The sequence below is a fragment of the Aureimonas endophytica genome (genome assembly GCF_014642635.1).
Lineage (GTDB): Bacteria > Pseudomonadota > Alphaproteobacteria > Rhizobiales > Rhizobiaceae > Plantimonas > Plantimonas endophytica.
The window spans coordinates 56,660-101,305 of the sequence record NZ_BMIQ01000011.1 but is presented as its reverse complement, the minus strand read 5'-3'; the positions used below and the strand labels follow the sequence as shown (position 1 = coordinate 101,305).

Annotated in this window: 39 protein-coding genes (1 of these 39 running past the window's edge); 19 read left to right on the top strand and 20 right to left on the bottom strand. The window is 69.9% G+C overall.

Annotation, left to right across the window (positions count from 1 at the left end):
• The first annotated feature begins 848 nt into the window (after nucleotides 1–848).
• From IEY14_RS24005 to IEY14_RS23990, 4 genes are all read left to right on the top strand, one after another.
• Nucleotides 849–2,144, top strand: a complete 1,296-nt coding sequence (locus IEY14_RS24005; protein ID WP_188913080.1) for an extracellular solute-binding protein — start codon at nucleotides 849–851, stop codon at nucleotides 2,142–2,144.
• Between the two features lie 105 nt (nucleotides 2,145–2,249).
• Nucleotides 2,250–3,176: a carbohydrate ABC transporter permease gene (locus IEY14_RS24000; RefSeq protein WP_188913090.1), complete on the top strand. Its 927-nt coding sequence runs from the start codon at nucleotides 2,250–2,252 to the stop codon at nucleotides 3,174–3,176.
• Complete coding sequence (locus IEY14_RS23995) at nucleotides 3,173–4,015, top strand: carbohydrate ABC transporter permease (protein ID WP_188913078.1); 843 nt, start codon at nucleotides 3,173–3,175, stop codon at nucleotides 4,013–4,015. Before IEY14_RS24000 ends, IEY14_RS23995 begins: the two co-directional genes overlap by 4 nt.
• Nucleotides 4,016–4,035: 20 nt before the next feature.
• Nucleotides 4,036–7,056, top strand: a complete 3,021-nt coding sequence (locus tag IEY14_RS23990; RefSeq protein ID WP_188913076.1) for an alpha-mannosidase — start codon at nucleotides 4,036–4,038, stop codon at nucleotides 7,054–7,056.
• 133 nt (nucleotides 7,057–7,189) lie between these two features.
• On the opposite strand, the gene IEY14_RS23985 is transcribed toward IEY14_RS23990, so the two are convergent.
• Both IEY14_RS23985 and IEY14_RS23980 read right to left on the bottom strand, forming a co-directional pair.
• Nucleotides 7,190–7,708 (bottom strand): type II toxin-antitoxin system YhaV family toxin, encoded by a 519-nt coding sequence (locus IEY14_RS23985; RefSeq protein WP_188913074.1) that lies wholly within the window; start codon nucleotides 7,706–7,708, stop codon nucleotides 7,190–7,192.
• Nucleotides 7,705–8,031, bottom strand: a complete 327-nt coding sequence (locus tag IEY14_RS23980; protein WP_188913072.1) for a type II toxin-antitoxin system PrlF family antitoxin — start codon at nucleotides 8,029–8,031, stop codon at nucleotides 7,705–7,707. Before IEY14_RS23980 ends, IEY14_RS23985 begins: the two co-directional genes overlap by 4 nt.
• A 246-nt stretch (nucleotides 8,032–8,277) precedes the next feature.
• Here IEY14_RS23980 and IEY14_RS23975 point away from each other — a divergent pair, with 246 nt between their 5' ends.
• On the top strand, nucleotides 8,278–9,495 hold the full coding sequence (locus tag IEY14_RS23975; protein WP_188913070.1) for an ROK family transcriptional regulator: 1,218 nt from the start codon (nucleotides 8,278–8,280) through the stop codon (nucleotides 9,493–9,495).
• Here IEY14_RS23975 and IEY14_RS23970 read toward each other — a convergent pair.
• The 5 genes from IEY14_RS23970 to IEY14_RS23950 all read right to left on the bottom strand — a co-directional run bounded on the left by IEY14_RS23970 (nucleotide 9,428) and on the right by IEY14_RS23950 (nucleotide 17,346).
• Nucleotides 9,428–10,576, bottom strand: coding sequence for an ROK family transcriptional regulator (locus IEY14_RS23970; RefSeq protein ID WP_188913068.1), 1,149 nt, complete (start codon nucleotides 10,574–10,576; stop codon nucleotides 9,428–9,430). The genes IEY14_RS23975 and IEY14_RS23970 overlap by 68 nt on opposite strands.
• Nucleotides 10,573–12,657, bottom strand: a complete 2,085-nt coding sequence (locus tag IEY14_RS23965) for a prolyl oligopeptidase family serine peptidase (RefSeq protein WP_188913066.1) — start codon at nucleotides 12,655–12,657, stop codon at nucleotides 10,573–10,575. The genes IEY14_RS23970 and IEY14_RS23965 overlap by 4 nt, the downstream gene beginning before the upstream one ends.
• Before the next feature lie 86 nt (nucleotides 12,658–12,743).
• Entirely contained in the window at nucleotides 12,744–13,904 is a 1,161-nt protein-coding gene (locus tag IEY14_RS23960; protein WP_188913064.1) for an efflux RND transporter periplasmic adaptor subunit, read from the bottom strand.
• A 16-nt stretch (nucleotides 13,905–13,920) separates the two neighbouring features.
• Complete coding sequence (locus IEY14_RS23955) at nucleotides 13,921–17,079, bottom strand: efflux RND transporter permease subunit (RefSeq protein WP_188913063.1); 3,159 nt, start codon at nucleotides 17,077–17,079, stop codon at nucleotides 13,921–13,923.
• Nucleotides 17,080–17,121: 42 nt separating this feature from the next.
• Nucleotides 17,122–17,346 carry a hypothetical protein gene (locus IEY14_RS23950; protein ID WP_188913061.1) on the bottom strand — a complete coding sequence of 75 codons (225 nt, stop codon included), beginning with the start codon at nucleotides 17,344–17,346 and terminating at the stop codon, nucleotides 17,122–17,124.
• 182 nt (nucleotides 17,347–17,528) lie between these two features.
• Between IEY14_RS23950 and IEY14_RS23945 the strand changes: the two genes are divergently transcribed.
• A complete protein-coding gene (locus IEY14_RS23945; RefSeq protein WP_188913059.1) occupies nucleotides 17,529–18,137 on the top strand; it encodes a TetR/AcrR family transcriptional regulator in 609 nt (202 codons plus the stop codon).
• On the opposite strand, the gene IEY14_RS23940 is transcribed toward IEY14_RS23945, so the two are convergent.
• Nucleotides 18,134–19,093 carry an AraC family transcriptional regulator gene (locus tag IEY14_RS23940; RefSeq protein WP_188913058.1) on the bottom strand — a complete coding sequence of 320 codons (960 nt, stop codon included), beginning with the start codon at nucleotides 19,091–19,093 and terminating at the stop codon, nucleotides 18,134–18,136. The two genes, IEY14_RS23945 and IEY14_RS23940, sit on opposite strands and share 4 nt — an antisense overlap.
• Before the next feature lie 70 nt (nucleotides 19,094–19,163).
• Between IEY14_RS23940 and IEY14_RS23935 the strand changes: the two genes are divergently transcribed.
• Genes IEY14_RS23935 through IEY14_RS23925 form a run of 3 tightly spaced genes read left to right on the top strand, consistent with a single transcriptional unit; the run spans nucleotide 19,164 to nucleotide 21,761 of the window.
• Nucleotides 19,164–20,381, top strand: coding sequence for an MFS transporter (locus IEY14_RS23935; protein WP_188913056.1), 1,218 nt, complete (start codon nucleotides 19,164–19,166; stop codon nucleotides 20,379–20,381).
• 55 nt (nucleotides 20,382–20,436) lie between these two features.
• Nucleotides 20,437–21,321 (top strand): AraC family transcriptional regulator, encoded by an 885-nt coding sequence (locus tag IEY14_RS23930; protein ID WP_188913054.1) that lies wholly within the window; start codon nucleotides 20,437–20,439, stop codon nucleotides 21,319–21,321.
• Between the two features lie 32 nt (nucleotides 21,322–21,353).
• Nucleotides 21,354–21,761, top strand: a complete 408-nt coding sequence (locus IEY14_RS23925) for a DUF2000 domain-containing protein (protein WP_188913052.1) — start codon at nucleotides 21,354–21,356, stop codon at nucleotides 21,759–21,761.
• Nucleotides 21,762–21,814: 53 nt separating this feature from the next.
• Here the strand turns inward: IEY14_RS23925 and IEY14_RS23920 are convergent, their stop codons facing one another.
• Nucleotides 21,815–22,264, bottom strand: a complete 450-nt coding sequence (locus IEY14_RS23920) for a DUF2383 domain-containing protein (RefSeq protein WP_188913050.1) — start codon at nucleotides 22,262–22,264, stop codon at nucleotides 21,815–21,817.
• Between the two features lie 151 nt (nucleotides 22,265–22,415).
• Here IEY14_RS23920 and IEY14_RS23915 point away from each other — a divergent pair, with 151 nt between their 5' ends.
• Complete coding sequence (locus IEY14_RS23915) at nucleotides 22,416–22,589, top strand: hypothetical protein (protein WP_188913049.1); 174 nt, start codon at nucleotides 22,416–22,418, stop codon at nucleotides 22,587–22,589.
• 25 nt (nucleotides 22,590–22,614) lie between these two features.
• Here IEY14_RS23915 and IEY14_RS23910 read toward each other — a convergent pair whose 3' ends face one another.
• Nucleotides 22,615–23,256 carry a hypothetical protein gene (locus tag IEY14_RS23910; RefSeq protein ID WP_188913088.1) on the bottom strand — a complete coding sequence of 214 codons (642 nt, stop codon included), beginning with the start codon at nucleotides 23,254–23,256 and terminating at the stop codon, nucleotides 22,615–22,617.
• A gap of 210 nt (nucleotides 23,257–23,466) precedes the next feature.
• On the opposite strand from IEY14_RS23910, the gene IEY14_RS23905 reads away from it, so the two are divergent.
• Nucleotides 23,467–24,516, top strand: a complete 1,050-nt coding sequence (locus IEY14_RS23905; RefSeq protein ID WP_188913047.1) for an LLM class flavin-dependent oxidoreductase — start codon at nucleotides 23,467–23,469, stop codon at nucleotides 24,514–24,516.
• 10 nt (nucleotides 24,517–24,526) lie between these two features.
• Here the strand turns inward: IEY14_RS23905 and IEY14_RS23900 are convergent, their stop codons facing one another.
• Both IEY14_RS23900 and IEY14_RS23895 read right to left on the bottom strand, forming a co-directional pair.
• On the bottom strand, nucleotides 24,527–24,958 hold the full coding sequence (locus tag IEY14_RS23900) for a group III truncated hemoglobin (protein WP_308422079.1): 432 nt from the start codon (nucleotides 24,956–24,958) through the stop codon (nucleotides 24,527–24,529).
• Between the two features lie 124 nt (nucleotides 24,959–25,082).
• A complete protein-coding gene (locus IEY14_RS23895; protein ID WP_188913045.1) occupies nucleotides 25,083–26,372 on the bottom strand; it encodes a porin in 1,290 nt (429 codons plus the stop codon).
• Nucleotides 26,373–26,958: 586 nt separating this feature from the next.
• Between IEY14_RS23895 and IEY14_RS23885 the strand changes: the two genes are divergently transcribed.
• From IEY14_RS23885 to IEY14_RS23865, 5 genes are all read left to right on the top strand, one after another.
• Entirely contained in the window at nucleotides 26,959–27,180 is a 222-nt protein-coding gene (locus IEY14_RS23885) for a BrnA antitoxin family protein (RefSeq protein ID WP_188913041.1), read from the top strand.
• Between the two features lie 80 nt (nucleotides 27,181–27,260).
• Entirely contained in the window at nucleotides 27,261–28,559 is a 1,299-nt protein-coding gene (locus IEY14_RS23880) for an SAM-dependent methyltransferase (protein WP_188913084.1), read from the top strand.
• Between the two features lie 391 nt (nucleotides 28,560–28,950).
• Nucleotides 28,951–30,642: an HlyD family secretion protein gene (locus IEY14_RS23875; protein WP_188913039.1), complete on the top strand. Its 1,692-nt coding sequence runs from the start codon at nucleotides 28,951–28,953 to the stop codon at nucleotides 30,640–30,642.
• A gap of 4 nt (nucleotides 30,643–30,646) precedes the next feature.
• Nucleotides 30,647–32,236, top strand: a complete 1,590-nt coding sequence (locus tag IEY14_RS23870) for a glycosyltransferase (protein WP_188913038.1) — start codon at nucleotides 30,647–30,649, stop codon at nucleotides 32,234–32,236.
• Between the two features lies 1 nt (nucleotide 32,237).
• Nucleotides 32,238–33,041 carry a polysaccharide lyase gene (locus IEY14_RS23865; protein ID WP_188913036.1) on the top strand — a complete coding sequence of 268 codons (804 nt, stop codon included), beginning with the start codon at nucleotides 32,238–32,240 and terminating at the stop codon, nucleotides 33,039–33,041.
• A gap of 37 nt (nucleotides 33,042–33,078) precedes the next feature.
• On the opposite strand, the gene IEY14_RS23860 is transcribed toward IEY14_RS23865, so the two are convergent.
• The 6 genes from IEY14_RS23860 to IEY14_RS23835 form a co-directional block, all read right to left on the bottom strand.
• Nucleotides 33,079–34,101: an SDR family oxidoreductase gene (locus IEY14_RS23860; RefSeq protein WP_188913034.1), complete on the bottom strand. Its 1,023-nt coding sequence runs from the start codon at nucleotides 34,099–34,101 to the stop codon at nucleotides 33,079–33,081.
• A 105-nt stretch (nucleotides 34,102–34,206) separates the two neighbouring features.
• Nucleotides 34,207–34,752, bottom strand: a complete 546-nt coding sequence (locus IEY14_RS23855; RefSeq protein ID WP_188913032.1) for a TadE/TadG family type IV pilus assembly protein — start codon at nucleotides 34,750–34,752, stop codon at nucleotides 34,207–34,209.
• The gene (locus IEY14_RS23850) at nucleotides 34,752–35,291 is read right to left on the bottom strand and encodes a TadE/TadG family type IV pilus assembly protein (RefSeq protein WP_188913030.1); all 540 of its coding nucleotides are present in this window, start codon (nucleotides 35,289–35,291) and stop codon (nucleotides 34,752–34,754) included. Before IEY14_RS23850 ends, IEY14_RS23855 begins: the two co-directional genes overlap by 1 nt.
• Before the next feature lie 9 nt (nucleotides 35,292–35,300).
• The gene (locus tag IEY14_RS23845; protein WP_188913028.1) at nucleotides 35,301–36,779 is read right to left on the bottom strand and encodes a pilus assembly protein TadG-related protein; all 1,479 of its coding nucleotides are present in this window, start codon (nucleotides 36,777–36,779) and stop codon (nucleotides 35,301–35,303) included.
• Between the two features lie 349 nt (nucleotides 36,780–37,128).
• Nucleotides 37,129–38,007 carry a glycosyltransferase family 2 protein gene (locus IEY14_RS23840; RefSeq protein WP_188913026.1) on the bottom strand — a complete coding sequence of 293 codons (879 nt, stop codon included), beginning with the start codon at nucleotides 38,005–38,007 and terminating at the stop codon, nucleotides 37,129–37,131.
• The gene (locus tag IEY14_RS23835; RefSeq protein WP_188913024.1) at nucleotides 37,989–40,061 is read right to left on the bottom strand and encodes an HAD-IIB family hydrolase; all 2,073 of its coding nucleotides are present in this window, start codon (nucleotides 40,059–40,061) and stop codon (nucleotides 37,989–37,991) included. The genes IEY14_RS23840 and IEY14_RS23835 overlap by 19 nt, the downstream gene beginning before the upstream one ends.
• Nucleotides 40,062–40,115: 54 nt before the next feature.
• Here IEY14_RS23835 and IEY14_RS23830 point away from each other — a divergent pair, with 54 nt between their 5' ends.
• Both IEY14_RS23830 and IEY14_RS23825 read left to right on the top strand, forming a co-directional pair.
• The gene (locus tag IEY14_RS23830) at nucleotides 40,116–41,174 is read left to right on the top strand and encodes a glycosyltransferase family 4 protein (RefSeq protein ID WP_188913022.1); all 1,059 of its coding nucleotides are present in this window, start codon (nucleotides 40,116–40,118) and stop codon (nucleotides 41,172–41,174) included.
• A complete protein-coding gene (locus tag IEY14_RS23825; RefSeq protein ID WP_188913020.1) occupies nucleotides 41,174–42,349 on the top strand; it encodes a glycosyltransferase family 4 protein in 1,176 nt (391 codons plus the stop codon). The genes IEY14_RS23830 and IEY14_RS23825 overlap by 1 nt, the downstream gene beginning before the upstream one ends.
• Here IEY14_RS23825 and IEY14_RS23820 read toward each other — a convergent pair.
• Both IEY14_RS23820 and IEY14_RS23815 read right to left on the bottom strand, forming a co-directional pair.
• The gene (locus IEY14_RS23820) at nucleotides 42,337–43,311 is read right to left on the bottom strand and encodes a glycosyltransferase family protein (protein ID WP_188913018.1); all 975 of its coding nucleotides are present in this window, start codon (nucleotides 43,309–43,311) and stop codon (nucleotides 42,337–42,339) included. The genes IEY14_RS23825 and IEY14_RS23820 overlap by 13 nt on opposite strands.
• Nucleotides 43,308–43,949 carry a glycosyltransferase family 29 protein gene (locus tag IEY14_RS23815; RefSeq protein WP_188913017.1) on the bottom strand — a complete coding sequence of 214 codons (642 nt, stop codon included), beginning with the start codon at nucleotides 43,947–43,949 and terminating at the stop codon, nucleotides 43,308–43,310. The genes IEY14_RS23820 and IEY14_RS23815 overlap by 4 nt, the downstream gene beginning before the upstream one ends.
• A 171-nt stretch (nucleotides 43,950–44,120) precedes the next feature.
• Here IEY14_RS23815 and IEY14_RS23810 point away from each other — a divergent pair, with 171 nt between their 5' ends.
• A protein-coding gene (locus IEY14_RS23810) for a glycosyltransferase (protein WP_188913016.1) crosses the window boundary here: on the top strand, nucleotides 44,121–44,646 show its start. It continues 611 nt past the right edge of the window; the window shows 526 of its 1,137 coding nt (coding positions 1–526); it begins with the start codon at nucleotides 44,121–44,123; its stop codon lies off the right edge, out of view.

Sequence of the window (44,646 nt, the reverse complement as noted above, 5' to 3'; positions counted from 1 at the left end):
CAGCGGGGAGAGGGTGGCCCGCAGGGCCGGGTGAGGGGCATGCGGCGGTGGAGACTGGCAAACAGCCGCTCGGCTCCGCCGACCCCTCATCGCCTGCCGGCACTTCTCCCCGCAGGGGAGAAGAAAGCGGTGGGGCGGCTTCGTCCCGTCGGACACCGCAGAAGCGGCCGATGCGGGTGTGAGCCGGCGGCACCACCGCGTCCCTCTCCCGAGCCGGGAGAGGGTGCCGGCAGGCGGGTGAGGGAGCCGTAGGGCGCTGACGCTGGCATCCGCCACCGGGCGCAGACGCCAGCGCCCGTCATTCCCTCATCCCGCTGCCGCGACCTTCTCCCGACTCGGGAGAAGGAGGAAGCTGCACGGCCTTTGCCTCCTTCGGTGAAGAACCGGCCGGTGCCGCCAAATCTGTCGACGGAAGGGTGCCCTTCCTTTCCCCTGCGGGGAGAGGGTGGCCCGCAGGGCCGGGTGAGGGGCACGCGGCGGTGGACGCTCTCCGAAACCCGTTCGGCTGCGCCGACCCCTCATCGCCTGCCGGCACTTCTCCCCGCAGGGGAGAAGAAGGCGGTGGCGCCGGCTTCGTCTTTCCGCGAGTCGGCGGAACAGACGCGGACGGCGCCGCCGCGCTTCCGATCTTGGCTCGGGCGAAAGACGCGCCCTTTCTGCTCTCCCGTCATAAAACATTGTCGCGACTCGCATAGGCGGACCCTCCTCCACCCCGCGCAACCCAAGCGAGACGATGCCGCTTGCGGTTATAAAATCGATGTGATTTATTCAGTGCGAGCGTGAGACCATCGCGCCGGGCACGAGGCGGCAGAGAACCGTCCGTTCGAGGAAACACTGGAGATCCGATCATGCGCCTGCGTTTCGCCGCCGCGCTGCTGGCCTCGGCCGCCGCGTTCGTTTCGCTGTCGGCAAGGGCCGACGACCTCGTGGCCAAGGACCGCATCGGTCCGGCCGACGCGCCGAAGGCGCTGACGCTGCGCCTGACCCAGGACGGGCCGAACAGCAACACGCCCGACTGGGCCGAGGGCTACAAGAAGCTCTTCGCCGATTTCACCCGTCGCCATCCCGGCTGGAAGATCAACCTGGAACTCATGTCCGACAATATCGGACAGGAGCAGGCCCGCATGCTGGAGCAGGTGAAGTCGGGCCAGGGGCCGGACTGCGCCGCCGTCGATTCCTTCGTGCTCGCCCTGTTCAAGGGCGCCGAGGTGCTGCAACCGCTCGACGCCTATTTCACCAAGGAGGAGGTGGCCGATCTCTTCCCCTTCGTGCGCGAGGGCGTCACCGGCAAGGACGGGCATCTCTATGCCTGGTGGTGGGATACGGACCTGCGCGTCCTCTATCGCAACAAGGAGATCGTGGCCAAGGCGCCCGAGACCTGGGACGAGCTGAAGGCCGCCGCGCTCGCCTCCAAGGGCGACGGCATGGAGGGCGTCCTGTTCAATGGCGGGCGCTGGGAGGGCACGACCTTCGACTGGCTGGCGAATTTCTGGGCCGAGGGCGGCGAGCTGGTCGATGCCGCCGGCAAGCCGGTCTTCGCCAGCGGCGAGAACCGCGAGAAGTTCCTGAAGGCGGTGCGCTACTACAAGGATCTGGTCGATTCCGGCGCCGCGCCGAAGCGCGTCGCGACCATCGGCAATTACGACGAGTTCCACGCCGCGGCGGCGGCCGGCACCACGGCCCTCTTCATCGGCGGCAACTGGCAGCTCGGCCAGCTGCGGAACACGCTGGAGCCCGAGGAATTCGCCAAATGGACCTTCTCGGAACTGCCGGGTCCGACGGCGACGGCCCGCGCCACCGGCACCGGCGGCTGGACGATCGGCGCCTTCGCCAAGGACCCGGAAAAGGTGGCGCTCTGCGCGGCGATCGCCAAGGAGGTCTATTCCGGCCCCGGCAACGCGCTCCAGATGCAATTGCCGACCTCGAAGGCCCTCTACGACAAGTACGACGTGTTCAAGACGCCGGAGAACCAGGCCTTCGCCAAGGCGCTCGCCAACGGCCACGCGCGGCCGGGCGTGCCGATCTATCCGGAGATCTCGAATCAGATCCAGATCATGATGGGCGACGTCCTGTCCGGCACCAAGACGCCGGAAGCCGCGCTCGACGCCGCCGACGCGGCGGTGCAGGCGGCCTACCACCGCTGAGCCCCGTTCCGGCGGGCGCGCCGGGGAATTGCGCCCGCCGTCCTGGCATCCAAGGCTGACCGCCGCGACACCGGCGGGGGAGAGGGACGAATGTCGTCATCGCAGATGGCGCTCGCCGAGGCGGCGGCGCCCCCGGCCGCGCGCCGGATCAGGCGGCGCCTCGCCGACCATCCGGCGTTGTGGCTGGCGCCGACCGCGCTGATGCTCGGCCTCTTCTATCTCTATCCGATCCTCGACGCCCTGCGGCTCGCCTTCACCAATGCCTCGCTGCTCGGCGGCGAGACCGCCTATACGACGGCGACGCTGCAGGCCGTGCTCGGCCATGCCGCGCTCGGCGAGATCCTCGCCAACACCGCCGTCTTCACGGCGGCAAGCGTCTTCGGCCAGCAGCTTCTCGGCCTCGGCATCGCCATGCTGGTGGTGCGCGGCGAGCGCCGCCGCCTGCCGGGCATGGTGCTGGTGCGCACCATCGTCCTCGTCGCCTGGGTCATTCCCGGCATCGCCAACGGCATCATCTGGCAGATGCTGTTCAGCGAGGCGCCCTTCGGCGCCATCAACGGCGTCCTGCGCCTCCTCCATGTCGCGCCGGTCGCCTGGCTGTCCGATCCGACCCTCGCCATGGTCTCGGCCACGGTCTCCAACATCTGGCGCGGCACCGCCTTCTCGATGATCGTCTTCTACGCGGCGCTGAAGGGCATCGACCGCGCCCTCTACGAGGCGGCGAGCATGGACGGCGCCTCGGCGCGCCAGCAATTCGCCTATGTCACGCTGCCGCAGCTGAAGCCGGCGATCCTCGTCAACTCGATCCTCGTCACCATCCAGACGCTGAACGTCTTCGACGCCATCATCTCGCTCACCGGCGGCGGGCCGGGCCGGGCGACCGAGGTCCTGTCGCTGTTCACCTTCTTCACCGTGTTCCGCAACTACGACCTCGCCGGCGGCAGCGTGCTCTCGGTGCTGATGCTCGTCATCAGCCTCGCGCTCGCCCTCGTCTATGCCGCCTTCCTGCCGCGTCCGGAGGACCGGGCATGAAGGCGCGCCACCAGCGGCGGCTGGGCGATGCCGCGACCTATCTCCTGTCGCTCCTCGTCGCCGCCTTCTTCCTCACGCCCCTCCTGTGGCTCCTGTCCCTGGCGCTGCGCACGCGGCAGGAGGTGTTTCTCGGCCCCAGCCGCTTCATCCCGAAGCACCCGGTCCTCGACAATTTCGCCCAGGTGCTGAGCGATCCGGCCTTTCTTATCTATCTCTGGAACGGGCTGAAGCTCTCCGCCCTCGGCGGCTTCGGCTGCCTCGTCGTGGCGGCTCCGGCGGCCTATGCCTTCTCGCGCTTCTGGTTCGCCGGCCGCTCGGCCCTGATGATGGCGATCCTCGGCTTCCAGATGGTCTCGCCGCTGGTGATCCTGGTGCCGCTCTATCGCTACATGAGCGCGCTCGGGCTCATCAACAGCCATTTCGGCGTCACCATGGTCTATGTCGCGGTCGGCGTGCCGATGTGCACCTGGATGCTGAAGGGCGCGATCGACGCCATTCCGCAGGAGGTGGAGGAGGCGGCGGCGATGGACGGCTGCTCGCGCTTCGGCATCTTCTGGCGCATCACCCTGCCGCTGGCGGCGCCCGGCCTCGCCTCCACCTTCATCCTCGCGACGATCCTCAACTGGTCGCAGTTCCTCATCCCCTTCCTGCTTCTCAACAAGGACGGGCAGCTGCCGATCGCCGTCGCGATCTTCAACTTCGCCGGCACGTCCAACGCCTCGACCACGCAGGTTCTCGCCGCCGCCTGCCTCGTCGCGGTCGTGCCGGCCATCGTCGCCTTCGTCGCCCTCCAGCGCCTCGTCGTCGGCGCGCTCACCGCCGGCGCGGTGAAGGGCTGAACCATTCCAAGGAGTATCCCATGTCGCTGACGCTCGCCCAGCGGATCGACCGCCTCGATGTCCGCAGCCGCGAACTGCCTTTCTGGCGCGAGCGCGCCAGCCTTCCGATCACGGACTGGACCTTCGACGGCGAGCCGCTGACGCTCGGCGCCCCGTGGCCGCGCCGCGACGGCGTCTTCGCCTTCGCCGCCTCGGCCGAGGTGCCGGAGGGCTGGACCCTCGACGAGACGCGGCTGATCCTCGATCTCGGCGGCGAGAGCCTCATCACCCTCGTCGGCGAGACCGGCGAGAAGAGCTACGGCCTCGACCCCTATCACCGCGAATTCGCGGTGCCGGGCCGGCGCTTCGGCATCCGCTCCGAGACCGTCGCCCGCTTGCCCTTCGGCGAGCCGGTGAAGGAGCCGCGCCTCGTCACGGCCCGTCTCGCCTGGATCGAGCCCGCCCTTCACGGGTTCCACCTTCTCCTGCGCCAGCTGGTCGAGACGGCGCGGCTTCTCGGCGCGCACGAGGTCGTGGCCCATCTCGTCGCGGCCGGCGAAGAGGCCTTCGCCGCGCTCGACTGGCCGTCCGCCACCGCCGACTACGTGGCGCGCATGGGCGACTTCACCCAAGGCCGCGCCATCTGGGGCCTGCCGCCGCTGAAGGAGCGGCCGGAGGGTCTGACCGAGACGCAGCGCGCCGGCGTCGTCCGCGCCCATGAAGGGCTCGTCGCCGCGCTCCAGGGCCTGAAGGCGCGCTATCCGCAGCAGGGGCGGATCGCGCTCACCGGCCATGCCCATATCGATCTCGCCTGGCTCTGGCCCTATGCCGAGACGCGGCGCAAGACGCGGCGCACCTTCCACACCGCGCTGCGGCTGATGGAGGATTTCCCCTCCTATGTCTTCAACCAGTCGACCGCCGCCTATTACGCCCAGATCGAAGAGGACGATCCGGCTCTGTTCGAGGCGATCCGCGAGGCGGTGAAGGCCGGGCAGTGGGAGACGATCGGCGGCATGTGGGTCGAGCCCGACACCAATATGCCGACCGGCGAGAGCTTCGTGCGCCAGATCCTCTACGGCCAGCGCTATTTCGAGCGGACCTTCGGCACGCGCCACCGCGTCTGCTGGCTGCCGGACTGCTTCGGCTTCTCGCCGGCCCTGCCGCAGCTCCTGCGCCAGGGCGGCATGGATTCCTTCTTCACCATCAAGGTGAACTGGTCGGAGACCAACCGCTTCCCGCACGATCTCTTCCTCTGGGAAGGGCTCGACGGCAGCCGGGTCCTCGCCCACACCTTCGACAATCCGCAGAACGGCTATAACGGTTCGATCGAGCCGGCGGCGATCCTGCCCACCTGGGGCAATTTCCGCCGCAAGGACATTCATGACGAGAGCCTTCTCGCCGTCGGCTGGGGCGACGGCGGCGGCGGCACCACGCCGGAAATGCTGGAGCGCCAGGCGCAGCTCGCCGATTTCCCCATCGTGCCGGCGCTGCGCCCGGTGCGGGTCGAGGACTTCTTCGCCCGCATCCATGACGAGGTGCCGGAAGAGCGCCTGCCGGTCTGGTCCGGCGAGATCTATCTGGAGCTCCACCGCGCGACGCTGACCTCGCAGAGCCATACGAAGCGCCTGCACCGCCATGCCGAGCGGGCGCTGATCACCGCCGAGACCGTCGCCTCGCTGGCGACGCTGCTCGGCGCGGCGGCGCCGGCGAGCCTCGAACCCGTCTGGCGCACCGTCCTGAAGAACGAGTTCCACGACATCCTGCCCGGCTCCGGCATCCGCGAGATCTACGACGACGCCGAGCGCGAGCTGACGGAGTCGCTGGCGGCGGCCGAGGCGGCCAAGGCCGAGGGCCTCGCCGCGCTCGCCGCCCGTCTGCCGAAGGGCGGGCTCGCCGAGGCGCTGGTCGTCGTCAATCCCGATCTCCACGCGCGGGCGATCCGCGCCGAGATCGACGGCGCGCCCGTCACCGCCGAGACCGCGCTGCCGGGCCTCGGCATCCTCGTCCTCGACCCGCGCGATCTCGCCGCGCCGAGCGATCTGTCGGTTTCGGCGAGCCATCTCGAAAACCGCTTCGTGCGGATCGAGATCGGCGCCGACGGCACGCTGACCCGCCTGTTCGACAAGCGGACCAGCCGCGAGGCGCTGGCCGGGCGCGGCAACCAGCTCTGGGTCTATCCCATGGACAAGCCGCGCGACTGGGATGCCTGGGACCTCGAGGACGACTATCGCCGGGGCGGCATCGAGCTGACCCATCTCGACGGTCTCGACTTGGTGGAAAGCGGGCCGCATCGCGTCGCCTTGCGCCTCCGTCGCCGTTTCCGCGATTCCACGATCACGCAGGAGCTGCGCCTCTGGGCCAATTCGCCGCGTCTCGAGATCCGCACCGAGCTCGACTGGCACGACCGCCGCGTCCTGTTGCGGGCCGAGACGCCGGTCGACGTGCGCAGCGACTTCGCCACCTTCGAATGCGCCTTCGGCGTGGTGCGCCGCGCCACGCATGACAACACGTCCTGGGACGCGGCGAAGTTCGAGGTGCCGGCCCATCGCTTCGCCGACCTGTCGGAGCCGGGCTTCGGCGTCGCGCTGCTGAACGATGCCAAATACGGCCATAGCGTGAAGGGGAATGTCCTCGGCCTCAGCCTGGTGCGCGCGCCGATCTATCCCGACCCGATGGCGGACGAGGGAGCGCAGAGCTTCACCTATGCGCTCATGCCGCATGGCGGCGACTGGCGCGAGGGCGGCGTGCGCGAGGAGGCGCTGGATCTCAACCAGCCGGTCCTGGCGACGAAGGCCGGGGGCCTCGCCGCCGGGCTCGTCCAACCGCTGGTCGCGACCGGCATCGCGGCGGGCCTCGCGGGCCTGAAGGTTGCGGAAGACGGGCAGGGCCTCGTCGCCCGCGTCTACGAGCCGGCCGGCGCGCGCGGCCCCTTCACGCTCCGCCCCGCCGAGGGCTGGCGGGTGGAAGGCGACGTGAACCTTCTCGAAGAGCCGGTGACGCGCGAGACCGGCCCGGACCTCAAGCCCTTCGAAGTCCGCAGCTGGCGCCTCGCGCGGGAATAGGCGGGGGTCGAAAACCGCCGGGCGTTCGGCACCGTCTCCCCTTGCGAAGGTGGAGACGGGAACGGCGCGCCTTCATGCCGCGATCGCCGCCGAGACTCTTCGGCGGCCGGGTGCGGGCTGTCATGCGGGGTCTTCAGGACTGGCCCGCCGCCTCGAAACTCGCCTCGAACCGCGAGGACGCCGCCTTCGCCTCCTTCAGAAGCGCGTCGTAGACGTCCGGCGGATGGCCGCTGTCGAGCATCGCTCGAAACGTCGCATAGGCGTCGTCCTTGCTGCCATAGGCGCGCAGGCTCGACTCGTCGTTCACCCAGGCCAGGACCACGATCTTCGCGGCGCCGTCGAACCGGAAGAACAACCGGTACTGCTGGAGGAATTTCGCCCGGAACCAATGTTTCCGTCCGTCCCCGAGCGTCTTGCCCTGGCGGAACTGCGGTCCACCGGGATCGGCGGGAATGGTCTGGAAGACGATCTTGAAGATCGCGGCCAGACGCTTGAAGGCGTTCTTCTGCCGATAGGTCTCGGGATCGCGCGCCCTCCGTTCCTCGACCTCCCCGATCAGGGTGTCGAGCTGGTCGAGGAAGATCGGGTGAGCATAGATTGACCAGCCGTTGACGACGACCGGCGGCGCGGCCGGCGGACCGGATCGCGTCATTCGTCCTCTTCGGAAAGCGGCTGGTCGAGATCGACATCCGCATGACCGACCAAGTTTTTCATGCGCTCATACAAGGCGCCGTCGAGTGCCAAAAGCCGTTCGGGATGGCGTCTGATGTCGGATTCCAGAAAATCCAGAAACGCTCCGAGGGCCGGGTCTTCCGCCTCCTCGCGCGCGCCTTCGATATAGACCCGCCCCTCGGCGTCGATGCGGTATCGGATGCGGTCACCCTTGCCGAGCCGCAATTGCTTGCGGACCCCGCTCGGAATGGTCGTCTGATACCGGTCGGTGAGTTTCGACTCCTCCTGGACGAATGTCGGCATGATCACCTCGCGCGCGGGACAGGGTCTTCGCTCGGAAAGGTAATGCATTTGCATTGTGTCGTCAAAGGCGTACCCCGGGTTCAGGCATGATGTCGGTGAGGCTTGCCGTCCTGCGGCGCGAGAGCCTCCGCTTGCGGCCGGTCCTTCCCCGCCGCTCTCGCGGTTGACAAATCCCCTCGGCGCATCGCTTCCTTGCCGCGCTGGAGCCGCAGCCTGTCGCCCGGTTCCGCGCCGGTTCCGGAAAGAATGACAGCCATTTCCCCGCCGGGCGATCTCGCCGGCTCCAATTCGGGCCTCGCCGCCAGCCACAACCAGGCGGTCGTGCTGCGCACCATCCGCTGGAGCCAGCCGATTTCCCGCACCGAGCTGGCGCAGCGCTGCGGGCTTTCCAAGCAGGCCGTGGCGCGCATCACCGAGAAGCTGATCGACGACGGTCTGGTGATGGAGGCGCGCCGGCGCTACGGCCTGCGCGGCCAGCCGGCGATCGAGCTGGAGATCGATCCGCAGGGCTGCTCGTCCGTCGGCATCGGCCTCGGCCGCGACCATCTGACCATCGTCGCCGTCGACGCGCTCGGCCGCGTCCAGGACCGCATCCATCGCGAGGCGCGCTATCTTCTGCCCGACGCCTTCTTCGCCGAGGTGCGCGAGGCGCTGAAGACGTTCCGCCGGCACCGCGCCATCGACGAGAGCCGGCTCGCCGGCATCGGCGTCGCCTTTCCCGACTGGCTCGGCCGCATTCCCTTCATCGGCATGCCCGAGCGCTACGCGCTCTGGGAGGCGACCGACATCCGCGCCGGGCTCGGCGAGATCACCGACCGGCCGATCTTCATCGACAACGACGCGACGGCGGCGGCGATCGGCGAGACGACCTACGGGCTCGGCGCCGAGATCCGCAGCTTCTTCTACATCTTCATCGGCGCCGGCCTCGGCGGCGGCGTGGTGCTGGACGGCGCTGCCTATCATGGCGCGGCGGGCATCGCCGGCGAGATCGGCTGGCTCCCCGTCGCGCCGGAGGGCGGCCTCGGGCCGGTGCGGCCGCTCGGCGAGCTCGTCTCGCTCTTCCTCCTCTACGACTTCCTGAAGTCGCACGGCATCGAGGTGCGGGAGCCGCAGCAGCTTCTCGCGCTCGACGAGCGCGGCCGGGCGCTGGTGGCGGACTGGCTGCGCCGCGCCGCCCGTCCGCTCGCGGAAGCCGCGATCGATATCGGCCTCGCCCTCGATCCCGATGCCGTCGTCATCGGCGGGCGCCTGCCGGTGACGCTGATGGACCGGCTGATCCTCCATGTGCACGAGGCTCTGGCCGAGGATTCGCGGCCGGTGCCGAACGTCTATCGCGCCGGCGGCTCGGAGGATGCGGCGGCGCTCGGCGCGGCCACCATGCCGCTCGCCCACGCGCTCAGGCTGGAAGCGGCCGATCCGGCGCAGCGGACGCGCTCGCCGCTGCGGGGCCGGTCGCCGGCATGATCCCGCCGCGAAAGGAGCGGCGCGGATCGGGCAGCAGCGTTTCGAGAAAGGGCAGGGCGGCGAGGCCGAGGGCGACGCCCGCCTCGCCCTGGCTGGCGCGGCGCAGCTCCGGCAGCCAGTAGGGCTGCGTCGGCCCGACCATGCGCGCCGCCCAGCCGGCGGCGAGACGCGCCGTCAGCGCGGCGAGCAGCGGCTCCGGCAGCCGGCCGCCGATCGTCACGAGGCGGGGGCCGAGAAAGGCCGAGAGCGCGATGATCATGTCGGTGAGATGCTCGGCCGCCGCCTCGATCCAGCGCCGCACGTCCGGCGCCTCGGGGTCGAAGCCCGGCAGGAGGCGCGTCGAGGCGACGTCGTCGAGGAAGCGCCCCTGCGTGCCGGTGCGCATGCGCCCGACCTGCCCGGCGCGATGCGAGGCGCCGTCGAAGACGCTGCCGCCGATCACCATGCCGGCGCGCACCGAGGGGCCGAGGAGGATATGGACGAAGCTGTCATCCGCTCCCGCCGTGCCGAACTGCCGCTCGGCGATCGCCGCCGCCACCGTGTCGCGCTCGATCGTGACGGGCAGCGGCGCGAGGGCGTGGCGCAAGCCTTCGGCGGGCGGGTCGGCGGCGAGGCCGATGCCGACGAGCCGCGCCTCCGGCCGCTCCCGTTGCAGGCGGTCGGCGGCGGCGCGCACCAGCGCCGCATCGTTCTCCGGCATTCTCGCCGCGCGCTCCTCGAAGAGGATCGTGCCGAAAAGGTCGATCGCGACGAGATGGAACCCGTCCTCCGTCCGGTCGAGGCCGAGCGCGACGGCGCCGCCCGGCCGGATGGCGAAGAGCTGCGAGCGCCCGCCGCCATCGGGCTCGACCAGCCCGTCCTCGGTCAGGCGGCGCAGGATATTGGCGATGCCGGGCACGGTGAGGCCGGTGACGCCGGCGAGATCGAGCCGCGTCTGCGCGCCGCCGCGCCGCAGGGCCTCCAGCGTCACGCGCAGATTGTGGTCCGCCGCCTGCACGAGGTTCAGCCCGGCGGCGGGGTCGCGCCGCTCGGGCTGGAAGGGCGGCAGGGGCGGCCCCTGCGGATCGGCTCCGCCCTTCACGCCGCCGCCGTCGGCTCCCAGCCGATGGCCCGGCGCAGGAAGGCGAGGCCAAGCGCCGCGAAGGAGGCGATCTCGCGATTGTCGCGCCCGGCGCCGTGGCCGCCGCCCTCCTGCTCGAAGAGATGCGCGGCATAGCCCATGGCCTGGAGCTTCGCCGCCATCTTGCGGGCATGGCCCGGATGCACCCGGTCGTCGCGCCGCGTCGTGGCGATGAGGATCGGCGGATAGGGCCGGCCGGGCTCGGCCGCGTGATAGGCGGAGATGTGCTGGAGGAAGGCCCAGTCCTCCGGCCGGTCCGGGTCGCCATATTCGGCGATCCAGCTCGCCCCGGCGAGGAGGCGGTGATAGCGGCGCATGTCGATGAGCGGCACGGTGCAGAGAAGCGCGCCGAAGCGCTCGGGATAGCGCACCAGCATATTGGCGATGAGGAGCCCGCCATTCGAGCCGCCCTCGGCCGCGAGCCGGCCGGGCCGCGTCACGCCGCGCCGGACGAGATCCGCGGCGACGGCCGCGAAATCGTCATGCGAGCGCGCCTTATGCTCGCGCCGGCCGGCCTCGTGCCACCAGGGGCCGAACTCGCCGCCGCCCCGGATATTGGCCGTCACCGTGGTGCCGCCCTTCGCCAGCCAGAGCCGGCCGAGGCCGGCGGAATAGCCGGGGATGTTCGAGACCTCGAAGCCGCCATAGCCGGAAAGATGCACCGGCGCCTCGCCCGTCTCGCCGGGCGGGCCGGCCTGGACATAGGGGATGCGCTCGCCGTCGACGGACACGGCCTCGTGCCGCGTGACGACGAGGCCGCCGGCATCGAACAGCACCGGCGCGCGCTTCAGCACGGTCGGGGCGGCGAGCTCCGGCCGCGTCTCGTAGAGCGTCGGCGGCGTGATCGGATCGGCGGCATAGGCGAGAAGGTCGCCATTGGCCTCCCGGTCGTCCTCGTCGAGGCGCCAGAGCGAGACCATGCCGAGTTCCGGCAGGCCGGCGATGCGCGTCTCCCGCCAGTCGCGCTTCGGGTCCACGGTGAGGAAGCGCGCCCGCATGTCGTCGAGGATGGAGAGGACGAGGAGGCCCTTCGACCAGAAGAAGCCTTGCAGCGCCCGGCGCGGCGCCGGCTCGAAGACGAGGCGGAAGTCGCGTCCGCCCGCCAGGAGGGCGTCGAGCCCGAGGCCGAGGACGCAGCCGGACGGATAGGTGCGACCCTCGACCGTCCAGTCGCGGCGCGGGCTGAGCGCAACGAAGTCGTCGTCCCAGAAGATCGTGATGTCGGTCGGCAGGTCGAGCCGCGTCTTCGGCCCCTCCCGGTCGCCGAGATGGATCACGGCGTCGAAGAAGCCGAGGCGCTCGACGAAGATGCACCATTCCGCCTCGCCGCGATGATGCACGTCCGCGCCGGCGAACATCGAGGTCGCCGGCACTTCGAAGAGCACCGGGGCGGCCAGCGGATCGCCGCCGCGCCGCCAGAGCCGCACCGTGCGCGCATAGCCCGACTCCGTCGCCATGCCCTCGCCGAGCGCGCTCTGCAGGAGCAGCGTGTCGCGGTCGAGCCAGTCGAGCCCGCTCTTGCCCTCGGCAAGATCGAAGCCGCCCGCGACGAAGCTTCTGGTTTCGAGATCGAATTCGCGCAGCGTCACCGCGTCGCCGCCGCCGCGCGACAGGCGCAGGATCGCCCGGTCGTGATGGCGGGGCCGCGAATGGGCGCCGGCCCAGACCCAGTCGGCGCCCTCCTCGGCGGCGAGCGCGTCGAGATCGAGAAGCGTCTCCCAGTCGGGCGCCTCCGAGCGGTAGCTTTCTGGCGTCGTGCGCCGCCAGAGCCCGCGCGGATGGGCCGCGTCGCGCCAGAAATTGTAGAGGAGCCCGCCGCGCCGCGTGACGAAGGGAATGCGGTCCGGCCGGTCGAGCGCCTCGGCGAGCCCGTCGCGATCGGCCTCGAAGCGCGCGTCGGCGAGGGCGGCGAGGGTCTTCGCATTCTCGGCCGCGACATGAGCCAGCGCCCGCTCGCCCTCGATCTCCTCCAGCCAAAGATGGGGATCGTCGTCGGGCGCGGCGAGCGTCGGACGCGGATCGACGGCATTCGGCACGGGCATCTCCTTGGCGAGGATTTCCGAAACGCCGAAGGGAATGCCCGATCCGCCGCCCGATGGCCAGAGGCGGCGGCGGCCCTTGCCGGCGCCTATTTCGCGGCGACGGCGGCCGGCAGCGGCTGGACCGGCGCGCCGGGGCCGATCTTCTGGAGATTGCCGGTGATGACGGTCTCGCCTTCGCCGAGGCCGCTCGCCGCGACGAGATCGCCCTCGACCGCGCCGAGCACCACGGGCTTCTGCTCCGCGACGCCCTTGTCCGAGATCACGTAGACATATTTGCCGAACTGACCGGAGCCGACCGCCGCCTGCGGCACCATCAGGACGTCGTCGCTTTCCTTCACCTTGACGCGCGCCCGCACATACTGGCCGGGCAGCAGCGAGAAGTCGCCGTTGCGGATCGTCGCCCGGGCGGTGATCGTGCCGGTCTGCGGGTCGATCGTGTTGTCGATGAAGGTCAGCTCGCCCGCATGGGCGCTGTTCTCGACGCCCGGCAGCGACACTTCCACGCCCACCTTGCCGGCGCGGCGCGCCGTCGCGATCTCGGCGAGGTCCTTCTCGCTCGGATTGAAGGTGACATAGATCGGATCGAGCTGGACGAGCGTGTTCAGCGCCGAGCCGCTGGCCGAGACCAGCGTGCCGGCCGGCGCCCGGTCGCGGCCGAGCCGGCCGGGAAAGGGCGCGCGGATCTCGGTATAGCCGAGATTGAGCTCGGCCGTGCGCAGCGCCGCCCGCGACAAGGCTAGCCCCGCCTCCGCCTGCCGGCGGGACGAGACGCGCTGGTCGGCCGTGTCCTTGGCGAGCGAGCCGGACTGGACGAGGGAGGAGGAGCGGTCGGAGGTGGCGCGGGCATAGTCGAGCGCGGCGCTGTCGCGATCGGCCGCCGCCTTCGCCTGGTCGAGCGCCGCCTCGTAGTCGCGCGGATCGAGCCGGTAGAGGAGGTCGCCTTCCGCGACATCGGCGCCGTCGGGAAAGAGCTGGGCGGAGACGAAGCCGCCGACCTTCGACTGGAGCGACACCTGCCGGATGGCTTCCGTGCGCGCCGAATAGTCGAGGAAGACCGGGACGGCCTTCTTCACCACCTTGACGGTGGGCACCGGCATGGCCTGGGGCGCGGGCGGCGCCGCCTTTTCCGGGGCGTTCTCGGCGGTGGCGATCGACTCGATGACGGCGCGGTTGCGCCAGGCCATGTCGGCGCCGAGCGCGAGCGCGAGGACGGCCACGGTGGTGAGGGCGAGCTTGGCGAGTTTCATGTCTGAAATCCCGGGGTTATTCGGCCGGAGCGGGCTGGACCGCCGGCCCGGCATGCGCCGGCGCCGTCTCGTGGTCCTCGCGCCCTTCGCGCCAGCGTTCGATCATCGCATAGAAGACGGGAACGAACAGGAGGGTGAGCACCGTCGCGGCCAGCATGCCGCCGAAGACGGTGGTGCCGAGCGACTGCCGGCTTGCGGCGCCGGCGCCCGTCGCCTTCATCAAGGGCACGACGCCGAGGATGAAGGCGAAGGCGGTCATCAGGATCGGGCGCAGCCGCAGCCGCGCCGCCTCCTTCGCCGCCTCGATGATCGGCAGGCCCTCGAGGCGGCGCCGCTTGGCGAATTCGACGATGAGGATGGCGTTCTTCGCGGCGAGGCCGATCAGCATCACGAAGCCGATCTGCGAATAGACGTCGATCTGCAATCCCCGCAGGAACAGGGCCGCCACCGCGCCGAACAGCGCCAGCGGCACGGCGAGCAGCACCATGAAGGGCATGGACCAGCTCTCGTATTGCGCGGCGAGGATCAGGAAGACGAAGACGATGGCGAGAGCGAAGATGACGCTCGCGAGCGACCCCGCCTGGATCTCCTGATAGGTGATGCCCGTCCATTCGTAGGTGAAGTCGCGCGGCAGGGCGGTGGCCGCCGCCCGCTGCATCGCCGCCACCGCATCGGCCGAGGAGAAGCCCGGCGCCGCGCCGCCATTGATGAGGGCGGAGGCGTAGTTGTTGTAATGCGGCACGGTTTCCGGCTCGACGATCGGCTTCAGGCTGCCGAGGGTCGAGAGCGGCACCATGCCGCCGGCACCGTTGCGCACATAGAGGCGCGACAGGTCCGAGGCCGCCGCGCGCGCCGCTTCCTCCGCCTGCAGCGTCACGCGGAAGGTGCGGCCGAAGAGGTTGAAGTCGTTCACGTAGAGCGAGCCGAAGAAGATCTGGAGCGTGTTGAACACGTCCGGCAGGTCGAGGCCGAGGAGCTTGGCCTTGTTGCGGTCGAGGTCGAAGTCGAATTGCGGCGTCGAGGTGGAGAAGGAGGTGAAGAGCTGGAACGGATTGAGTTCCGGCTGCTTGCGCGCCTCGGCGATGAGGCCCTGCACCGCCTCGTTCAAGGCCGCCGAGCCGCGCCCGGCGAGATCCTCCACCTGGAACTCGAAGCCGCCCGTCGCGCCGAGGCCGGGGATCGAGGGCGGATCGAAGGCGAGCACGATCGCCTCCGGGATCTGCATCAAGGGCCCGCGCACGGCATTGACGATCTTCGAGGCTTCCTGGTCGGGGCCGCGCTCCTCCCAGGGCTTCAGGATGGCGAATTCCACCGCCGAGTTCGACTGCGCCGCATTGGTGAGGAAGTTGAGGCCGCTGATCGAGCCGACGATGTCGACGCCGGGCGTCTTTTCCAGGACGTCGCGCACCTTGGCGGCCACCGCGTCGGTCCGCTCCAGCGAGGCGCCGTCCGGCAACTGCACCACGACGAAGAAATAGCCCTGGTCCTCGACCGGCAGGAAGGTGGAGGGGAGCTTCTGCCAGATATGGTAGGTGGCGCCGAGCGTGAGGAGGAAGAGCAGGATCACCGCGTAGCGCCAGCGCACCAGCACGCCGACGAAGCGCGAATAGCCCTGCGAGACGGATTCGAAGGCGGCGTTGAACCAGCGGAAGGCGAAGAAGCGGACCGCCGGCCGATGCTTCAGGAACACCGCGCTCAGGGCCGGGCTCAGCGTCAGCGAGTTGAAGGCGGAGATGCCGACCGAGATCGCCACCGTCAGCGCGAACTGGTTGTAGAGCCGGCCGGCGACGCCCGGAATGAAGGCGACCGGGATGAACACGGCCATCAGCACCGCCGTCGTCGCGATGATCGGGCCGGTCACTTCCTTCATGGCGCGGCGCGTCGCCTCTAGTGGCGGATGGCCGTCCTCCAGCTGCCGCTCGACATTCTCCACGACGACGATCGCGTCGTCGACGACGAGGCCGATCGCCAGGACCATGCCGAGAAGGCTCAGCATGTTGAGCGAGAAGCCGAGCACCTCCATCACCACCAGCGTCGCGACGAGCGACACGGGAATGGCGATCACCGGGATCAGCGTGGTGCGCCAGCTCTGGAGGAAGACGTAGACGACGAGGACGACGAGAACGAGCGCCTCGCCGAGCGTGATCAGCACGTCGTGCATCGAGGCCGACACGAAACGCGTCGTGTCGTAATGCATCGCGTAGGAGACGCCCTTCGGGAAGCGCGCCGAAAGCTCGTCCATCTTGTTCTTGACGTTCTCGCGCAGTTCGAGCGCGTTGGAGCCCGGCCGCTGGAACACGCCGAGGACGACGGTCGGATCCTTTCCGAAATAGGCGGAGGAGGCGTATTGCAGCGAGCCGAGCTCGATGCGCGCGACATCCTTCAGGCGCACCGCCGAGCCGGCGGCGGGATCGGCGCGCACGACGATCTCGCCGAACTCGGCCGGGTCGCCGAGGCGGCCGACGGCGTTGACCTGCATCTCGAAGGCGGTGCCGGCGGGGGCCGGCGACTGGCCGATCTTGCCGGCCGCCACCTGCACGTTCTGCTCGGCGACGGCGCGCTGCACGTCCACCGCCGTGATGCCGAGATTGGCCATCCGGTCCGGGTCGAGCCAGATGCGCATGGAATAGCGCCGCTCGCCGAAGATCTGCACGTCGCCGACGCCGGGCAGGCGCTTCAGCGGATCGGCGATCTGGAGAAAGGCGTAGTTCGACAGGGCGACGGGATCGAGCGAGCCGTCCGGCGAGGTCAGGTTGACGATCAGCGCGAAGTTCGGATTCTGCTTCTTCACCGTCACGCCGCTCTGGTTGACGATGGCGGGCAGCGAGGGCGAGGCCTGGGAGACGCGGTTCTGGACGTCCACCGCCGCGATGTCGAGCGGATAGCCGATGTCGAAGGTGACGGTGATGGTCGCCGAGCCGTCGTTGGAACTGGTCGAGGCCATGTAGGTCATGCCCTGGACGCCGTTGATCTCCTGTTCGAGCGGCGTCGTGACCGTGTCGGCGACGACCTGGGCGCTGGCGCCGGGATAGCGCGCGCTCACCACCACCTGCGGCGGCGTGATGTCGGGGAACTGCGAAACGGGCAGCAGGAAATAGCAGATGGCGCCCGCCAGCACCATGACGATGGCGATGGCGGACGCGAAGATCGGCCGACCTGTGAAGAACTCTACCATATCGGGTCCGATCTCGATGGTTCCGATTCGATGCCGCTTGCGTCAGCCCTGGGCGAGCCAGGCATTGGCGGCGCGCGGCGCGAAGGCGAGACCCGACACCACGTCGTCCTCGCGGTCGGCGGCCTGGCGCGCCATCAGGCGGCGCAGACAGAGAAGCTTGCTCTGGAGCCGGTCCGGATTCACGCGGTCGGCCTTCATGAGGGCCTTCACGGTCGGGTCGGCCAGGATCTCGTCGATCGTCGGCTCGGTGCGTGCGCAGTCCGCCATCGGTTCAACTCCTTGTGTCGGCTCGTTCACCGCTCCGCAACTTCCCATCGCCGGCTTCGCCCCCATCTGACGCTTGTCAGCCCGCGCGGCGGGTGTTACAGGTCAGTAACAAGCATGACGTGACAGACCGGTAACATCCCGTCAAGAGGGTTCGGGTCGGTTTTTGGAGGGCAGGTCCTTCGATGTCGGATTCCATGGCGGACAAGGCGTCCGTTTCCTGTCGGCCGCGCGAGCGCATTCTCGACACGGCGCGCAGCCTGTTCCGACGCTGCGGCATTCGCGGCACCGGCGTCGACGCCATCGCGGAATCGGCCGGCACGAACAAGATGACGCTCTACCGCCATTTCCATTCGAAGGACGATCTGATCGTCGCCTGCCTGAACCAGGCGGCGATCGAGGCCGAGGCGCTCTGGGCGAGCGTCGAGGCCGCCGCGCCGGGCGAGCCGCGCCGCCAGCTCGACCATTGGGTGCTTCTCGTCGGCGAGGCGCTGCGCGCCGATCGCGGCTGCGAGGTCTCGAACGCGGCGGTGGAACTGTCGGAGGCCTGCGACGGAGTGCGCCAGACCATCGCGGCCTTCAAGCGGACGCAGCGCCTGCGCCTCGTGGCGCTTTGTCGCGCCGCCGGCTTCGCCGAGCCGGAGCGGCTGGCCGACATGCTGGCGCTGATGGTGGAGGGCGCGCGAATCAGCCGGCAGGCGAGCGGCGACGAGGGGCCGAGCGGCAGCTTCGCCGATTGCGCCCGCGCCGCGATCGCCTCCTCCAGCAGCCGCGAGGTGGCGCCGGCCGGCTAGGCGGAGGCGGCCGGGCGGACGCGGCTCGGCGGCAGGCCGACCACGCGCTTGAAGGCGCGGCTGAAGGAGGCTTCCGAATCATAGCCGAGCCGGAGCGCGATCTCCGAGACGCGCAGCCGGTCGTGGAGCAGCCATTGCCGCGCCTGATGCATCCGCACCTGCGCCACATAGCGGGCCGGGGTCTCGCCGACCATGCTCGTGAACTTCTCGACGAAGCTGGAGCGCGAGGCGCCCATCAGCCGGGCGAGATCGGCGAGCGGCCAGTCGCGCGCCGGATCGGCATGGATCGCGGCGAGCACACGCCCGATTTCCGGGTTGCGCACGGCGGCGATCCAGCCGGAGGAATCGCCGCAGCCATGCTCGACCCAGGAGCGGATGATCTGCGCCGCCAGGACATCGGCGAGCCGCGCGAGGATGCCGCCGGCGCCGACGCGGTTCATCGCCACTTCCGCCCCCATCGCTTCCAGCAGATGCGGAATGGCCGGCTCGTGGCGCATCAGCTCCTGCGCCCGCATCACCACCGGCATCATGCGGAGCAGCGGGTGCAGCGCGTCGAAGTTGAAGCGCATCGAACCGAAGAACAGGACCGAGACCTCGCCGGCGCCGCCGGTCTCGAGGTCGTAGATGTTGTCGCAGATCGGCCGGCATTCCCAGCGCGGGAAGGGCTGGCAGGGGCAACTCGGCCGGCTCGCCAGCGCATAGTCGCCGCCGCGCGGCAGAAGCACCGCGTCGCCGGCACCGAGCTCCAGCCATTCGCCCCCCGGGGTCAGGAGATGGCAGCCCCGTTCGGCGACGAAGTGGAAGCGCGCCTCGGCCGGGGCCGAAAAGCCGAAGCCCCAGGGCGCCGCCAGCCGGCAGCGCGCATAGCTGACACCTTCGAGACGCAGCCCCCGCAGCATATCGCTCAAGGGATCGGCGGCGTCGGGACCTGCCGAATTGGACGAACGGTCAAGCATATCGGATTTTCTAGCATCGAAAGTCCGGCGGCGCCAGCATAGCTTCGCGGCGTTTCACGGAGAAACCGATATGAGCGACACGGTCGCCCCTCTCGGCGGCGCGGCGCCGGCCCTTCGGCCGACCGCCCCGGCCGAGCCCACCCATCCCGCCTGGCCGGCGGTCCTGTCCCTTTCGCTCGGCGTCTTCGGGCTGGTCACGGCGGAATTCCTGCCGGTCAGCCTGCTGACGCCGATCGCCGCCGATCTCGGCGTCAGCAATGGCGGGGCGGGGCAGGCCGTCACGGCGACGGCCATCGTCGCGGCCTTCGCCGGCCCGGCCATCGTCATCGGCACGGCGCGGATCGACCGGCGCATCGTCGTCTGGAGCCTGTCGCTGCTGCTCGTCCTTTCGAACCTCCTGGCGGCGGCGGCCGACCATATCGCCATCCTCATCGGCGCCCGCGTCGCGCTCGGCATCGCGCTCGGCGGCTTCTGGTCGCTCGCCGCCGCGCTGACGCTGCGCCTCGTGCCAGCCCGGCTGATGCCGCGCGCCATGTCGATCATCTTCACCGGCGTGTCGGCCGCCACCGTCACCGCCGCGCCGCTCGGCGCCTTTCTCGGCGATCTCTGGGGCTGGCGGCCGACCTTTCTCGCCGCCTCGCTGCTCGGCGCGGCGGCGCTCGCCACCCAGCTCGCCACCATGCCGCGCCTGCCGCCGGCCGACGCGCCGGGCCTCGGCACCTTCGCCCTCGTCCTGCGCCGCCCGGCGATCCGCATCGGCCTTCTGACCGTGCTTCTCGTCATCGCCGGGCATTTCGCCGGTTTCACCTATGTGCGGCCCTTCCTCGAAACCGTGCCGCGCTTCGACGTGGCGACGATCTCGCTGGTGCTGCTCGCCTTCGGCATCGGCGGCTTCTTCGGCAATCTCGCCGGCGGGGCGGTGGCCGAGCGCAGCCCGCGCCGCGCCGTGGCGCTCGGCTCGCTCGCCCTGTCGCTGGCGGTCTTCGCGCTTCTCGCCTTCGGCGCGGTCGGTCCGGTCGCCTTCGCGGCGACGGCGCTCTGGGGCTTCGCCTTCGGCGCCTTCCCCGTCGGCATCCAGAGCTGGACGACGCGCTCGGCGCCCGATCACGCCGAAAGCGCCGGCGCGCTCTTGGTGACGACCTTCCAGATCGCCATCGCGTCCGGCGCGGTGGCGGGCGGCCTGCTCGTCAACGGCTTCGGGGCGGGCGGCGCCATCGCGCTCTGCGCCGTGGCGACGCTGGCCGGCGGCCTCACCATGCTCCTCGGCGCGCGGGCGCACGAGGCCTGATGCTGACGCCGGGCGCGGTCTTGCGGCGCGGCCGGAACTCCTGTTTCGTCGCGCCATGACGATCCGCGCCGGCGCTTCTCTCCCTGCGGCCCCGCCCGACAGGGGCCGCGACAGGCTGCATTGGCGCCGCGAGGCGGCGAGCGGGGTCGAGGCGGTCCGCGCGAAATTCCACGGCCATGCCTATGACATGCACCAGCACGACGAATGGCTGGTGGGGGTGACGCATCGCGGCGTGCAGGATTTCTTCTGCCGGGGCGCGCGCCGGCAGAGCACCGCCGGGCGCGTCATCCTGATCGAGCCCGGCGAGCGGCATGACGGGCAGGCGCTGCGGGAGGCCGGCTTCGCCTATAGCATGCTCTATCTGCCGCAAGGCTGGCTGCGGCGCGAGATGGGCGGCAGCGACGCCGCGATCGGCTTTCGGCAGACTTTGGCCGACGACCGGCCTCTGGCGCTCGCCATCGCGGCGGCCTGCGACGCGCAGCTATCCGCCGCGCCGCGCCTCGAAACGGAGGCCGCCCGCGACCGCGTCCTGGCCGGGCTGCGGCGGCATCTCGGCCTGGCGCCCGCCCCGGCGCCAGGCGGCGAGCCGGGCATGGCGCTCGCCGAGCGGGCGATGGACTATCTCCAGGCCCATCTCGACCGGCCCTTCGGTCTCGACGAGCTGGCGCGCGCCGCCGGCGCGCCCGACCGCTTCCAGCTCGCCCGCGCCTTTCGCCGCCGCTACGGCACCTCGCCCCATGCCTGTCTCGTGGAATTGCGGCTCGCCCGGGCGCGGGCGCTGCTGCGCGAGGCGGTGCCGCCGGCCGAGGCGGCCCATGCCAGCGGCTTCGCCGACCAGAGCCATCTCGGCCGCTGGTTCCGCCGCGCCTACGGGCTGACGCCGGCGGCCTATCGCGCCGGGCGCACGAACGTTCCAGACGGTGCCGCCGAACCATCGTAGCTCGCCTCGACGACAAATGAGGGAAGAGCGCGATGTTCGAGACCAAGGTGGCGATTCTCGTCCACGAGGATCTGGCGATGTGGCAGAAGCTGAACGTGACCGCCTTTCTCGCCAGCGGCATCGCCGGCGCCGTGCCGGAGGCGATGGGCGAGGCTTACGAGGACGCGGCCGGTCGCGCCTATGCGCGCCTTCTCGGCCAGCCGATGCTGATCTTCGCCGCTTCGGGCGAGATCCTGCGCCGGGCCCGCGACCAAGCGCTCCAGCGCGGCCTCGTCCGCGCCGCCTATAGCCGCTCGATGTTCGCGACCGGGCACGACGCGGCCAATCGCGCCGTCTTCAAGGCCGAGCCGGCCGAGGCGCCGGATCTCGTCGGCCTCGCCCTGCACGGCCCCCGCAAGGATGTGGACAGGGCGACGAAGGGGGCGAGCCTCCATCCCTGAAGACCCCTTTCGCGCGGCGCCGCGCCCCTTTCGGGACGCGGCGCCGGTGCCGGTCAGGCGTTGCCGGAGGTCTGGTTCATCCATTCCCGGTGCCGGCGCTCGTCCGCCGCGAAGGCGGCGAAGAAGCGGCGCGATTCCGGCGCGGCATCGGCATGTTCGCTCGCCCGCTCATAGGCGGCGACCGTGTCCTCCTCGTTGGAGCGCATGGCCTGGAGCACGGCACCGTCGCCCATCAGGCCGGCCAGTGCCACCTTGCCCGTCGTCAGCCATTGCTTGGCATCGCCTTCCGTCGGACTCTCGATGCCCAGCATGCCGGCCATCTTCCGCAGTTCCTGGACATGCCGAAGATGATCCTCGCGAAACGAGGCGATCTGCTGCTTGTATTGCGCATTGTTCAGTCGATCGATCGTCGTCTCGTAGGCGGCGATCGCGTCATGTTCGAGATAGAGCAGATTCTGCACCAGATCCTGGATCGTTGCTTCCGTTCCGACTGTCGTAACCATTTCGTTCCTCGGTGATTGCTTCGATGAACGGCAAACGAAGGCTTTCCGGCCCCGTTCCGGGCCGATTCGGCAGCCGGGAAATCTCCCGTCCGGGCTTGGAGACGCCCCGTCCCGCATGCGATCAGGGCGTCGTATGACGAGGGAGCAGGCGATGGACGAGACGAACCGCCCGCCGGGCGAGAGCCGGGTGGAGACGACGGAGGAGAAGTCGGCGCGCCTGAAGGCGGCGCGGCTTCAGGCGGAGCGCGATAAAGACGCCCGCATCGACCGGGCGAACCGCAAGGCCGCCGCCCGGCGCAAGATCCTGGGCCCCGGCAAGGGCTGACGGGCGGCGACGTCTTCGACCGGCCTCAGCGCAGGAGCCCGGTGCCGGCGAAGGCGTCCCAGCCTTCGAGGCGCGGGCGCGGCGTCTCGTCGCGCGGCGGGCGGGCCTGCGGCGCGGCGGGCTTGCCGGCGCCTCGCCCGGCGCGCGTCTCGGCGGCCTTGGCCGCCGCGCGGCGACGCGTCTCGGCGCCCGCCTGCCGGTCCTCCTCCCGCCAGAGCGAGGGCAGGTCGCGGTCGAGCACGTCCTCGACATGCCGGGGATCGAAGACATGGAAGGTCACCGCCTTCGCCCGGCCGCGCAGCTTGACGGTGCGGGTGCCGGCGCTCTGCAGCCGGCCGTCCTTCGTCCATTTCTGCCGCTCATGCGCGGTGATGGCGAGAATGTCCTCCAATTCGCGCGGCAGGACCGGCAGCGTGTCGAGACGCGCGACCGTTTCGCCGACGATCCGCGCGGCCGCCGCCAGCGCGTCGGCATCGGCTTCCGGCAGGCGCAGGACGATGCGGCCGGTCTCGACGCTGAGGCCCGGCCGCTGAGCCCAGGGCAGCCGGGCGCGGATCTCGCGCTCGATCCCCGAGAGCCGCACCGACGAGCCGAAGCCCGCCGCCGCCGGCAGGTCCCATTCGGCGGAGGGCGTCGGAGAGCCTTCTGGATCGGTCGGCGACGTCATCTCGCTGGAACGCGGCCGCGCCCGGATCTTTCCCTCGGCGGCGAAGCGCGCGGCATCGTTCACGAAACTCGAACAGTCATTCCCCGGCGCCGCCTTTTGCCGAGGGCGTCAGGCTTGCGTATCTGAGAACCCGGGACGGCGGAACGGCGGCCTCCGCGCCTCAGCGGAGACGAGGCCGGCCGGCCCCTTCCGCTCGAAAGGAGCTTCGCGATGAAGAAGATCGGCTTTCTCTCCTTCGGCCATTGGTCGCCCTCGCCGCGCTCGGGCACGCGCTCGGCTGCAGACACGCTGCTGCAATCGATCGATCTCGCCGTCGCGGCGGAGGAGCTCGGCGCGGACGGCGCCTATTTCCGCGTCCATCACTTCGCCCGCCAGCTCGCCTCGCCCTTTCCGCTTCTCGCGGCGATCGGCGCCAGGACGCGCCGCATCGAGATCGGCACGGGCGTCATCGACATGCGCTACGAGAACCCGTTCTACATGGCGGAGGATGCCGGCGCCGCCGATCTCATCGCCGGCGGCCGTCTCCAGCTCGGGCTCAGCCGCGGCTCGCCGGAACAGGTGATCGACGGCTGGCGCCATTTCGGCTACGCGCCGGCACCGGGCGAGAGCGATGCCGATATGGGCCGGCGCCATGCCGAGGTCTTCCGCGAACTCCTGAAGGGCGAGGGCTTCGCCGCGCCCAATCCCCGGCCGATGTTTCCCAACCCGCCGGGGCTCCTGCGCCTCGAGCCGCATTCGCCGGGCCTTGCCGAGCGCATCTGGTGGGGTTCGGCCTCCGACGCCACGGCGGTCTGGGCGGCGCGCCAGGGCATGAACCTGCAAAGCTCGACCCTCAAGGCGGACGAGAGCGGCGAGCCCTTCCATGTGCAGCAGGCCAAGCAGATCCGTGCCTATCGGGCCGCCTGGCGCGAGGCCGGCCATACGCGCAGCCCGCGCGTTTCGGTGTCGCGCTCGATCTTCGCCCTGGTGAACGACGAGGACCGCGCCTATTTCGGCAGCGGCGAGGATGGCGACCATGTCGGCATCATCGACAATATGCGGGCGGTGTTCGGCCGCTCCTATGCCGCCGAGCCGGACCGGCTGGTGGAGCTTCTCAAGACGGACGAGGCGATCGCCGAGGCCGACACGCTGCTTCTCACCGTGCCGAACCAGCTGGGCGTCGCCTATAATGCCCATGTGATCGAGACGATCCTGACGGAGGTCGCCCCGGCGCTCGGCTGGCGCGGCACCGCGCCGGCGGCGGGGAACGAGGCGGCCTGACGGCGGCCCGTCAGGCCGGTTCCGGCCGGAACAGCAGGCCGGCCCGGAGGCTGTCCGCGATGCGGGCGGCCTTCGCCGCCACATGGTCGGCCAGCGGCGGCGCGAGACTGGCGCGGGCGGTGGCGGACCAGAGCGCCAGCCAGCGCTCGAAATGCCTGGGCTCCAGCCGCTCGCGCAGCGGCAGGTGCACGCCGAAGGGATTGCTTTTGTAGCGCCCCGTCCCCAGCACGATCGAGGACCAGAAGGCGGCGATGCGGTCGAGATGGGCGGGCCAGTCCTCGACCTCGGCGAAGAGCGGGCCGAGCAGCGCGTCGTCGCGCACGGCGGTGTAGAAGCGCGTCACCATGCGCCGGAGATCGGCTTCGACCGCCGCGATCGCCGGAGCGTCGGCGGCATCGGGCGGAAGGAACGGGCGCGGGGGCGGTGACGGAGAGGCCGGCATGACGGCTTCCGTCTAGCGGATCGGCGGACCCTTCGCAAAGCAAGTCATGGGCTTGGCCTGCCGGACAAGGAAAGGGCGGCGCCGGCCGAAGCCGACGCCGCCCCCGATCGTCCGTGTCTGGACGTCAGAAGTCGCGGCGGAACTCGATGAAGCCGCGCGTCTGGTCGAAATCGTCGACATTGGCCGGCAGGTCGAGATCGACATAGGAGACTTCGGCCTTCACGGTGAAGTTCGAGGTCACCTTGTAGCCGATATCGCCGCCGACGCCCCAATAGTCGATCGAGCCGACATTGCCGTAGTTGAAGCCCGGCGAGGTGGCGTTGAGGTCGAAGGTCCGGCCGTAGATGCCGTTGGCGATGACGAAGAGCTTGCCGATATCCTGGCGGTAGGCGCCGCCGACCTGCCATTCGCTCGAAATGTTCAGGCGCCCGCCATTGATGCTGTTGAGCGAGCTTTGGTTGAAGTCGTTGGTGCCGCGCGTCGAGACGCGGCCGACATCGTCGATGCGGGCATAGATGGTTGGGTCGAAGGCGTAATGGCCTTCGAATTTCAGCACCGACTTGTCGGCGACGAGGTTGTTCAGAAGGAAGCCGCCCTTGACGGCGAAGGCGCCGTCCTTGCCGTCGCCGTCGAACTCGTCCGTGGTCAGGCTATAGATGGTGCGGATGTCGAGCGGGTTGGTGCCGCGCCGCGCGTTCGACTGTTCGCCGCTGTCCTCGTCATAGACGCCGATCACATAGGCGCCGCCCCACTTGCCCTTGTAGGCGAGCTTGGCGAGGACGTCGGGCACGAAATCGCCCGAGCCGTCGTCCTCCAGCGACAGCGTGCCGGAGAAGCCGCTCGCCGAATAGGTGTAGGAGATGCGGTTCGCGTTGAAGTCGCCGGTGGCGAAGTCGTATTCGTCGAGCAGCAGGCCGTCTTCGACGCCGCCGTCATTGGCGGTCCAGACCGTGTCGAGATAGCCGACCGTCAGGCCGCCGAGCTGGAGATAGCCCTCGTCCATCTGATAGGCGGCACTGTCGTTGAAGGTGTTGTTGGCTTCCAGCCGCACCTTGCCGCGCAGCGTGCCGAGCTCGGTCTCCTCGCGGGCGTCGAATTCGAGACGGGCGCGCGTGCGGGTGCCGACCGTGTAGTCGTCGCCGATCAGCGTGCCGGCGCCGTTGAAGCGCTCGCGGTCGGGATCGCTGTTATATTCCTGATCGTTCGCCTGGACGCGCATGCGGACATAGCCGCCGATCTTCAGGCAGGTCTCGGTGCCGGGCAGGTAGAAGAAGCCGGTGCCGTAGACGTCGCAGACGCGGACATATTCGACCGGTTCCGGCTCGACCTGCGTCACCGGCGCGTCGGCCGCCCTAGCGCCCGAGACCGCGGCCAGAGCCGCCGCGAAGCCGAGCAGGAGTTTCTTGATCGTCATGGGAAAGATGCCTCGAAGTCGACGTTAGGTTGATCCCCATCAACCTTCCGGCCGGCTCTTTGAAACATCGCCACAATTCAAGCAACAACGCGATAGATTGTGACATTTCATGACAAAATACGAGTCTCCGAAAAGACACATTTGGCCATACTACGATATTTCATGATATTGCAACAATAGTATCATATGCTCACTGAGCATAACTGCTAGATCTACTTGAGGGCGCATGATTCGGCCCGGTCGGGTGGCGGCGCGAAACATCGGGTTGCGCGACGACCGGTAAGCTCGGAAGGATGACGAACGCGCGCATCACCGGCCCGTCGCGAAGCAGGACGACGCCGGCGCGGGCCTCGGCGGGATCGAGCCACGCGCCGAGCGGCGTATGGCGATCGCGGGAAAGCGTCGAGCGCGGCTCGCGTCTGGCGGTCGGCACGCGCGGCCTATAGGGAAGGGCATGGGTTCCGGTTCACTGCGCCGGCAAAGACGGGCCAGCATTGACAAGGTCCTCCTCGCAGGGCGGCCTCGAGACGATGCGACGGCTGCGGTGAACGGGAGACGAGGATTCGACCATGGCGAAAGGGGACCGATGACCCGCCGACCGACCAATCCGCGCGATGCCGCCGAAGCCGCCTTCCGCAAGACGACCACGCCGCAGCGCCTGCCCGATCCGGCGCCGGCCGCGCCGGGCGTCAAGGAAATGGTGTCGCTGCGCATCGACCAGGACGTTCTCTACTGGTTTCAGGAGGAGGGGCCCGGCTGGCAGGAGCGGATCAACGAGGCTCTGCGCAAGGCGGCCGGTCTCGCCTGAGCGCGGCGGGGCGCGGCGGGAAGGCTGGCCGTCCGCCCGCGATCTGCTAGGAGAAAGAGGGGCGGAGCGGGATGGACGTCATGGATGCGAAGGCGAGGGAGCGTCTCGACGCGCTTCGAAGGCTCCTGACCCATGCGCGCGAGCGCCTCGGGCTCGATCTCGGCTTCCGGCTCTGGGACGGCGGCTTCGTGCCGGCCGACTGGCCGGCCGACGCGCCGGCCATCGCCCTTGCCGACGAGAATCTGGTGGCCGCGCTCCTGCGCGCGCCGAAGGCCGAGACCCTCGCCAATCTCTGGGTCGCGGGCCGCATCGACATCCTCAACGGCTCGATCTTCGATCTCGTGGCGCGGCGGCCGAGCGTGCGCACGGCGGAGGTGCGCCGCAGCCTCGACCGCCGGCTGGCGCTCGCGACGGGCCTGAAGTTCCTGTTTCTTCCGCGCGGCTCCGACTGGCCGCTGGAGGCGGTCGCGGCCGAGAAGGAGGGCGGCGACGCCCGGCGCAACAAGGAGAACGTCGCCTATCACTACGATGTCTCGAACGAGTTCTACGCGCTCTTCCTCGACCGGCGCATGGTCTATACCTGCGGCTATGCGACGGACTGGGACGCCTCGCTCGACGCGATGCAGGAGGCCAAGCTCGACCATATCTGCCGCAAGCTGCGCCTGAAGCCCGGCGACCGGCTGCTCGACATCGGCTGCGGCTGGGGCGCCCTCTGCATCCATGCGGCGGAGCGCTACGGCGTCCATGCCCATGGCGTCAGCCTGTCGGAAGAGCAGGTCGCCTATGCCCAGGAAGAGGTGCGCCGGCGGGGCCTTGCCGACCGCGTCACGATCGACATCCGCGACTATCGGCACGTCACCGGCAAATACGACAAGGTCTCCTCGGTCGGCATGCAGGAACATCTCGGCTTCGACCAGTACGACGCCTATTACGAGACCGTGCGGCGCGTCCTGAAGAAGGACGGCCTCTATTTCCATCAGGCGATCACCCGCCCGGCCAAGCGCCGCAAGAAGCTGCTCCGGCGGCAGAATCCGGAATTCCGCCTCCTCACCAAGTATATCTTTCCCGGCGGCGAGCTCGACAATATCGGCTCCACGCTGCAGTCGCTGGAGCGGCACGGCTTCGAGGTGCATGACGTCGAGGACCTGCGCGAGCACTATCAGCGCACCTGCCGGCACTGGCACGACCGGCTGCTCGCCCGCTACGACGAGGCCGTCGCCCTGGTCGGCGCGCCGAAGACCCGGCTCTGGCTCGCCTATCTGGCCGCCTGCTCGATCGCCTTCGAGCGCAACACCGTCTGTCTCTACCAGACGCTCGCCTCCCGCCGCCATCGCGGCGCCTCGGGCCTGCCGTCGACGCGCGCCGACCTCTATGCCTAAAACCCGCCGGAGGCTTCCTATCGTCGTGCCTTCCCAGAGACCCGCCCAACTCGCCGCATCGTCATCCCGGCCTTGAGCCGGGATCCATTCCAAACCGGTCGCGACGGGCAGGAAACGACGTGGAAGGACGCCTACCTCCACCCTTATCCTTACGCTATCGCGGGAGGCATGGATCCCGGGTCGGGCCCGGGATGACGAGGCTGCGACGGAGGCAGCAAGGATCAATCCATAAGCGGGCTCGGATCGAAGGCCTTCGGTAAAATCCTAGCGGTTTCCCGGCCGGGTTCTCAACATCTCCCTGGCAGCCTGTCTCGATGCCGGGCGCGACGAAGCCAGGATCGCGGGTGGCGATCGGGCGGGCGAGGGGCCGGCCGGCGGCGGGGGGCTTGGCATGAGTATCGTCGCTCTGGATCTCGACGAGAGACTGGCGAAGGCGCCGAGGATTTCGCTTGCCAGCGCCAGCGGCAAGCGCATGCACCAGCGGGTCGACCGGCCGCTGACGATCGGCTTCGCCGATGGCCGCCTCTGCGAGGCCGTCGACTGGAGCATCAGCGGCTTCAGCCTGGAGGACGGTTGCCTCGGCGCGGCCGAGGGCTCGATCCACGCGGTGAAGCTCTTCGTGCCGCTCGCGGGCTGTTCCGTGCTGATCGCGGCCGACGCGAAAGTGACCTGGACCGCCGGACCCTATGCGCGGGGCCTGCGCTTCATCGATCTCGCGCCCGAGAAGGCGCGGATCATCGACCATTTCATCCAGAGCGGCGTCGAGGGCGAGGTCGCCGTGATCGGCGGCCTGCCGGTGGCGCAGACGGAAGTCGGGCCGGCGCGGCGGCGCTCCCGGCTCTGGCGCGATCTCGGCCAGGCCGCGAAGCTCGCCTGTCTCGCCGCCATCGTCGTCGCCGGCGGCGGATTCGCGGCCGCCCGCCTCCTCACCGTCACCACGGACTATGCGGCGATCGCCGGCGATCTTCAGCAGCTCCACGCGCCGGAAGCCGGCTATCTCGTCGGCGACCGGCTGATGGTCGGCAGCCGGGTGCGGCTCGGCGAGCGGATCGCCTCGATCCGGCCGCTCGCTGGCCCGCGCGCGCGACTGTCCACCGAAACCCAGATCGCCGCGCTCCAGGCCGATCTCGAGCAGCAGAAGCGGGCCTTCGAACAGGCGAGCGCCGGATTTGCCACCTTCGTGCAGGCCTCGCGCACCGATTTCGTCGAGGCGACGGCCAATCGGCAATTGCTGGAGGCGCAGGTCGAGACCGAGACCCGCGCCTATCAGCGCCTCGCCGGGCTGAAGGCGAAGGACGTCGTCGGCCAGCAGCGCCTCGATCAGGAGGAGCAGACGCTCAACGGGCTGAAGCGCTCGCTCTCCGCCGCCAAGGCCGCCGAGGAGACGGCCGGCCAGAAGCTCGCCAATGCCGAGGCCGGGCGCTTCAACAGCGACGGACGCTCGACCCAGAAGGCGCCCGCCGATTTCCGGCAGGCGATCGACACGACGGAGGCGACGATCGCGCGCCTGCGGACCGTGCTCGCCGGCCTCGACGAGCCGCTGCCGATCGTCTCGCCCTGCGACTGCACCGTCTCCGCCATCGCCGCGACGCCCGGGACTTACATCCTCTCCGGCGCGCGCATCGCCGAGCTCGTCCGCGACGGCACGGAGGCGAACGGCACGGTGGTGGACGCGCTCGTCCAGAATCCGCGCCTGAACCTCGTGCGGCAGGGGCAGGCGGTGACGGTCTATCTCGCCGATCGGAGCGAAGGCGTCGCTGGCCATGTCGTCGCCGTCAACTTCAATCCCGGCGATACCGGCCGGGCCGGCCTGCCGACGAGCCTGCGCACGCTCGACGATTACGGGCTGATGACGGTGCGCCTCGACCGCCCGATCGCCGGGGCGCCGGTCGGCCTGCCGGCCTCGGTCATGGCGCCCGTCGGTTTCGCGGCGCTGGCGGCGCGGCTGCCCGGCGCGCGCTGGGGGCTCGACGCCTTCGACCGTTTCGCCGGCTGGCTGCGGCCCGGCGCGCCCGACGAGGACCCGCTGGCGATCGGCAAGGCCGACCGCCTGGCGGGCGGGCTTCCGCCGGAATCCGTCTAGCGCGATGCGCGTCGCCTCGCTTCCCGCCTTCGTCGAACGGTCGGGCCGGACGGCGGCCCTTCTCGGCTGGCTGCTCTATGCCGGGCTGCTCGTCGGCCTCTTCGCCCTCTTGCCGCCCGAACTGCCCCGGCTGGAGGCGGCCTCGGCGATCCTGTCCTTCGGGCTCGTCGGCTTCTGGCGCTGGGCCTGGGGCGCGATGCATCTCACGCGCTCCGCCATCTATTCGCGCCTCGTGTTCCCGAAGATCCGGGCCCGCGCCGAGGCGGCGGCGCCGCCGCCGGCGCTCTATGTCCTGGTGACGAGCTATCGGATGCCGCAGGCCCTGAACGCGGCGGTCTATGGCCGTCTCTTCGACGAGATCGCGCGCTTCGGCGTGCCGACCATGGTCGTCGCCTGCGTGACGGATCATGCCGACGTCCTCACCATCGAGCGCAGCTTCGCCCGGCGCGACCTGCCGGAAGGGAGCCGCGTCGAGATCATCTCCCAGCGCGGCAAGGGCAAGCGCGATGCGATGGCGGCGGCGCTCGACCTGATGGCCGCCGATCACCCGCCGGCCGGCGCGCAGGTCGTCCTGATGGACGGCGACACGCTTCTCGGCGAGGACGCGCTGCGGAAGACCTGCGCGGTGCTAACCGCCGAGCCGCGCGTCGGCGCGGTGACGACGGACAATCTGCCGATCGTGAAGGGCGGCGGTTTCACGCGCGAATGGTACCGGGCGCGCATGATGCAGCGCGACAATCTGATGGGGTCCATGGCGCTCTCGCGCCGGCTCCTCGTCCTCACCGGGCGCTTCTCCGTGTTCCGCGCCCGGCTGGCGACGAGCAACGGCTTCGTCAATGCCGTCGCCGGGGATCACGTCGATCATCCGCGCCTCGGCCGCATCCGCATGCTCACCGGCGACGACAAGAGCACCTGGTTCGAAACGCTCCGCACCGGCTGGGACATGCTCTACGTGCGGGATGTCGCGGTGCATCCGGTGGAAGAACTGCCCGCCGGCGGCTTCGTCCGCGCCTCCTCGGCGCTGATGCTGCGCTGGTACGGCAACATGGTGCGCAGCAATGGCCGCGCCGTCGCCCTCGGCCCGAAACGCTGCGGCTGGTTCCTGTGGATCGCGCTCCTCGATCAGCGCCTGTCGATGTGGACCTCGCTGCTCGGGCCGACCACGGCGATCCTTCTCGCGCTGACGCAGGACGCGACGGTCCTGACCCTCTATCTCGTCTGGGTGCTCCTGTCGCGCGGCGTGCTCTGCGCGCTCTACGGGCTGACGACGGGCCGCTTCCACCCGCTCTTCGTCTTCGCGCTCTATTACAACCAGGTCGTCGGCGCCGCGATCAAGATCTTCGCCTATCACCACCCGGACCGGCAGCGCTGGACCCGGCAGGCGAAGACTTCCGGCGGCCCGCTGACGCGGCCGAGCTTCGGCGCCCGGCTGTCCGGCCCCTATCTCGTGACGAGCATCTCGCTCTTCATGCTGGCGACGGCGACCTTGTCGGGCAGTCTCGACGCCGCCCCCTCGGCGCGGCATCCCTGGAGCCTCGGCGACGCCTTGTTCACGCCCGTGCGTCACCCTTCCGTTCACGGACCCGGATCGTAGGATGCTTCGCCTCGCTGCCTGTCTGGCCGGTTTCGCCGCCGCTTCGGCCGCCTTCCTCGCCGCGCCCGCCGCCATGGCCGCGCCGGCGGGCTGCGCGGGCGCCGCGCCGCTCGATCTCGTCGCCGCCGTGACGACGAAGGCGGGCGACGTCGCCCATCTCTGGGGCAAGGAGAATCTCACCGTCCGGCCGGCGGAGCCCGGCAGCGGCGGACCGGTGCTGCGCGTCTCCTATCCCGCCGGCTCCTTCAGCCCGGGCCATGGCGATGTCCGGGGCGGGCTCGGCTTCGAATTGCGGCGCCCGGTCAGGGTCGCCGCCTGTCTCAGCTACAAGGTCCGCTTTCCGGTCGGCTTCGATTTCGTCAAGGGCGGCAAGCTGCCCGGCCTCTTCGGCGGCGCCGCGCCGCGCGGCTGCATCGCGGAGGGCAAGGCTTCCGGCTTCTCCGCCCGGCTGATGTGGCGGGCGGGCGGGGCGGGCGAACTCTATCTCTACGCGCCCGGCCGGCAGCAACGTTGCGGCGCGAGCCTCGGTCGCGGCAGCTTCCGCTTCGTGCCCGGCCGCTGGACCCTGGTGACGGAACGCGTCTCGGCGGGCGCGGCCGGGGACGCGACGGGCCGGATCGAGGTCTCGATCGACGGCGAGACGGTGGTCGAGGCGGCCGATCTGACGCTCGCCGGCCCGGAGGGCGCCGGCATCGACGGCCTCCTCTTCTCGACCTTCTTCGGCGGCGACGACGAGAGCTGGGCGAGCCCGGCGGACCAATTCGTCGATTTCGCCGATTTCCGGCTGACGGCCGGGACCGACTGAACGGCGGGCCGGCGAACGGTCGCGGGCGCGCGGCGCCTCAGCCCCGTCCCGCCCTGCCCCGGCCGCCGAGGAGGTGGCGCGCGGCGAGGATGCCGATCCCGAGGGCGCTCAGCGCCAAAGCCGAGGGCGGATATTTCTGGAGGGTCGTGTAGGGGCTGAAGGGGATGCCGCGCGAGCCGGGCTCGTGTACGTCACCATCCTTGTCGGCCGTGTCGAGATCGTCGCCCGGGCTCGGCGGCCGCGGCTTTTCCGACAGCGGCGGCACGCCGGCCGCCAGCACCCGGTCCATGACGTTCGGCGCCAGCGCCGTGGCGACGGCGATCGCCCGGCCGGCGCCGCCGACCGTGATGTCGCGCACCGGATAGGTCGCGGCATGCAGGATGGCGTCGGCGACGAGTTCGGGCGCGTAGAGCGGCGGCACGACGCGCGGCTCGGCGCCGATCCGGCTGCGGGCATGCTTGGGAAAGGGCGTCGCGATGCCGGACGGCTTGATCAGCGTCACCTGCACCGGGGCGCGATCGTGCAGAAGCTCCAGGCGCAGCGCGTCCGTGAAGCCCTTCACCGCGTGTTTCGAGGCGGCATAGGCGCTGAGATAGGGAATGGCGAAGTCGGAATTCACCGAGCCGACATTGATCAGCGTGCCGCCGCCCTCCCGCTCGCGGAAGAGCTTCACGGCGGCGAGCGAGCCGTGGACGGTGCCCCAGTAATTGGTCTCGAAGATCCGCCGGTGCTCGTCGAGCGGCAGTTCGGTGAGATTGGAATAGACGGCCGTCCCGGCATTGTTGACGAAGGTGTCGAAGGTGCCGAACCGGGCGAGCGCCGTCGCCACGATGCGCGCGACATCGGCCTCGCTCGCCACGTCGGCGACGACCGTCTCGGCCGAGCCGCCCGCCGCCGCGATCTCGCGCGCGACCTCGGCGAGCGCCTCGCCGTTGCGGCTCGCCAGCACCAGCCGCGCGCCGCGATTCGCCGCCATCCTCGCGGTGGCGAGCCCGATGCCGGACGTCGCCCCGGTGATCACGATCGTCTGGTCGCGCAGCGGCTTCTGAACCAAGGCCATGCCGGTCCTCCTCGTCGTTCCGCAAGGCGAACCATCGAGGCGGGGATCCGTTCACGGGCGAATGATCGCAGTGCCGGGACAACGCGCGAAGCGGCCGGCTCCGCCTCAGCAATCCGTGCAGCTGGGCAGGGCGCGGCCGCGCGAGCGGGCATAGCTCGTCGCGGCGAGATCCAGGGAGCCCGTCAGGCCGAAGCCGCCGAGCACGTAGTCGTAGCGGTAGCTCGTCTCGGCGAAGATGAAGCTCGTCTCGCCCGATTCCACCATCTCCTTCGGCAGATCCATCGCGCTGCCCTTCGTCCGGGCGGCGAGGATGCTGCCGGCCGGCGCGATCGACCAGGCGATCGAGGATTTGCCGGCAGCGTCGAGCGTCACGACGGACAGGCGGGCGCCGAGGCGCTTGTCGTCGAAGGGCGCCAGGATCGGATAGCGCACGTCGAGGACCTTCGCGACCTCGCTACGACTGAGGGAGGTCAGCTGCGCCGTGAGATCGGCGAGATTGGCGGCGCAATTGTCGAGCTTGCGCTGGAAGGAGAAGGCGAGGGCGACGTCCTGGGACGCGACATAGACGAGGAGCACGAGCGGCAGGATGAAGGCGAATTCGATCGCCGCCGCGCCCCGGCGCTCGCGCAGGAAAGTCGTCAGCCGGCGCATCAGAAGGGCTCCGTCTTGAAGACGGTCGTCGCGGCGACGAGATGCCGGCCATTGCTGAGATTGCCGAAGGATTCGCGCGCGAGGCCCAGGATCGGCAATTCGTAGAAGACGCGCAGCATGACGATGGCGCCGGCCGGCGGCGTGTCGAAGCGAAAGCTGCTCCGGTCGAGGCTGCCGCTCACCACCGGCAGGCTGCGCGGCAGTTCGGCGAAGTTCGAATAGGTCTTCAGATCGATGGCGATGTCGCCGCAGGTGACGAGGCGCAGCAGCTTGTCGCAGATCGCCGTGCGGAAGTCGTCGGCCGACATCGCGCTGCCGGTCACCTTGCCGGTGCGGATCTGCCGCGCCATGCGCTGGCTCTCGAAGCTCAGCGACATCTGCACCGCATAGATCATCACCGTCTGGAACAGGACGAAGATCGCCAGGAGGAAGGGCGCGGCGAGGATCGCGAATTCGATGGCCGAGGCGCCGCTCCGGTCGGCGAGCTTCGGGCGGCTCCGTTCGAGCCATTCTCGCCAAGACCGGGACGGCCGTTTCATCGAATCTTCCTATTCGGCGATGCGAACCTGGCTGATCGAGCGCGCGATCCCGTCGAAGGAGGCGATCAGCTGTTCGGAATTGCTGGCGTCGTAATAGTGATTGCGGTCGGCGGCGCAGTTCTGGAGCAGCGTCTTGGCGTCTGGGTCGTTGACCATGAAGGCGACGGAGAAGATCTCGATCTTGTTCGACTTGGCGTAGTCGCAGATCTTCTGGGAATCGGCGTTGGTCTTGGCGACCGCCGCCGCGTCGGTCTGCTTGGCCGTCTTCGTCGCGCCGTTGCCGACGATGTTCGCATGCGAGCCGTCGCTGTTCATCTTCATCGTGTTGTCGCCGTCGGTCATCAGGATGAGGACCTTGCGCGGATTCTTGTTCTGCGGGTCGTAGCTTTGCGCCCCCTCGAAGGGCGCCACCGGCGACAGGGCGTTCTGCCCCCAGATCAGGCCGGCCGGCATGTAGGTCTGCGGGATGTAGCTGCCGCCGCCGAAGCTCATCGCCTTGATGCCGGCGAGGAGCAGGGCCTTGTCGTCGGTCAGTTCCGTCATCTCGGTCATGCATTGCCGAGTGCCCGTGTCGAGAAAGCCCGGATAGGGAATGGAGGGATTGAGGTCGTTCACGTTGTTGCCCGCACCCTTGCGCGAGCCGATGCAGCCGTTCCACTTGTAGTTCGTGGTGCTGGTCGAGTCCGTGGTGCAGGTATATTGCGCCGGCGTCGTCTTGTATTGCAGGCAGACGCCGGTACTGCAGGTCGAGGCATAGGGAATGCCGTCGTTATACTTGGTGCAGGCGACGGACTCGTATTTCGAGCAACTCTTGGTTTCCGGCTGGTTCGTGCATTTCCCGGCCGTGGTCGTGGTCTTCGAATAGTCGTCGGCGACCGAGATCCAGGGCTTGGTCCGGTTCTTCACCCCGACATTCACATTGGCCGCATAGGGGACGAGCGCGATTTCTACCGCGTCGTCCGGATTGGGCAGCAGGGTGGAGACGAGATTGGTCGAGGCGATCTTGAGGACGTCCATCCGCGTCTGGCCGCTCGGCATGGTCGCGCTCATCGAATAGGTATTGTCGAGCACCAGCGCGATTTCGAGATATTGCACCGGCGCGCGCTTGGCCTCGACATAGGCCGAGCTTTTCAGCCGGTCGTAGCCGGCCATGGCCATCAGCGTCGCGGGGATCGTGCCGGACACCTTCAGCTTGATGAACTCGGCGCTGCCCTCGAAACTGTCGATGGTGATGTCGCCGACCTTGGCGTTCTTCAGATTGGTCTTCAGGAACTTCTCGGCCTTCAGCCGCAGCTTGCCGAGATCCTGTTCCGGCGAGGCCGCGAGGGCGAGGCTGGTGAGATCGGCCGCGCTCTGGAGGGCCGCCTGGGACGCGTACCAGCGCGTGCCGTCGATCATGAAGCCGGCGCCGAAGACCATCGGCAGCAGCGCGAGCGCGCCGATGATGGCGAAATTGCCCGAGCGGTCCTGGAAGTATTTTGTGAACAAAGCCGTGGTTCTCCCCACAGCTTTTTTGTAACGCCGCAACCCCTAATGCCGGCTTCATCGGGCAAAGGCGGAAACCTCAACGAAAACGGTGGTTTACGCTATCGGAGGTAGAGTGTCGCGCGTGGCCGCGAATCGCTAAGCGCCTGTTCTATGTGACATTCTGTAACAAAAGAAGGTGGCTACGCCACTATAGGATGTTCTGAATTGACATAGGAATTCGTCGCGGTCGTTTTGCGGCTAAGAAGATTATTTCGCCTGTTCTCGCCGCGATGGGCGCAGGACTACGGCTGCCGTAGAGGAGGTGTCGGTTTCGTCAAGATCCGTCGCGATCCATTTCTGTCGCAAGGGCTCAGCTGAACAGCCGCTCGCCACCGCAGGCGGCCGCCGCGATCTCCTCCGGCGTCGGGCGTCGGACGAGGCGCAGCGTTTCGTCCGCCGGCCGCCAGTCGATCAGGCCCCGGTCGTGGAACTGGCCGAGCCAGTAATCCATGCACCAGCGCCCGTGCCGGGCGCGGAACAGCGCGGCATTGCGCAGGATATGGTCGAAATGCTGGAGCGGCGGCACCGAGATACGGTGGTGCTGGTGGTAGCAGCGCGCCCCGGCGGTCCAGAAGAAGGGCAGGCTAGACGCGGCGAGCCGGGCGGCGAAATCGGTCTCCTCGCCGCCATAGCCGACGAAGGCCTCGTCCATGCCGCCGACCGCCTGGTAGCGCGCCTTGGGCAGCGCGAAGGACAGGCCCCAGAGCTCGCCCGCATCCGCCTCCTCGCGCAGGCCTTCGGCCGGGACGGGAGGCTTGGCGGGATGGCGCTGGCCGAGGCGGTCCAACGCCGGGAAGTCGAGCCCCGAGACGTCGGGCGCTTCGCCGACGGCGCCTTCCGGCAGATAGAGCACCTCGCCGAGGAACAGGCCCTCCCGCGCCGTGGCGCCGGCCTCGTAGGCCGCGACGGTGCCGGGCGAGGCGAGGCAGTCGACATCGAGAAAGACGAGAAGCTCGCCCGCCGCCGCCTCGGCCGCGCGGTTGCGGGCGGCGGCCAGCGGCATCGGCTCGCCCGGCACCATCACGTGCCGCACCGGGCAGCCGGGCTCCGGCAGGTCGGCGAAGGGCGCGTCCTGCATCCAGGCGATGACGAGCTCGTCCGGCGCGCGGCTCTGGCCGGCCAGGCTCAGCATCAGATGGGCGAGATGGGCCCGACGGCCCCGAACCAGGGTCAGGACGCTGGTTCGCATGCGCTCATCGCCCGGCCGCGGAAATGATCGACGCCCTCCATGATGCCGAGCGCATATTTGCCGCGCGCCACGTAGGAATGCGACAAAGCCGGCAGGCTCGCCAGATCGTCGGAGAAATTCGCGACGATGATCGCCTGCGGCAGGGTGCGCAGCATCTCGATATCGTTGCCGGAATCGCCCGCGACGAAAACGGCCTGCTCCGACAGGCCGTAGCGGCGGCGCACGAAATCGACGGCCGTGCCCTTGGAGGCGCGCAGCGGCAGCACGTCGAGATAGCGGGCATGACTGTGGATGACCGAGCAGCGGAGGCCCGCCGCCTCCAGCCGGGCGCGGACGCGCCGCACGATCGTGCGGCTGCCGTCGCTGAAATAGCTGAGCTTGTGGCTGCGCTGTTCGAGCGGCGCCTGGGGGTGGAGGCCGGGAAGATCGATCAGCGCCTCGCGCACCGCCGCAGGGTTCCAGCCCTTCGAGACGATGGCGCGCCAGTCCGCGTCCTCGGCATAGGTCGTGCCGTTCGGCTCCAGGTGATAGATCTCCGAGCCGACCGAGGTGATCATCACCTGCGGGCGCGGCGTCTCCTGCTGTTCGAGGATCGCCATGGCGCTGTGGAAGGAACGTCCGGTCGCGACGCCGAAGGCGAGGCGGTCCTGCTTCTCGCGCCATTCGCCGAAGGCCTGGAGGCAGTCGCGGCAGCCGACCAGCGTATTGTCGATGTCGCAGATGAGAAGCTGCTCGGGCGCGGCGATGCCGGGCTTCGGGTCGAGCAGCGAGCGCGCCAGGCCATGATAGCGCGCGGCATGTCGCCGCCAGTCATAGGCCTTCGCCGCGACGTCGCCGGCGGCGGAGAAGCGGTCCCAGAGCGCCGGGTCCTTCAGGATGCGGGCGATGCCGTCCGCGATCGCCTTCGGCGAGCGCGGATCGACGAGAAGCCCGTTGCCGCACATTTCCACGATGTCGTTCGGCCCGCCGGAATCGGTGGCGACGAGCGGCAGGCCGACCGCCGAGGCTTCGAGAAGCGTGAGGCCGAAGGGCTCGTTCAGCGCCGGATTGACGAAGACGCCGCGCCGCTCGCGCGCATAGGCATAGAGGCCCGGCACGTCGCCCGGCCGGTGCGTCTTCGGATAGGCGACCTTGCCGTAGAGATCGTAGCGGTCGATGAGATGCAGGAGATCGCGGATCGTCTCGGCCATGTCGCCGTCGAGCTCGGCATAGTCGGCGCGCGTGCCGGCGACGAGGACGAGATTGGCCAGCGCCTGCAATTCTGCGCTCTCGCCATAGGCGGTGAGAAGGGCGGCGAGGTTCTTCTTGCGCACGGGCCGGGCGAGCGCCAGGATCGCCGGCTTCTCCGGCGCGTGCAGGAAGCGGCCGAGCATCGCCTCCACCTCCGGCGTCGCGCGGGCGCCGGCGAAGCGGTCGAGATCGCTGCCCGGCGGCAGGATGCGGATGCGGCCCGGCGCGTAGCCGGCATAGGCGGCATATTGCACCTCCGCCTCGTCGCGGGAGGAGGCGATCACGGCATCGGCCTCGCGCAAGGCCAGTTCCTCGCTGGCGATGCGCGGGCCCAGTTCCTCGCAGCCGAAGGCGGCGCGACCGAAGGCCCGCTCCTTCACGCGGCCGAGCGAATGGGCGGTGAACAGGAACGGAATCTCAAGCCTTTGCTTGACGATGGCCGCGACGGCGGCCGCGTCGGCATAATGGGCGTGGATCAGGTCCGGCCGGACCGGCTCGCCGGCGATGAAGGCGAGAAGATTTTCCGCGTAGGACGCGATCTCGGTGTGAAGCTGTTCCTTGGCGAGATAGCCGGGATCGCGCGAGGCGAGCCGCACGATCTCGACCTTGTCGGACAGGCGCTCGACCGGCGCGGCATAGTCGGGCCCGAAGGCGCTGTCGAAACGGCGTGTCGCGACGACGATGCGGGACACGGCCGAGTCCTTGGCCGAGGCCTCCACGAGGTCGAGCAGATAGCGGATATGGCCGCCCGTATCGGCGGTCAGGCCATATTCGACATTCGCGCCGCGCAGGCATCCCTGAAGCGCCAAATGCAGGATGAACATTGACCGCCTCCCTTTAGCCGATACTTAGTCGCCGAAACGGAAACCGGAGCGAAGATGTCCGAAAGAACAACCAAGTTTCGTGTCGCTCAGGTTGCCCCAACGATATTTCCTGTCCCGCCTAAAGACCATGGCGGAACCGAGCGGGTCATTCACGACCTCTCGGTCGCCCTTGGACGACTCGGAGTCGAAGTAACGTTGTTCGCCGCTTCGGACAGTGCGACAGATGTGACTCTTGTGGGAAACCTGCCAAGCCTCGCCGCGTTGGAGGCCGAGCACGGCACGGTGCCGCCCTCGATCCCGGCCGTCCTGGAAGCGGCGCGGCTGGAGGATCTGCGCGAGCGGCTGGACGGGTTCGACATCGTCCATTGCCATGGCGAGTTCTTCCATGCCGTTTTGATGGGCGAGCGGCGCCGGCACAGCCTGACGACGATCCACTGGCGCGTCGACGAGCTCGACCGGAAACTTTTCTTCGCGCGCTTTCCCGACCTGCCGGTCGCCGCGATCTCGGCGGCGCAGGAGGATGGAATTCCCATGTCGAACCGCGCCGGCATCGTGCATCACGGCATCGAGCGCGACCGCTACGCCTTCTCGCCGAAGCCCGAAGGCTATCTCGCCTTCGTCGGCCGCATGACCGACCAGAAGCGGCCGGACCGGGCGATCCGCGTCGCCCGTGCCGCCGCCCGGCCGATCCGGCTCGCCGGCACGGTGGATGTCGGCAATCCGCTTTATTTCGACCGCGAGGTGCGCCCGCTCCTGTCGGAGACGGCGGTCTATGTCGGCCCGCTCGGCGACCGCGACAAGGGCACGCTGCTCGCCGGCGCCGAGGCCCTTCTCTTCCCGATCGACTGGCCGGAGCCCTTCGGCCTGGTGATGATCGAGGCCATGGCCTGCGGCACGCCGGTGATCGCCTGGCGGCGCGGCAGCGTGCCGGAAATCGTCGAGGACGGCGTCACCGGCTTCATCGTGGAATCGGAGGAGGAGGCGGTGGCGGCCCTGCGGCGCATCGGGTCGATCGACCGGGCGGGTGTCCGGCGCCGCTTCGAGGAGCGCTTCACCGCCGATCGCATGGCCGAGGGCTATCTCGCGCTTTACAGCCGGATGCTCGGCTGCTGATGCGCGTCGCCCTTCTCGCCTGGGATTATCCGCCGGCGCCGAGCGGCCTTTCCACCGCCGCGCAGGAGATCGCCATGAGCCTCGTCGCGGCGGGGGCCGAGGTCACCGTCTTCACGCTCGACCGGACCGGCCGCGAGCATCAGGACGGAGTGGCGATCGTCGGCTGCGCCATCGCGCCGGCGAGCCGCCTCGGGCGCCTGCGGCTCTATGGCGGCGCCGGGCATCTGGCGGCGCCCGCCGCCTTTCGCCGCGCCGTTCTCGCCGAGCACCGGCGAGCGCCGTTCGATCTAGTGGAGGCGACGAACTGGTATGCGCCGGCCGGGCTTCTCTCCGGCCGGGCGCCCTTGGCCGTCGTCACCCGCCATTCGACCCCCGCCGCCTTCTCGCGCGATCCGGCCCGGACCTTGCGCGATCGGTTCGACGGCTGGGCCGCCGACCGGCTGGAGCGGCGGCAGGCGCGGCATAGCGCCGGGCTGATCTCGAACACGGAAGACCATGGCCGGCGCATCTTCGCCGAATACGGCCTCGCGGAAGGGGCCGTGCCTCATGCCGTGATCGGCCTCAGTCTGCCGCCGGAGCGAATGGCGCGGGGAAGCCGCGCGCCCTATCCGGCGGAGGCGTCGCCGCTGCGGCTCCTCTTCGTCGGCCGCGCCGAGCATCGCAAGGGCTTCGACACGATTCTCGCGGCGGCGGCGCTGCTCGCGGCCGAGAGGGCGGCGGGCGCGGTGCCGGATTTCGAGATCCGCCTCGTCGGCGTGCCGCCCGGCGATCTGCCGGCGGGCGCGAGCCCGCTCCTCCGCCCGCTCGGGCGGATCGGCGCCGAGGCGCTCGAGGCCGAATATGCGGCGGCCCATGCCGTGCTGGCGCCCTCGCGCTACGAGAGCTTCGGCCTCGTCTATCAGGAGGGCATGGCCTATGGCCGGCCGATGATCGCCTCCGCCGAGGATGCGAGCGCCCGCCACTTCATCGGCGCGACCGGGGCGGGCCGGCTGGCCGCCCGCAACGACGACGCGGCGCTGGCGGACGCGATCCGCCCGATCCTCCGCGATCCCGCCTTGCGGGCCGGGCTGCGGGACCGGGCGCTCGCCGCCGCCGGGCGCTTCAGCCGCGCGACGCTCGGTGCCGAGACGCTGGCGCTCTACGCGGCGGCCATCGCCGGCTTTCAGGCGCGATAGGGCCGGCGGAGGGCGCTTTCCTCGTCGAGGCGGCCCTCTCCCGGCGCGATCGCCTCGTAGCGCCGCGAGCGGGCTGCGACATGGGCGCCGCCGAGATGATGCTCGATTGGTCCATGCAGGCTGATGAAGCTTTGTGGCCAGTCGCGTTGCGGCCGCTCGTGGACCCGGCCGGCGAAGCGGATGTCGCGGTGGTTCAGCCGATATTGCGTATCGGGAAAGAGGTCGGACAGGGCTCCGTCCACGAGATTGCGCCGGGCAAGGCCGATCGAGACGGCGCCGCTCGCCTCGGCGAGACGGGTCAGGGCGGTCAGCAACCGGCCGGTCGGCGGCGCGATCGTCTCGTCGGCATCGAGCTGGAGCATCCAGGGCTTGCCGCCGAGCGCCTGGAGCGCGTTGCGCTGGGCGGCGAAGTCGTCGCCGAGCGGCCGGGCGGCGAGCCGGATCGCGAGACCCGCCGGGACGGGACCGGGCGGGGCGGGAGGCGCCTCGCCGTCGAGAAGGAGATGGATCTCGTCCGTCCAGGCGGCATGGGCGGCGAGCCCCGGCCAGAGCGCCGGCAGATCCCGCGCCCGGCAGAGGAGGCCGAGCGCGACGCGCGGCGCGAGCCCGGCATCGAGATCGGCGAGCCCGGCGACGGCGGCGAGCGCGCCATGCGGCTCGCGCAGCGCGGCCGCCTGCGCCGCGTCGCCCGGTACCGCGCGCCGGCCGAACCGCGTCGCGGCGGTGCGCAGCGTATAGAGGTCGAGGCCGAAGGGCAGGGCGGGATCGGCGGCGAAGGTGGGCGCGGCGAGGCGCCGGTCGAGTGCGTCCCGGGCGCCTGCCGCCTCCGCCGGATCGTCGGCGAGGAGGCCGCAGGAGCCGCAGGCGAACCGATAGGAGCGCAGCTCTCCCGGAAAGCGCAGCTGCCGCGCCGTCTCCTGCCAGAGGCGGGCGGCGCAGACCGGACAGCGCGCCTCGCTCATGCCGGCGCGCCCGCGACCGGGTGGAGACGGAGCCGGTTCGCCGCCGCCATCGCCTCGAACCAGCGCCGCTCGGCCGTCCAGGAATGGCCGTCCCAGCCGGAAAAGCCGAAGCCGAAGACCTCGATCCGCGTGGCGGCCGGCAGGCTGCGGAGAAGATACAGCGTCACGAGAAAGCCGGTGCTCGGCACCGGCACAGGCCGTTCGGGCATGGCGAGGAGCCGCCCCGCCTCGGCGGGGATCGCCGGCGGCAAAAGGTCCACCGGCCGGCCGAGCGGCGCCAGCATCGCCAGCGCCGCCTTGGTCCAGTCGCGGCCGTCCTCGCCCTGCGCCTCGACGGGCTCGCTCTTCCGGCCGAAGGGAAAGAGGAAGCGCTCCGCCGCGCGCACCGCCGGACGGTCGCGAAAGCCGGGATCGGCCAGCCATTCCCGCATCTGGCCGCCGTGATTGACGAGGGCGAGATGGGTGACGCGCCGGCCCGCCCGGCCGTCGAAGCCCGGCGCGTTGTTGAAGCGCACCACCCAGTCCGCCGCGTCGATCGCGGGGGCCGGCAGCGCCGCGCCGGGTGCGTTGCCGACGATCGCGACATGGGCCGGCAGGGCTGGGGCCGGCGGAGCGAGAGAGGGGGCGGAAGAGGGCACGCGGCATCCGGGCGTTGGGATTTCGCGCCTAGATACGGCCGTTCCGCCCGGCGGCCAGGGGCCGGCGATGCTTCGCCACATGCGCAAAGAGGCTTTCCGCCGCATGGACGCGGGGAGCGCCTGCCGCATCTTAGCGGGCAAAGATTCCCACCCGCGGAAGGTGTCGCTCGCGTGAAGAAGCCGATCTCGTTCTTCGTCCATCATCAGGGACGCGGCCACGCCAACCGCACGATGGCGCTCGCCGCCGAATTCGCCCGCGACCGGCCGGTCTCGATGCTCACCGCCGGGCCGCAGCTCTTCGACGGCTTTTCCCGCGACATCGAAATCGTGCCCCTGCCCAACATGATCGGCGCCGCCGTGCCGACGCCACGCCTCCATGCCGAGCCGACGCCGCAGGTGATGCATTGCGTGCCGCTCGGCCTCGCCGAGATGCGCCGCACCATGCGCCTCATCCTCGACCATCTCGACGATCGCCAGAGCGGCCTCTTCGTCGTCGACGTCTCGGCCGAGATCGGCCTTCTGTCGCGCGTCGCCAGCGTTCCCTCCGTCCAGATCCGCATGCATGGCGACCGCGCCGACATCGGCCATGTCGGCGCCTATGAGGCGGCGGTCGGCATGCTCGCGCCCTTCGACGAGCGGCTGGAGCAGGACGACTATCCTGCGGCGCTCCGGGCGAAGACCTTCTATACCGGCGGTC

What these genes read in the sequence shown, in the direction of transcription:
- IEY14_RS23895 (WP_188913045.1), bottom strand. Translation starts at nt 26,372, where the DNA reads ATGACGATCAAGAAACTCCTGCTCGGCTTCGCGGCGGCTCTGGCCGCG.
- IEY14_RS23870 (WP_188913038.1), top strand. Translation starts at nt 30,647, where the DNA reads ATGCGCGTCGCCTCGCTTCCCGCCTTCGTCGAACGGTCGGGCCGGACG.
- IEY14_RS23925 (WP_188913052.1), top strand. Translation starts at nt 21,354, where the DNA reads ATGTTCGAGACCAAGGTGGCGATTCTCGTCCACGAGGATCTGGCGATG.
- IEY14_RS23920 (WP_188913050.1), bottom strand. Translation starts at nt 22,264, where the DNA reads ATGGTTACGACAGTCGGAACGGAAGCAACGATCCAGGATCTGGTGCAG.
- IEY14_RS23865 (WP_188913036.1), top strand. Translation starts at nt 32,238, where the DNA reads ATGCTTCGCCTCGCTGCCTGTCTGGCCGGTTTCGCCGCCGCTTCGGCC.
- IEY14_RS23860 (WP_188913034.1), bottom strand. Translation starts at nt 34,101, where the DNA reads ATGGCCTTGGTTCAGAAGCCGCTGCGCGACCAGACGATCGTGATCACC.
- IEY14_RS23840 (WP_188913026.1), bottom strand. Translation starts at nt 38,007, where the DNA reads ATGCGAACCAGCGTCCTGACCCTGGTTCGGGGCCGTCGGGCCCATCTC.
- IEY14_RS23885 (WP_188913041.1), top strand. Translation starts at nt 26,959, where the DNA reads ATGACCCGCCGACCGACCAATCCGCGCGATGCCGCCGAAGCCGCCTTC.
- IEY14_RS23975 (WP_188913070.1), top strand. Translation starts at nt 8,278, where the DNA reads ATGACAGCCATTTCCCCGCCGGGCGATCTCGCCGGCTCCAATTCGGGC.
- IEY14_RS23830 (WP_188913022.1), top strand. Translation starts at nt 40,116, where the DNA reads ATGTCCGAAAGAACAACCAAGTTTCGTGTCGCTCAGGTTGCCCCAACG.
- IEY14_RS23850 (WP_188913030.1), bottom strand. Translation starts at nt 35,291, where the DNA reads ATGAAACGGCCGTCCCGGTCTTGGCGAGAATGGCTCGAACGGAGCCGC.
- IEY14_RS23965 (WP_188913066.1), bottom strand. Translation starts at nt 12,657, where the DNA reads ATGCCCGTGCCGAATGCCGTCGATCCGCGTCCGACGCTCGCCGCGCCC.
- IEY14_RS23990 (WP_188913076.1), top strand. Translation starts at nt 4,036, where the DNA reads ATGTCGCTGACGCTCGCCCAGCGGATCGACCGCCTCGATGTCCGCAGC.
- IEY14_RS23915 (WP_188913049.1), top strand. Translation starts at nt 22,416, where the DNA reads ATGGACGAGACGAACCGCCCGCCGGGCGAGAGCCGGGTGGAGACGACG.
- IEY14_RS23995 (WP_188913078.1), top strand. Translation starts at nt 3,173, where the DNA reads ATGAAGGCGCGCCACCAGCGGCGGCTGGGCGATGCCGCGACCTATCTC.
- IEY14_RS23820 (WP_188913018.1), bottom strand. Translation starts at nt 43,311, where the DNA reads ATGAGCGAGGCGCGCTGTCCGGTCTGCGCCGCCCGCCTCTGGCAGGAG.
- IEY14_RS23825 (WP_188913020.1), top strand. Translation starts at nt 41,174, where the DNA reads ATGCGCGTCGCCCTTCTCGCCTGGGATTATCCGCCGGCGCCGAGCGGC.
- IEY14_RS23950 (WP_188913061.1), bottom strand. Translation starts at nt 17,346, where the DNA reads ATGGCGGACTGCGCACGCACCGAGCCGACGATCGACGAGATCCTGGCC.
- IEY14_RS23980 (WP_188913072.1), bottom strand. Translation starts at nt 8,031, where the DNA reads ATGCCGACATTCGTCCAGGAGGAGTCGAAACTCACCGACCGGTATCAG.
- IEY14_RS23930 (WP_188913054.1), top strand. Translation starts at nt 20,437, where the DNA reads ATGACGATCCGCGCCGGCGCTTCTCTCCCTGCGGCCCCGCCCGACAGG.
- IEY14_RS23945 (WP_188913059.1), top strand. Translation starts at nt 17,529, where the DNA reads ATGTCGGATTCCATGGCGGACAAGGCGTCCGTTTCCTGTCGGCCGCGC.
- IEY14_RS23855 (WP_188913032.1), bottom strand. Translation starts at nt 34,752, where the DNA reads ATGCGCCGGCTGACGACTTTCCTGCGCGAGCGCCGGGGCGCGGCGGCG.
- IEY14_RS23935 (WP_188913056.1), top strand. Translation starts at nt 19,164, where the DNA reads ATGAGCGACACGGTCGCCCCTCTCGGCGGCGCGGCGCCGGCCCTTCGG.
- IEY14_RS23835 (WP_188913024.1), bottom strand. Translation starts at nt 40,061, where the DNA reads ATGTTCATCCTGCATTTGGCGCTTCAGGGATGCCTGCGCGGCGCGAAT.
- IEY14_RS23960 (WP_188913064.1), bottom strand. Translation starts at nt 13,904, where the DNA reads ATGAAACTCGCCAAGCTCGCCCTCACCACCGTGGCCGTCCTCGCGCTC.
- IEY14_RS23910 (WP_188913088.1), bottom strand. Translation starts at nt 23,256, where the DNA reads ATGACGTCGCCGACCGATCCAGAAGGCTCTCCGACGCCCTCCGCCGAA.
- IEY14_RS23880 (WP_188913084.1), top strand. Translation starts at nt 27,261, where the DNA reads ATGGATGCGAAGGCGAGGGAGCGTCTCGACGCGCTTCGAAGGCTCCTG.
- IEY14_RS23955 (WP_188913063.1), bottom strand. Translation starts at nt 17,079, where the DNA reads ATGGTAGAGTTCTTCACAGGTCGGCCGATCTTCGCGTCCGCCATCGCC.
- IEY14_RS24000 (WP_188913090.1), top strand. Translation starts at nt 2,250, where the DNA reads ATGGCGCTCGCCGAGGCGGCGGCGCCCCCGGCCGCGCGCCGGATCAGG.
- IEY14_RS23940 (WP_188913058.1), bottom strand. Translation starts at nt 19,093, where the DNA reads ATGCTTGACCGTTCGTCCAATTCGGCAGGTCCCGACGCCGCCGATCCC.
- IEY14_RS23900 (WP_308422079.1), bottom strand. Translation starts at nt 24,958, where the DNA reads ATGCCGGCCTCTCCGTCACCGCCCCCGCGCCCGTTCCTTCCGCCCGAT.
- IEY14_RS23905 (WP_188913047.1), top strand. Translation starts at nt 23,467, where the DNA reads ATGAAGAAGATCGGCTTTCTCTCCTTCGGCCATTGGTCGCCCTCGCCG.
- IEY14_RS23985 (WP_188913074.1), bottom strand. Translation starts at nt 7,708, where the DNA reads ATGACGCGATCCGGTCCGCCGGCCGCGCCGCCGGTCGTCGTCAACGGC.
- IEY14_RS24005 (WP_188913080.1), top strand. Translation starts at nt 849, where the DNA reads ATGCGCCTGCGTTTCGCCGCCGCGCTGCTGGCCTCGGCCGCCGCGTTC.
- IEY14_RS23875 (WP_188913039.1), top strand. Translation starts at nt 28,951, where the DNA reads ATGAGTATCGTCGCTCTGGATCTCGACGAGAGACTGGCGAAGGCGCCG.